The 57,671-nt window shown below is 36.0% G+C and carries 54 protein-coding genes, 2 tRNA genes and 1 pseudogene (2 of these 57 cut by a window edge); 20 read left to right on the top strand and 37 right to left on the bottom strand.

All coding sequences use genetic code 11. From position 1 onward, the window contains the following. Both IP358_RS05960 and hemE read right to left on the bottom strand, forming a co-directional pair. Positions 1–1,910, bottom strand: the 5' portion of a protein-coding gene (locus tag IP358_RS05960; RefSeq protein WP_006802674.1) for a carbon starvation CstA family protein. The gene continues 208 nt to the left of window position 1, outside the view; only the first 1,910 of its 2,118 coding nucleotides appear in the window; its start codon is at positions 1,908–1,910; the stop codon falls past the left edge of the window. Positions 1,911–2,093: 183 nt separating this feature from the next. Then, a complete protein-coding gene (hemE, locus tag IP358_RS05965; protein WP_040498546.1) occupies positions 2,094–3,113 on the bottom strand; it encodes a uroporphyrinogen decarboxylase in 1,020 nt (339 codons plus the stop codon). Positions 3,114–3,237: 124 nt separating this feature from the next. Between hemE and secA the strand changes: the two genes are divergently transcribed. From secA to IP358_RS05980, 3 genes are read left to right on the top strand one after another with little or no spacing between them, the layout of a single operon-like run. Continuing rightward, positions 3,238–5,802, top strand: a complete 2,565-nt coding sequence (gene secA, locus IP358_RS05970) for a preprotein translocase subunit SecA (RefSeq protein ID WP_006802676.1) — start codon at positions 3,238–3,240, stop codon at positions 5,800–5,802. Positions 5,803–5,808: 6 nt separating this feature from the next. Further along, complete coding sequence (locus IP358_RS05975; protein ID WP_040498548.1) at positions 5,809–7,047, top strand: ABC transporter permease; 1,239 nt, start codon at positions 5,809–5,811, stop codon at positions 7,045–7,047. Beyond that, positions 7,040–7,912 carry a radical SAM/SPASM domain-containing protein gene (locus IP358_RS05980; protein WP_006802678.1) on the top strand — a complete coding sequence of 291 codons (873 nt, stop codon included), beginning with the start codon at positions 7,040–7,042 and terminating at the stop codon, positions 7,910–7,912. The genes IP358_RS05975 and IP358_RS05980 overlap by 8 nt, the downstream gene beginning before the upstream one ends. A gap of 226 nt (positions 7,913–8,138) precedes the next feature. Here the strand turns inward: IP358_RS05980 and IP358_RS05985 are convergent. From IP358_RS05985 to IP358_RS05995, 3 genes and pseudogenes are all read right to left on the bottom strand, one after another. Then, a pseudogene (locus IP358_RS05985) lies at positions 8,139–9,495 on the bottom strand (anaerobic C4-dicarboxylate transporter). Positions 9,496–9,525: 30 nt separating this feature from the next. After that, positions 9,526–10,938, bottom strand: a complete 1,413-nt coding sequence (locus IP358_RS05990) for an aspartate ammonia-lyase (protein WP_006802680.1) — start codon at positions 10,936–10,938, stop codon at positions 9,526–9,528. A gap of 127 nt (positions 10,939–11,065) precedes the next feature. Beyond that, complete coding sequence (locus tag IP358_RS05995) at positions 11,066–12,442, bottom strand: MATE family efflux transporter (protein ID WP_006802681.1); 1,377 nt, start codon at positions 12,440–12,442, stop codon at positions 11,066–11,068. 1,008 nt (positions 12,443–13,450) lie between these two features. Here IP358_RS05995 and petA point away from each other — a divergent pair. From petA to IP358_RS06010, 3 genes are read left to right on the top strand one after another with little or no spacing between them, the layout of a single operon-like run. Then, a complete protein-coding gene (gene petA / locus IP358_RS06000; RefSeq protein ID WP_006802682.1) occupies positions 13,451–13,954 on the top strand; it encodes a ubiquinol-cytochrome c reductase iron-sulfur subunit in 504 nt (167 codons plus the stop codon). A 10-nt stretch (positions 13,955–13,964) separates the two neighbouring features. Then, entirely contained in the window at positions 13,965–15,194 is a 1,230-nt protein-coding gene (locus IP358_RS06005) for a cytochrome b (RefSeq protein ID WP_006802683.1), read from the top strand. 11 nt (positions 15,195–15,205) lie between these two features. After that, complete coding sequence (locus IP358_RS06010; protein WP_006802684.1) at positions 15,206–16,048, top strand: c-type cytochrome; 843 nt, start codon at positions 15,206–15,208, stop codon at positions 16,046–16,048. A 40-nt stretch (positions 16,049–16,088) separates the two neighbouring features. On the opposite strand, the gene IP358_RS06015 is transcribed toward IP358_RS06010, so the two are convergent. Continuing rightward, complete coding sequence (locus tag IP358_RS06015) at positions 16,089–16,874, bottom strand: MnmC family methyltransferase (RefSeq protein ID WP_006802685.1); 786 nt, start codon at positions 16,872–16,874, stop codon at positions 16,089–16,091. Between the two features lie 99 nt (positions 16,875–16,973). Between IP358_RS06015 and accD the strand changes: the two genes are divergently transcribed. Genes accD through IP358_RS06035 form a run of 4 tightly spaced genes read left to right on the top strand, consistent with a single transcriptional unit; the run spans position 16,974 to position 19,681 of the window. Beyond that, positions 16,974–17,822, top strand: a complete 849-nt coding sequence (accD, locus tag IP358_RS06020) for an acetyl-CoA carboxylase, carboxyltransferase subunit beta (protein ID WP_006802686.1) — start codon at positions 16,974–16,976, stop codon at positions 17,820–17,822. Between the two features lie 6 nt (positions 17,823–17,828). Beyond that, a complete protein-coding gene (locus IP358_RS06025; protein ID WP_006802687.1) occupies positions 17,829–18,296 on the top strand; it encodes a 23S rRNA (pseudouridine(1915)-N(3))-methyltransferase RlmH in 468 nt (155 codons plus the stop codon). A gap of 10 nt (positions 18,297–18,306) precedes the next feature. Further along, entirely contained in the window at positions 18,307–18,660 is a 354-nt protein-coding gene (dksA, locus tag IP358_RS06030; RefSeq protein ID WP_006802688.1) for an RNA polymerase-binding protein DksA, read from the top strand. Between the two features lies 1 nt (position 18,661). Continuing rightward, positions 18,662–19,681: a hypothetical protein gene (locus IP358_RS06035; RefSeq protein ID WP_006802689.1), complete on the top strand. Its 1,020-nt coding sequence runs from the start codon at positions 18,662–18,664 to the stop codon at positions 19,679–19,681. Positions 19,682–19,706: 25 nt separating this feature from the next. On the opposite strand, the gene trpB is transcribed toward IP358_RS06035, so the two are convergent. From trpB to IP358_RS06080, 9 genes are all read right to left on the bottom strand, one after another. Further along, positions 19,707–20,912 (bottom strand): tryptophan synthase subunit beta, encoded by a 1,206-nt coding sequence (trpB, locus tag IP358_RS06040; RefSeq protein ID WP_006802690.1) that lies wholly within the window; start codon positions 20,910–20,912, stop codon positions 19,707–19,709. A gap of 10 nt (positions 20,913–20,922) precedes the next feature. Next, positions 20,923–21,759, bottom strand: a complete 837-nt coding sequence (locus IP358_RS06045) for a hypothetical protein (protein ID WP_006802691.1) — start codon at positions 21,757–21,759, stop codon at positions 20,923–20,925. 9 nt (positions 21,760–21,768) lie between these two features. Then, positions 21,769–22,905, bottom strand: coding sequence for an N-acetylmuramoyl-L-alanine amidase family protein (locus tag IP358_RS06050; protein ID WP_006802692.1), 1,137 nt, complete (start codon positions 22,903–22,905; stop codon positions 21,769–21,771). After that, positions 22,902–23,993: a nitronate monooxygenase gene (locus tag IP358_RS06055; RefSeq protein WP_006802693.1), complete on the bottom strand. Its 1,092-nt coding sequence runs from the start codon at positions 23,991–23,993 to the stop codon at positions 22,902–22,904. Before IP358_RS06055 ends, IP358_RS06050 begins: the two co-directional genes overlap by 4 nt. Positions 23,994–24,002: 9 nt before the next feature. Next, positions 24,003–25,217, bottom strand: a complete 1,215-nt coding sequence (gene tyrS, locus IP358_RS06060; protein ID WP_006802694.1) for a tyrosine--tRNA ligase — start codon at positions 25,215–25,217, stop codon at positions 24,003–24,005. A 10-nt stretch (positions 25,218–25,227) separates the two neighbouring features. Beyond that, on the bottom strand, positions 25,228–27,375 hold the full coding sequence (locus IP358_RS06065; RefSeq protein WP_006802695.1) for a RelA/SpoT family protein: 2,148 nt from the start codon (positions 27,373–27,375) through the stop codon (positions 25,228–25,230). A gap of 21 nt (positions 27,376–27,396) precedes the next feature. After that, positions 27,397–27,624: a DNA-directed RNA polymerase subunit omega gene (locus IP358_RS06070; protein WP_006802696.1), complete on the bottom strand. Its 228-nt coding sequence runs from the start codon at positions 27,622–27,624 to the stop codon at positions 27,397–27,399. A gap of 18 nt (positions 27,625–27,642) precedes the next feature. Further along, complete coding sequence (gene pyrH / locus IP358_RS06075; RefSeq protein ID WP_006802697.1) at positions 27,643–28,356, bottom strand: UMP kinase; 714 nt, start codon at positions 28,354–28,356, stop codon at positions 27,643–27,645. Between the two features lie 81 nt (positions 28,357–28,437). After that, positions 28,438–28,863 (bottom strand): hypothetical protein, encoded by a 426-nt coding sequence (locus IP358_RS06080; protein WP_006802698.1) that lies wholly within the window; start codon positions 28,861–28,863, stop codon positions 28,438–28,440. Positions 28,864–28,984: 121 nt separating this feature from the next. On the opposite strand from IP358_RS06080, the gene IP358_RS06085 reads away from it, so the two are divergent. Genes IP358_RS06085 through recO form a run of 7 tightly spaced genes read left to right on the top strand, consistent with a single transcriptional unit; the run spans position 28,985 to position 35,078 of the window. Beyond that, positions 28,985–30,700, top strand: a complete 1,716-nt coding sequence (locus IP358_RS06085; protein WP_006802699.1) for a hypothetical protein — start codon at positions 28,985–28,987, stop codon at positions 30,698–30,700. Between the two features lie 47 nt (positions 30,701–30,747). Beyond that, positions 30,748–30,942 carry a hypothetical protein gene (locus IP358_RS06090; RefSeq protein ID WP_006802700.1) on the top strand — a complete coding sequence of 65 codons (195 nt, stop codon included), beginning with the start codon at positions 30,748–30,750 and terminating at the stop codon, positions 30,940–30,942. After that, entirely contained in the window at positions 30,939–31,322 is a 384-nt protein-coding gene (locus IP358_RS06095; protein WP_006802701.1) for a type II toxin-antitoxin system death-on-curing family toxin, read from the top strand. The genes IP358_RS06090 and IP358_RS06095 overlap by 4 nt, the downstream gene beginning before the upstream one ends. Continuing rightward, a complete protein-coding gene (locus IP358_RS06100; protein ID WP_006802702.1) occupies positions 31,319–32,218 on the top strand; it encodes a hypothetical protein in 900 nt (299 codons plus the stop codon). Before IP358_RS06095 ends, IP358_RS06100 begins: the two co-directional genes overlap by 4 nt. An 8-nt stretch (positions 32,219–32,226) precedes the next feature. Continuing rightward, positions 32,227–33,642 (top strand): bifunctional ADP-dependent NAD(P)H-hydrate dehydratase/NAD(P)H-hydrate epimerase, encoded by a 1,416-nt coding sequence (locus tag IP358_RS06105; protein WP_006802703.1) that lies wholly within the window; start codon positions 32,227–32,229, stop codon positions 33,640–33,642. A 26-nt stretch (positions 33,643–33,668) separates the two neighbouring features. Next, complete coding sequence (locus tag IP358_RS06110; RefSeq protein ID WP_006802704.1) at positions 33,669–34,457, top strand: thiazole synthase; 789 nt, start codon at positions 33,669–33,671, stop codon at positions 34,455–34,457. 9 nt (positions 34,458–34,466) lie between these two features. Continuing rightward, a complete protein-coding gene (gene recO / locus IP358_RS06115) occupies positions 34,467–35,078 on the top strand; it encodes a recombination protein RecO (protein WP_006802705.1) in 612 nt (203 codons plus the stop codon). Positions 35,079–35,081: 3 nt separating this feature from the next. On the opposite strand, the gene der is transcribed toward recO, so the two are convergent. Next, on the bottom strand, positions 35,082–36,470 hold the full coding sequence (gene der, locus IP358_RS06120) for a ribosome biogenesis GTPase Der (protein ID WP_006802706.1): 1,389 nt from the start codon (positions 36,468–36,470) through the stop codon (positions 35,082–35,084). 120 nt (positions 36,471–36,590) lie between these two features. Here der and IP358_RS06125 point away from each other — a divergent pair, with 120 nt between their 5' ends. Continuing rightward, positions 36,591–37,469, top strand: a complete 879-nt coding sequence (locus tag IP358_RS06125; RefSeq protein ID WP_006802707.1) for a DMT family transporter — start codon at positions 36,591–36,593, stop codon at positions 37,467–37,469. Here IP358_RS06125 and IP358_RS06130 read toward each other — a convergent pair. Continuing rightward, positions 37,466–38,719, bottom strand: a complete 1,254-nt coding sequence (locus tag IP358_RS06130; RefSeq protein ID WP_006802708.1) for a DUF2130 domain-containing protein — start codon at positions 38,717–38,719, stop codon at positions 37,466–37,468. The genes IP358_RS06125 and IP358_RS06130 overlap by 4 nt on opposite strands. A 67-nt stretch (positions 38,720–38,786) precedes the next feature. On the opposite strand from IP358_RS06130, the gene IP358_RS06135 reads away from it, so the two are divergent. Continuing rightward, a complete protein-coding gene (locus IP358_RS06135) occupies positions 38,787–39,287 on the top strand; it encodes a DUF4149 domain-containing protein (protein ID WP_006802709.1) in 501 nt (166 codons plus the stop codon). Here the strand turns inward: IP358_RS06135 and IP358_RS06140 are convergent. The 14 genes from IP358_RS06140 to IP358_RS06205 form a co-directional block, all read right to left on the bottom strand. After that, positions 39,262–41,466, bottom strand: coding sequence for a PD-(D/E)XK nuclease family protein (locus tag IP358_RS06140; RefSeq protein ID WP_257534869.1), 2,205 nt, complete (start codon positions 41,464–41,466; stop codon positions 39,262–39,264). The two genes, IP358_RS06135 and IP358_RS06140, sit on opposite strands and share 26 nt — an antisense overlap. 63 nt (positions 41,467–41,529) lie before the next feature. Then, a complete protein-coding gene (gene tkt / locus IP358_RS06145; RefSeq protein ID WP_006802711.1) occupies positions 41,530–43,458 on the bottom strand; it encodes a transketolase in 1,929 nt (642 codons plus the stop codon). Positions 43,459–43,533: 75 nt separating this feature from the next. Continuing rightward, on the bottom strand, positions 43,534–44,121 hold the full coding sequence (locus IP358_RS06150; protein WP_006802712.1) for a bacteriohemerythrin: 588 nt from the start codon (positions 44,119–44,121) through the stop codon (positions 43,534–43,536). 32 nt (positions 44,122–44,153) lie between these two features. Further along, a complete protein-coding gene (gene cysE / locus IP358_RS06155) occupies positions 44,154–44,852 on the bottom strand; it encodes a serine O-acetyltransferase (protein ID WP_006802713.1) in 699 nt (232 codons plus the stop codon). After that, a complete protein-coding gene (gene speA, locus IP358_RS06160) occupies positions 44,849–46,705 on the bottom strand; it encodes an arginine decarboxylase (protein ID WP_006802714.1) in 1,857 nt (618 codons plus the stop codon). Before speA ends, cysE begins: the two co-directional genes overlap by 4 nt. Positions 46,706–46,714: 9 nt before the next feature. Continuing rightward, complete coding sequence (locus IP358_RS06165; protein ID WP_006802715.1) at positions 46,715–46,930, bottom strand: flagellar basal body rod C-terminal domain-containing protein; 216 nt, start codon at positions 46,928–46,930, stop codon at positions 46,715–46,717. A gap of 194 nt (positions 46,931–47,124) precedes the next feature. Further along, on the bottom strand, positions 47,125–47,772 hold the full coding sequence (locus tag IP358_RS06170) for a ferritin family protein (RefSeq protein ID WP_006802716.1): 648 nt from the start codon (positions 47,770–47,772) through the stop codon (positions 47,125–47,127). Positions 47,773–47,897: 125 nt separating this feature from the next. After that, positions 47,898–48,503, bottom strand: a complete 606-nt coding sequence (locus IP358_RS06175) for an FAD-dependent oxidoreductase (protein ID WP_006802717.1) — start codon at positions 48,501–48,503, stop codon at positions 47,898–47,900. A gap of 97 nt (positions 48,504–48,600) precedes the next feature. Next, positions 48,601–49,287, bottom strand: coding sequence for an orotidine-5'-phosphate decarboxylase (pyrF, locus tag IP358_RS06180; protein ID WP_006802718.1), 687 nt, complete (start codon positions 49,285–49,287; stop codon positions 48,601–48,603). Between the two features lie 3 nt (positions 49,288–49,290). After that, entirely contained in the window at positions 49,291–49,890 is a 600-nt protein-coding gene (nusB, locus tag IP358_RS06185) for a transcription antitermination factor NusB (RefSeq protein WP_006802719.1), read from the bottom strand. Continuing rightward, positions 49,890–50,360, bottom strand: coding sequence for a 6,7-dimethyl-8-ribityllumazine synthase (gene ribH / locus IP358_RS06190; RefSeq protein ID WP_006802720.1), 471 nt, complete (start codon positions 50,358–50,360; stop codon positions 49,890–49,892). Before ribH ends, nusB begins: the two co-directional genes overlap by 1 nt. Before the next feature lie 2 nt (positions 50,361–50,362). Next, positions 50,363–51,172 carry a 3-deoxy-8-phosphooctulonate synthase gene (gene kdsA / locus IP358_RS06195; RefSeq protein WP_006802721.1) on the bottom strand — a complete coding sequence of 270 codons (810 nt, stop codon included), beginning with the start codon at positions 51,170–51,172 and terminating at the stop codon, positions 50,363–50,365. Between the two features lie 2 nt (positions 51,173–51,174). After that, complete coding sequence (locus tag IP358_RS06200) at positions 51,175–51,795, bottom strand: carbonic anhydrase (RefSeq protein WP_040498681.1); 621 nt, start codon at positions 51,793–51,795, stop codon at positions 51,175–51,177. 78 nt (positions 51,796–51,873) lie between these two features. After that, on the bottom strand, positions 51,874–52,650 hold the full coding sequence (locus tag IP358_RS06205; protein WP_040498553.1) for an OmpA/MotB family protein: 777 nt from the start codon (positions 52,648–52,650) through the stop codon (positions 51,874–51,876). 88 nt (positions 52,651–52,738) lie between these two features. Here IP358_RS06205 and IP358_RS06210 point away from each other — a divergent pair, with 88 nt between their 5' ends. Further along, a complete protein-coding gene (locus IP358_RS06210; protein ID WP_006802724.1) occupies positions 52,739–53,338 on the top strand; it encodes a DedA family protein in 600 nt (199 codons plus the stop codon). A 147-nt stretch (positions 53,339–53,485) separates the two neighbouring features. Here IP358_RS06210 and IP358_RS06215 read toward each other — a convergent pair. The 6 genes from IP358_RS06215 to IP358_RS06240 all read right to left on the bottom strand — a co-directional run. After that, a tRNA-His gene (locus tag IP358_RS06215) sits at positions 53,486–53,562 on the bottom strand. A gap of 30 nt (positions 53,563–53,592) precedes the next feature. Next, positions 53,593–53,670: transfer RNA gene (locus tag IP358_RS06220), tRNA-Pro, on the bottom strand. 112 nt (positions 53,671–53,782) lie between these two features. Further along, positions 53,783–55,033: a radical SAM/SPASM domain-containing protein gene (locus IP358_RS06225; RefSeq protein ID WP_006802725.1), complete on the bottom strand. Its 1,251-nt coding sequence runs from the start codon at positions 55,031–55,033 to the stop codon at positions 53,783–53,785. Further along, a complete protein-coding gene (locus IP358_RS06230) occupies positions 55,009–55,179 on the bottom strand; it encodes a hypothetical protein (protein ID WP_006802726.1) in 171 nt (56 codons plus the stop codon). Before IP358_RS06230 ends, IP358_RS06225 begins: the two co-directional genes overlap by 25 nt. Before the next feature lie 67 nt (positions 55,180–55,246). After that, the gene (locus tag IP358_RS06235) at positions 55,247–57,472 is read right to left on the bottom strand and encodes an endonuclease MutS2 (RefSeq protein ID WP_006802727.1); all 2,226 of its coding nucleotides are present in this window, start codon (positions 57,470–57,472) and stop codon (positions 55,247–55,249) included. A 1-nt stretch (position 57,473) separates the two neighbouring features. Further along, positions 57,474–57,671: the 3' portion of a hypothetical protein gene (locus IP358_RS06240; RefSeq protein ID WP_006802728.1), read on the bottom strand. 180 nt of this gene lie beyond the right edge of the window; only the last 198 of its 378 coding nucleotides appear in the window; the start codon falls outside the window, past its right edge — the gene reads right to left on this strand; it ends in the stop codon at positions 57,474–57,476.

Here is a 57,671-nt window from a genome sequence, read left to right on the forward strand (position 1 = left end):
ACTGGATCTACCGCTTCTACTGCTTTAGCGCTATTAATTTGCCAAAGCGCAATATGGCTTACCGCATCGTGAATTTTCTCGCCATTTGCAGGAAGCAACTTTAAAATTCCTGCATAAAGCGTTGAGATTAAAACCCAAGCAGCAGGCAAAATCACAACCCACGCTTGCTTGCTTTTGCCCATTTTAAAAAGCACTGCAACTACAAGCAATAATGCCATTCCCGCAAGCATTTGATTGGATACACCAAAGAGCGTCCAAAGTGATTTCACACCACCTTGTGGATCTGTTACCCCTTGATAAAGAATGTATCCCCAGCCTATAACACAAATCAAAGTCGCAATCACTCCCCAAAACATTGAATGGATATTGCCAATAGGTTTATACACATTTCCTAGCACATCTTGCACCATAAAACGCCCTGCTCTAGTTCCAGCATCAACTGCAGTTAAAATAAACAATGCTTCAAACAAAATCGCGAAATGATACCAAAACGCCATAGAACCTTGATTAAAGAGCGGAATCTCAGAAATAATCATTGCTAAACCAATGGCAAAGGTAGGCGCACCACCTGTTCGGCTTAAAATGCTATTTTCACCAATATTATTTGCCATTCCTAAAATCTCTTCTGGAGTAATTACAAAGCCAAAATTATTAATCGTTTGTGCCGCTATCGCTGCTGCTTGTGTAACATCAGTGATTCCTGCTGTGCCAAGCCCAGCAGGTGCAACATTGATAGAAAAATACAATCCCGGAGTTAAAATACAAGCTGCAATTAATGCCATAACTGCAACTGCAGATTCCATCACCATTGAACCATATCCTACCATTCTAGCGTGCGATTCTTTTTCTAACATTTTTGGTGTAGTTCCACTAGAAATTAACGCGTGAAATCCACTAATCGCCCCACAAGCAATGGTAATAAATAAAAATGGAAAAAGTTGCCCACTAAATACAGGACCGCTTCCATCTACAAATTTTGTTGTAGCTGGGAATTGAATATCAGGTGCTACAAATAAGATTCCAGCTGCCATTAATACAATCACACCAATCTTTAAAAATGTGCTTAAATAATCACGAGGCGCAAGCAAGAACCAAACCGGCAATATTGCTGCAATAAAGCCATATCCAATCATAATGTAAGTAAGTGTTACAGGGCTTAGAGTAAAAATTTCTGCAAGTGCTGGATTTTCTGCCACTACTTGCCCATAATAAAGAGAAAGTATTAACAAAACAAAACCAATGATACTTGCTTCACCAATCTTGCCCGGACGCAAAAAGCGCATATGAATTCCCATATAAATTGCAATAGGAATCGTCATAGCAATTGTAAATAATCCCCAAGGCGATTCTGCCAAAGCATTAACAACAACCAAAGCCAAAATTGCAATAATAAGCATCATAATGCCTAAGATTCCAACCATTGCAATGCTTCCTACGCCTTTGCCAAGCTCTAGCTTAATAATTTCCCCTAAAGATTTTCCATTTCTACGCATAGATACAAATAAAACAGTGAAATCATGCACCGCTCCAGCTAAAACCACTCCAACAACAATCCAAATCATACTTGGCAAATAACCCATTTGCGCTGCAAGAATAGGACCAACAAGCGGACCAGCACCAGCAATAGCTGCAAAATGATGTCCAAATAGCACAACTTTATTTGTTGGCACAAAATCACGCCCATCATTTTGCGTTAAAGCAGGAGTTGCGCGATTATCATCTAATCCTAGCACTTTTTGTGCTATATACTTTGAATAGAAACGATAACCAATTGCATAAATACAAACTGCTGCAACAACAATCCAAACAGCAGAAATTTGCTCCCCTTTATGTAGGGCAAGCACACCAAAGCCCCACGCACCAATAAAGGCAACAATTGCCCATATCACCATACTTAAAATTTTATTCATAAAACTCCCTTGAAATTAACTTAAAAAATAAGTGTGGCTATTATATATTTTTATTTTGCAATAACAGGGCAAAAAGTAAAATTTAGACAATTTTGTGTTTCTTTTTGAAAATTTTATTTAAATAATGTTTATTTTTTACTCAAATTTCTGCAGAATACAACCCCTAAAACACTCCAAGAAATCTTAGAAACGCTTGTAATTGTGGATAAACTCCACAAGAGCAATAGCATTCTCACGCGGTAAATCTGGTAACATTCCGTGCCCCAAGTTAAAAATATGCGCACTTCCTTGCATAAGATCTAAAATCTCTTTTGCGCCCTTTAACATAGAATCTTTTGCATAAATTCTACAAGGTTCTAAATTCCCCTGCAAGACATACTTGCTACCTAGTTTTTCTTTTGCCGAGCTTAAAGGCGTGCTCCAATCTACACCAAAAACATCAAAATTCCCATCAATTCTATCTAAAAATCCAGAGATTCCCTTAGGAAATAAAATCACGGGAATATGTGGATATTTATCCTTAATAAAATCTGCAATTTCTTTGCAATACTTCCAGCCAAATTCCAAATAAGCATCTTGCTCTAATGCGCTAGCCCAAGAATCAAAAACCATCACAGCATTAACGCCTGCTTTAATTTGATATTCCAAATAATACTTTAAATTATATGTAATTTTCTGTAAAATTTCGTGTAAGAATTTAGGATTTTGATAAAGCATTTTTTTTGACTTTACATAAGTTTTACTGCCTTCTCCTTCAATCATATAAGTAGCAAGTGTCCAAGGCGCGCCACAAAATCCAATTAATGCCTTATCCTTAGCCAATTTTTGACGCGTTAAAGAGATAGTTTCATAGACATAACTAAGCTTTTCATAAGCATTATCACTAAGCTTTATTAAGTCTTGTGTGCTACTAATAGGGTTTGCAAACTTCGGACCTTCCCCTGCAAAAAATCCTAAATCCATTCCCATTTCAAGAGGAATTACCAAAATATCACTAAATAAAATCGCTGCATCAACATTTAAAATCTCCACAGGCTGTAAAGTAACTTCTGAAGCAAGTTTTGGATTCTTACAAAGGGAGAGAAAATCCCCTGCTTGTTTGCGCACTTCTTTGTATTCACTCAAATACCTCCCAGCTTGACGCATAAACCAAACAGGCGTATAAGGTGTGTGTTTTTTAAAGCAAGCATCAATAAAAACCATCATTTTCCTTTATTTACAAAAATCTTTTGTATTTTATCTAAGTAACATAGCATTTATGCTAAAATCTGCAATTTAATTCACCCATTTTTAAATTTTTCTAAATTTTTGTTTAAAGGTTAAATTTATGATTTTAGAGCTTGCAAAAAAGATTTTTAGCAATAAAAACGATCGCTTAGTAGGACATTATCGTAAGGAAATCCGCAAGATTAATGCTCTTGAAGAGAAGTATCAAAGCCTAAGCGATACAGAGCTTAAAACTGCTTTTAATACGCTAAAACAGCAAGTTCAAACTGCTAATAATCCACAATCTATGCTCAATAAAGCCCTTTATGATTCCTTTGCAATTACAAGAGAAGCAAGCAAAAGAGTGCTAAATATGCGCCATTTTGATGTGCAATTAATAGGTGGTATAGTGCTACACGAAGGCAAAATTGCCGAGATGAAAACCGGAGAGGGAAAAACACTTGTTGCTACACTGCCTGTGTGCCTAAATGCGATGGTAGGCAAAAGCGTGCATATTGTAACTGTTAATGATTACCTAGCACAAAGAGATGCGGAGCTTATGCGCCCACTTTATGAGTTTTTAGGCTATTCTGTTGGAATCATTCTTAGTGGAAATTACGATGAAACAAACCGCCTAGCACAATATTCTTGCGATATTGTTTATGGCACAAACAATGAATTTGGCTTTGATTATTTGCGCGATAATATGAAATACGATTACAACCAAAAAGTGCAAAAACACCATCACTTTGCAATTGTTGATGAAGTGGATTCTATTTTAATTGATGAAGCACGCACGCCTTTAATTATCTCAGGTCCAGCAAATCGCACACTAGATAATTACAAGCTTGCAAATGAAGTTGCTTTAAAACTTAAAGAAGAAACGCATTACATAATTGATGAAAAAAACCGCACGATAATGCTAACTGAAGTCGGAATTAGCGAGGCTGAAAAGCTCTTTAAAATCGACAATCTTTATAGTGTTGAAAATGCAATTTTAGCCCACCATCTTGACCAAGCCCTAAAAGCAAACAAACTTTTTAAAATTGACAAAGACTATGTATTGCGTGATGGAGAAGTTATAATTGTAGATGAATTTACAGGGCGCTTGAGTGAAGGCAGACGCTTTAGCGAAGGTTTGCACCAAGCTTTAGAGGCAAAAGAGGGAGTGCAAATCAAAGAAGAATCCCAAACCCTAGCAGATATTACCTATCAAAACTATTTTAGATTCTATGAAAAACTTGCAGGAATGACAGGAACAGCACAAACCGAAGCAAGCGAGTTTTTACAAATCTACAATCTTGATGTTATTTCTATCCCTACAAATATTCCAATTCAGCGTAAAGATTTAAATGATTTAATCTATAAAACAGAAGTAGAAAAGTTTAAAGCACTCACACAAAAAATAGTAGAATTACATAAAAATGGACAACCCATTCTTGTTGGAACAGCTTCTATTGAAAAGAGTGAGAAACTCCACGAATTGCTTAAAAAAGAGCGGATTCCACATTCTGTTCTTAACGCAAAACAACACGCAAAAGAAGCAGAAATTATTAAAGATGCAGGCAAAAAAGGGGCAGTAACTATTGCTACAAATATGGCAGGACGCGGTGTGGATATTAAAATTGATGATGAAGTGCGCGCATTAGGCGGGCTTTATATCATTGGCACAGAACGCCACGAATCAAGACGCATTGATAATCAATTAAGGGGAAGAAGCGGTAGGCAAGGAGATCCCGGCACAAGTCAATTTTATCTAAGCTTAGAAGATTCCTTGTTGCGCATTTTTGGAAGCGATAAAATTAAAAATATTATGGATAAGCTAGGGCTTGATGAAGGAGAGCATATAGAATCCAAACTTGTAACGCGGTCTGTGGAAAATGCACAAAAAAAGGTAGAGTCTATGCACTTTGAAGCAAGAAAACATTTGCTAGAATATGATGATGTGGCAAATGAGCAAAGAAAAGCAATTTATCGCGCACGCAATGAGCTTTTAGATCCAGAATACAATATCTCCCACAAAATCATTGAAAACCGCCAAGACTCCATTAAACTACTTTTGCAAAGATGTGAAGTTTTTAGCGATGATGATAATCTTGAACTACTTTGCGCCCAAGCACAAGAAGATTTTAATATCCAACTCAACCAAGAAAATTTAAAAGAATACTTTAAAAACAATAATAACTTTGAAGCCTATATTGAAGAAGCTTTAATCCGTGATTATGAAGCAAAAATGCAGCACATTGATCCAAAAACACGCAGCGAGATTGAAAAACTAGTCTATCTTCAAACACTAGATAACCTATGGCGAGAACATTTATATGTAATGGACAATCTAAAAACTGGAATCGGATTGCGCGGATACAACCAAAAAGATCCTTTAGTGGAATACAAAAAAGAAAGCTACAATCTCTTTGTTGAACTTATTGAACAAATTAAATACACAGCAATTAAAATGCTCCAAAAAGTGCAATTAAGAGCAACAGACAATACAGAACAAACTAAAGCCGCGCGCCAAAAGCTTGCCAATTCTACAAAAAATACTCAAGCCACACAGCCAAAAGCACCAGTTTTTAAAGGCAGACCTGTCAGAAATGAACCTTGCCCTTGCGGAAGTGGCAAAAAATACAAAGATTGTTGCGGAAAAAGCGGACCAAAAAGTGGTGAACTAGCAAGAAAAGCATAATCTAAAATGTTAAAGCAAAGTTTAGTTGCCTATCTTGTGCACCGCTATTTACGCTTTAATAAGGCGCAACCTTTCATTTCAATTACCGCAATTTTAGCATTTTTAGGCGTTAGCATTGGCGTTATGGTGCTAATTGTTGCAATGGCTTTAATGAATGGTTTTGATAAAGAATTTGAACGCAAATTATTTATTATGAATTACCCCATAACGATGGTAAGTGCTGGCTTTGATAGCCCAAATGAAGAGCTTTTAGCAGATTTAGAAAATAACTTTAAGCATCTAAAATTTAGCCCTTTTATCCAAACACAAGCCCTATCAAAATCTAATGATAGCATTGAAGGAGCAGCCGTTTTTGGCGTGGATTTTGCGCGAGAGAGTGCAATTAATCCTGTATTTAGTGAAGCCTTGCTTGCCACAGAGCGTAATTTTGAAAAAAGGCTTGGTGAAACCTACGCACCCAAAACTTTTCAAATCATCATAGGCAAAACACTTCAAGAGCAGTTTCACTTACATTTTAACTCTAATTTACTTTTGATTTTTACGCAATTTAGCCCAACAGCAATAAGTCTAACCCCCACAATGAAACGCTTTAATGTCGTGGGAGTGTTTAATTCTGGGCTCGTTGCTTATGATAAAAGCTATATTTACACAACCCTAGACGCCTTACGCACAATCAAAACAATGCCACAAGGCGTGTATGATGGAATCCATATCTACTCTAAAAATCCCCAAAAAGATATTATCGCTTTAAAAGAAAAATATCCTTATATGCATTTTGTCGGCTGGTGGGAACAAAATGGCAATTTCTTTGCAGCTTTAGAACTAGAAAAGCGCGCATTATTTATCGTGCTTATGCTAATTATTCTAGTAGCATCTCTTAATATCATTAGCTCACTTTTGATGACTGTGATGAATCGCAGAAAAGAAATTGCCCTACTTTTAACAATGGGGACAAGCGCAAAAGAAATTAAAAAAACCTTTCTCTATTTAGGCAACTTTATTGGAATTAGTGGAATCCTAGTTGGTGGAATCTTGGCAGGTATCATTCTTTTTATTCTCGCAAACTTTCCTATTATCTCTTTGCCTGCTGATGTTTATGGTAGCGATAAACTCCCTTTAGATTTGTCTTTAATTGACTTAGCCTCTATTCTTATAGGTTCTTTTATTATCGTGTTTTTATCCTCATACTACCCGGCAAAAAAGGCAACGCAAATTGATCCCTTGCAAGTTTTACGCAATGAGTAAGGCTTGCAAAAAATTTGAAAAAATCTTCATAGAAATCACAAATTTTTGCGGTTTAGATTGTAGTTTTTGCACACCAAAAAAGGAAGCAAAAGTTACAATGCCACTGAAGCTTTTTAGCAAAATTGCACAAGAAATCTCCCCCTATACAAAACTTTGTGCCTTACACATTTTAGGAGATCCTTTAAACATCAATCCCTTAAAAGACTATTTAGATTCCGCGCAAGATTTAAACCTTGATATTACCACAAGTGGTTTTTTTCTAAATACACACAATATTACTCTTTTATTAACACATAAAAATATCCACCAAATCAATATCTCTCTAACAAGCGCACTTTATCAAAGGCAACCCGTAGCATTAGAATCCTATCTCCAAAAAATCCTAGAACTCTGTCAAAAACACCAAGCAATGCAAAGTGAAAAGTTTATTAATCTAAGATTATGGAATCTAAAACCAAATCTCACAGCACCACAGCGCAATACGCGCATTTATGAAGCCTTGCAAAAACATTTTAATCTATCCTCCATATCTCCACTTAAAACACGCCTTGCTTATAAAATCCACTTAGTTGGCGCACCTTTTTTTGACTGGGTAGATACAAACAATCTAGAAAAACAAACAAAAGGATTTTGTTATGGAGCTAACAAACAACTTGGAATCCTTTGCGATGGCAGAGTTGTGCCGTGCTGTTTTGATACCCAAGGTGCTATCACGCTAGGAAATCTACAAAAACAAAGCTTTATAAATATATTAAACTCTAAACGCAGAATAGATTTGGTAAATCATTTTAACAACAACAAACGCATTGAAAGCTTCTGTCAAGCTTGTAAATATCCAGAATACCTTAGAAACAAAGCGCCTTAAATACGGAATCCAAAATACCAAATCCGATTCCAACTTCTAGTATTCTACATTCTTACAAAATAACTTAGTCTTTTAGAATTTTAAATTTTCCAAATAAGAAAAGACAACCTAAAATTGCAAGCTTACTTCCTTGCTATCTGTAAAATTTAAAATTCTAAAAGGCTTATTTAAAAATGAAGAGAGAAATAATTATAAAGCTACCCCAAAAAAAAAGGGGGGGAAGCTTTTAGAATAACGCAGTTGCTACAAATCCTAAAGCAACGCTAAATACGATTGCTAAAACGCCCGGCAATAAGAATGCGTGATTAAACACATATTTACCAAGTCTTGTAGAACCTGTATCGTCCATTTGAACTGCACCTAAAAGTGTAGGATAAGTTGGAAGCACAAAAAGTGCTGAAACTGCTGCAAATGAAGCTACAAGCATATAAGAATCTCCCGGATTTGCCGCTGTGATTCCAAGTGCCGCAATAACAACTGGAGTGATAGCTTTTGCAGTCGCTGCTTGAGAATAAAGAAGCATTGCTGCAAAGAAGAAAATAACAGCTAACAATGAAGGAACAGCTTTTACCCAATCTCCAGCCAAAGTTTTAATTTCTTCTGTATAACCACCTACAAATGTGTTTCCAAGCCAAGCTACACCAAGAACACACACACAAGCTACCATGCCTGATTTAAACACGCTAGTATCAGCGATTTTACCAGTTTCTACTTTGCAGAAAATTACAATAAATGTTGCAACTGCAAGCATAAAGCTCATAATCGCCGCATCTCTAGGAACAATAACATTTTCAATCAAAACTGGCTTACCACCAATTTTTGAAATAGCTGTTGCATAAAGAACAACCAATAAAACACCAACCAAGAAGATTCCAACAGAAAGTTTTGCACCTTCTTTAAGCTCCATATTTTGCGCACCAACTGCAGGCTTAACTAAACCTTGAGCCAATCTCTCTTGATACACTGGATCTTTACTTAGGATCTTTACTTAAATCAAGATTTAAGAACATTGTCATCACAAACGCTGTTAGCATACAACCAATAAATGTAGTTGGAATCCAAATTCCAAGCAATAGCGGGTAACTCCAACCAAGTGGCTCTAACACACCTGTCATATAAACAACAGCAGCACTAACAGGGCTTGCAGTAATTGCAATTTGACTAGAAACAACCGCAATAGAAAGTGGAGCTGATGGCTTAATATTTTGCTCTTTTGCAACTTCTACAATAACTGGAATCATTGAAAACGCTGTATGCCCTGTCCCAGCAAGTAGAGTTAAAACATAAGTAACTGTTGGAGCAAGATAGTTAATATACTTTGGATTAGAGCGTAAAATTCTCTCTGCAATCTGCACCAAATAATCCAATCCTCCAGCAAGCTGCATTGCCGAAATTGCAGCAATAACTGACATAATAATCAAAATAACATCCCAAGGAATGCTACCAGGCTTCATTCCTAATGCTAAACCTAAAATTACAACACCAATTCCCCCAGCATAACCAATTCCGATTCCACCTAGGCGAATACCAACAAAAATCGCTCCAAGTAAAACGATAACTTGAAGAATTAACAGAATATCCATTTATTATCCTTACTTTTTATTTTTTAAGACTTAAGCGTCTCTTTTCTTTTTCATTTGTGGATTTAGCATATTTTTAGGATCCAAGATTTTATCAATCTCTTCTTTTGGTAAATACCCTCTCTCCAAACAAATATCCCCTACAGCCTTACCAGTTTGCAATGCTTCTTTTGCAATACTTGCAGATTTTTCATAGCCAAGCACTGGGTTAAATGCAGTTACAATTCCAATAGAATTTAGCACAGATTGCTTGCAAGCTTCGGCATTTGCAGTTAGGTGTTTTACTGCTTTTTGTGCCAATGTTTTCATTGCATTTTCTAAAATCACTAAAGAATTAAAGAGTGCATAAGCAATTCCGGGTTCTACTGCATTAAGCTCAAACTCCCCTCTTTCACTGCAAAGCATTATTGTTGTATCATTTCCAATCACTTCATAGCAAGCTTCTTGCACAACTTCGCAAATTACAGGATTTACCTTTCCGGGCATAATAGAACTTCCCGGTTGCATTTTTGGCAAATTAATTTCGCCCAAACCACATCTAGGACCAGAATTCATTAAACGCATATCATTTGCAATTTTGTTTAATCTCACTGCTGCTGTTTTTAATGCACCACTTACAAAAACAAAATCCGCTGTATCTTGCGTTGCTGCGATTAAATCCGCTGCTGGTTTATACTCTACACCAGTAATTTCTTTTAATTTTTTCTCTACAAGATTCTTATAATCTGGGTGGCAGTTAATCCCTGTTCCAATTGCTGTTGCGCCCATATTTAAAGTCTCCATCACGCTTCTTGCATAAGTCAATCTCTCAATATCAGTCTTAATGTAAGTAGCAAACGCATTAAATGTATTTCCTAAAGTTGTAGGAACAGCATCTTCAAGCTCTGTTCTACCCATTTTAATCATATCTTTAAAATCTTTTGCTTTGATTTCAAGCTCATTTTTCAACTCTTCCATAGCTTTTAGCAAATCGCCTAATTTCGCGTGTGTCGCTACTTTAATAGAGCTTGGATAAGTATCATTTGTAGATTGCCCTAAATTTGTATGATCATTTGGGTGAAGGTATTGATACTCACCTTTTTTATGCCCCATACTCTCTAATGCGATATTTGTTAGCACTTCATTAACATTCATATTTGTAGAAGTCCCCGCACCACCTTGGATCATATCCACAACAAATTGATCAATAAACTCGCCAGCAATTAGCCTATCGCACGCTTTTATAATTGCGTCTGCCTTTTGTGCATCTAAAACACCTACTTCCTTATTTGCAAGTGCTGCTGCTTTTTTAATTTGCGCAAATGCCTTAATAAAGAAAGGGTAATCCTTCAACTTCCTTCCACTCATATGGAAATTTTCCACAGCTCTAAAAGTTTGCACTCCATAATAGACATCATCAGAGATTTCTAACTCACCGATAAAATCGTGCTCTTTTCTAGTTCCCATGATAGACCTTCCTAAAGAATCTGAATTTAAAGATTAACTTATGTAATCTTTATGAAAGCGATATTACTCTTATAAAACTTATTACTTTTTGATTTATTATATTTAATATTTAATTTTTAGTTTTAAATTAGATATTATTTAAGATTCCTTTTTTACGCTCATAAAACACAATTCCACCTGTTACAAAAGTCGCGCATAAAATCCCCAAAGGATACGCAAGCATTACCCCAATAAAACCATAAAAACTTGGCAAACTCACCACAAAGAGCAATGCAAAAACAAGCGTATAAGAAAATGTAATCATAAAAGAGCTAAGCGTTCTTTGAATAGATTGGAAAAATATCGCACTTACAATATTTACACCCAAAAGTGCGTAGCCTAAAAAATATAACCGCATAGAATCTTGCGTATCTTTTAGTAAATTTATATCGCGCATTACAATATCATCTGGTAAAAACCAACTCACTAAATATGGAGAGCATATATAAAATAATCCATACAATACGATTCCACCTGCTAAACTAAAGAGCAAGCCAAATTTAAAAATCCCTATCACTCGTCCCATTAGCTTTGCTCCATAATTAAAGCTAGCAATAGGCTGCACGCCTTGTGCCATTGATAAAAGAATTGTAAAAGGTATGATTCCAACATACATAATCACACTATAAATTGCCAATCCCCTATCCCCAGCAATATCTGAAATTGTATGGTTGAAAATCAACATCATTACACTAACACTCACTTCAGAGCTACTTTGTGGGATTCCATTTTTTGTCGCGTTTAAAAGCGCGTATATATTAAAAGAACGCACCAAAAACAAATCGCCCCTTTTGCGTAAAAAATGTTGTAGCAAAATACACATTCCAATGCCGTGTCCTAAAAGCGTAGCTAAAGCGCTGCTTGCAATCCCAAGCTCTAAAATAAATAAAAAAATATAATTTAATACAATATTAGAAACCGCCCCCACCACCATTGCCACCATTGCTAAAACAGGCTGTTTATCATTAATAGCAAAAATATCAAGCATAGGGTGCAATACAATAATAAACACCCCTAAATAAATCACTTCTGTATATTCTCTAACAAAAGGTAAAAGCTGCTCACTGCTCCCTAACATTAAAGCAATAGAATCGCTAAAGATATATAAAACGATTCCACCTATCACACTTGTAACAAGAGCGAAGTAAAACACAGAGCTAAACACAACTCTTGCGTGCAAGGCTTTATTTCGCCCTAAAAAATACGAAGCCATTGTCGCCCCACCAACACTAAAGAGCAACTCAAAAGCAATAAGAACTGGAAAAATAGGCCAAGCAATTCCAATTGCCGCAAGCGCGTTTTCACCTAATTTTTTACCCACAAAAATGCCATCAATAGTAGAATAGCTTGAGAGTGCTAGCATAGCAATAAGTGCGGGAATAAAATAAGAAAAAAATAATTTTGGGATTCCAAGTGTTTTTAACTCTTCTTTAGATTTTTGTGATTTTTGCGCAGATTGCGCCATTACTGCCCCTATAATATCTTTAAGATTCTAAAATTTAAGGCGAAATTGTAGCATAATTAAAATTCTTAAATTAATCATTAATGCAACAATGTTACTTTATTTATCGGGATCTCGGTTGTAATGTTAGCATTATTTATAACAGGGTGTAGCCAAAGAGAAGATTTACAAAGTTATACAAATAACAACAAATATTCTAAATCTCTAAGTCCAAAAGAGTTTTAAAACAATATGGTGGGCTGTATGTGTTAAATAAAGAATATAGAGATTTTATTAAAGAGAATTGAAAAAACTTGACAAAAAGAGAGAATAAGTGCAAAATGCAATAAAGGGAATGAGTGATGAATAGTATAGAAAATACACAAATAAAAGAGGATTTTTATAAAACAATGCAGTAGGCAGACTCCAAGACCATAGAATACCAACCATCCAAAGAGATATAACTTCCCTGAATATTTAAAAAAATAAATAGAGCGATATACAAAAGAGTAAATGCACACTCTTAAAAACAAGAAAATAAGTAAAAAAGTATTTTCTCGACCAAAAAAGAGAAATGTAAAATATTTAATAAGGTTCTGTATAGTTAAATGATAGTTCCATTTTCTTGATTACGAGATATATGTTTTTATGCAAAGCTAAATAATCCTTATACCTTAATTTTATATTCTCTTAGAGACAAAATTATATTTAGCTACTTTACTTCTTCATGTATTTATTTCTGTTTCATAGAGCTAAATAAAAGCGTGATTCTATAAATACCAAATATAACTAAGATTTTGATAATAAATTTAAATGCCATTAATATGCAACATATTTTAGTCTTCTAATCTTAGCAATTCAAAAAGCTACTATAAAAACTCAAATACAGTATAAAGCTTTTGCATTTTTGAAACATTTTTTACTTTTTTGTAAAAAATTTGCTTACTTTTTTAAAAATAAAGTTTCCTTTTGATAAAATTAAAAGTTTTTTAACGCTTTATTTAAAGTTTTATACTTTCTTAGGAGGAAATGATGGCAGAAAATGTCAATCGTAGAGACTTCCTTGGTATGACTCTAGGGGCTGTTGCAGCTGTTGGTGTTGGCGCATCACTTGTTGCAATGAAGTCTTCTTGGGATCCATTGCCAAGTGTTGTTTCAGCTGGATTTACAACCGTTGATTTAAGCAGTATGCAAGAGGGAGAATATCGTCAAGTAGAATACAGAGGGACACCTGTGTATGTTATTAAAAAAACCACAGCAATGCAAAAATGCGAACAAAGAGATGTGATTGTTGGGGAATCAAGCTTTAGTGTAGGGATTCAAATCTGCACGCACTTAGGCTGTATCCCATCTTATGATTCTAATTCCACAGAATTTCACTGCGCTTGCCACGGAGGACGCTTTGACGCCTGTGGAAGACAAGTTTTTGGACCACCTCCAAGCCCTATGGTGATTCCACCTTTTAAAATTGATGGAACAAAATTAGTGTTAGGCGAAGAAGGACCAGAGTATTTAAAACTCATTGGAAAAGCATAAGGAGTAGCGTATGGCGCAAATTCAAAAAGCAAATGGCATTATTGATTGGCTAGATCAAAGACTAGCAGTTAAGCCTTTAATGAAAGTCTTAATGACAGAATATTGGATTCCAAAAAACATCAATTTCTTATGGGCAATGGGTGTTGTTTTGGTTGTTTTATTTACACTTTTAGTAGTTTCTGGGCTATTTTTATTAATGTATTATAAGCCTGATACCAAACTTGCCTTTGATAGTGTAAATTACACGATTATGCAAGAAGTTGCATATGGTTGGTTTTGGCGGCATTTACACGCTGTAAGTGCTTCTGTGTGTTTCTTAATCATTTATATCCATATGTTTGTTGCAATTTATTATGGTTCTTACAAAAATGGGCGTGAGATGATTTGGGTTACAGGAATGGTTCTTTTTGGATTATTCTCCGCAGAAGCATTTAGTGGCTATATGCTACCTTGGGGACAGATGAGCTACTGGGCAGCAGCAGTTATTACAAACCTATTTGGTGGAATCCCTGTAATTGGACCAGATTTAGTAGTTTGGATTCGTGGTAACTTTATCGTTGCTGATGCAACTCTTACAAGATTCTTTATGCTACATGTCGTTTTACTTCCTGTTGTGATTATGCTTGTGATTGCTGTGCATTTTTATTCTTTAAGAATTCCACATGTTAATAATATGTATGGTGAAGAGATTGATTTTGAAAAAGAAGCAGAAAAGTTCAAAGCAGGCAATAAAAAAGAATCTAAAGTAATTCCATTTTGGCCTATGTTCTTATCTAAAGATTTCTTTGTAGCAAGCTTCTTTTTAGCAATTTTATTCTATCTCACTTGCTACCATTATAGCTTTGCACTAGATCCTATCAACTTTGATCCAGCAGATCACTTAAAAACACCGCCACACATTTATCCAGAGTGGTATTTCTTGTGGAGTTATGAGATTTTAAGAGGATTTTTCTTTAGCGCGGATTTAGGGCTTATTGCATTTGGAATTGCTAATGTTGTCTTTATCTTGCTTCCTTGGTTAGATCGTAGCAAAGTCGTAGCACCAGCACATAAACGCCCGGGCTTTATGATTTTCTTTTGGCTATTAGTTGCAGATATGATTATTCTAACAATTTGGGGCAAACTCCCTCCAACAGGTATTAATGCCTACATTGGCTTTGCAGCAACAATTGTATTTTTAGCATTATTATTTGTATTCTTACCAATCATCACTAAAAGTGAAGATAAGAAGCAAGCATAAGGAGTAGGCGTATGAAAGAATTCTTAGCATTAATTATTGTTGCAGTTATTACAGGAATCATTTATTGGGGTGTAGAGCCTTTCGCACACGGACAAATGTATCCAGAAGTTGCCCCAGCAGACTATACTTTTTCAGATTTAAAACCTCTTGAAGTAAGCGAAGGCAATATCGCAAATGGTAAAGAGTTAGTAAGCACAAACTGCACCGCTTGCCACTCTATTAAAAGTGAAGGATTAGAATCTCCATTTAGCCCAGAAGATGCAGTGGCTGCTTATGGAGTGCTACCACCAGATTTATCTTCTGCAGGATTAATCTATGAGAAAAACTTCCTATCAAATGTGATTAAAGATGCAGCAGTTGCCACAAAACAAACACATAAATATGATGGCACACATCCAATGCCAGCGTATAATTGGATGAGTGATCAAGAAATTGCCGATATGGTTGCATATCTCCAAAGTATCGCCCCAAAAGAGCTTACAAACAAAGAAGTCTTTATCGATGCTTGTGGGCGTTGCCATAATGTGCGTTATGACAAATGGCAAGCAGATGGTGGCGTTACAACTTATTTAGGCGCGAAAGTCCCAGATTTATCAATGATGATTCGTAGTAGAAATATGGAATATCTCCATAATTTCATCAATGACCCACAAAAGATTCTACCCGGCACTGCAATGCCGCGCGTTGGTTTAACACAAAATGCAGAAAATCAAGTGATTGCCTATATGGAATCTGTTGGGGATAGCAAAAAGGCAGAGAGAGAATCTCTAGGTTATAAGCTTGTTATCTTTATGGTATTTATGGGTATTATCGCATACCTATGGAAGCGCAAAATCTGGAAAGATGTGCATTAATCTAAACCTTTAAAGCAAGGGATTCCTTGCTTTAACTCTCTTAATCATATAAGCCCTTTAGCTTAGGATTGACTCTAATCTTATGCTCTATATCAATCTTAAAAACTTTTTCTACAAATTCTAAATTTAGCTTTAGTGTGTCTTGTGTTTTTGTTAAAATCACGGAATCTCGGACATTTTTTTGCACCACCTTATAAGCATAAAACCCCGCCAAAAATGCAGAATATAACATACAAGAATTGTGGCTATAAGTTGTTATTACCACGCTTTGACTACTTAGCGCATAAAGCATTTTAAAATACTCATAAGTCCATAAATGATGATTTTTTAAAGGGCTAAAAGGATCTTGAAAAATCACATTAAACTTTTCTCTTTTACCTTGTTGTATCTCTTTTAAAAAACCTTTTAAAATCTCCCTTGCGTCCCCTAAATGCAACTTAATATTAAAATTCCCTTCCTTAAATGCACGCTTCTTTTCTAAAACACATAACACTTCTTTTGCTCTTATTAATTCTTTGGGATAAGGATGTTCTTTTAAGTTTTCTAAAAACTCTAATTCCGGGGAATCAACACGCACCATTCCACTAAATCCACACTCTTTAAGCACGGAATACAAACTTAGTGTATTAAATCCAAGCCCAAAGCAAATATCAAGCACATTTAGCGTTTTAGATTCTAACTTTTTAAAATCTAACTTTAGAGCAACTGCTGGTAAAATATGCTTATGGAGCGTCTCTTGCAACGCACCATCATTTGCATTATGATAAGCTTCATTAAAACGCGCGTTATAAAGCGTTACACTTGTATCATTTGTGAGAATTTGCATTTTTTATCTTCTTTAGTGAAAATTAACGGATAATTTTATAGAATTTCACCTATTATTATCCAAAAAGTGTTGCAAAATAGCCACGAATAGAGGGAACAAATGGGGTTTGCAGATTTTTTTAAAAACTTCACTAAAGAGGAAAGAGCCTTACCAAAGGAAGCTCCGAGCCACTGGGTTAAATGCCCGGGTTGTAACGCGCTAATGTATTATAAAGAAGTTATCGCCCAGCATTACACCTGCCCAAAATGCAATTTTCATATGCGCATAGGCTTACAAGATAGAATTGCTTTAATGTGTGATGAGGAAAGTTTTGTAGAGTTTGACAAGGATTTAAGCCCTAATGATCCACTGGATTTTGTGGATAAAAAGAGTTATAAAAAACGCGTGGAAGAATACGCCAACAAATGCGGTCGCCCAAGCTCCATTATAAGCGGAGAATGCACAATTAATGGCATAGGAGCGCAAATTGCACTTTTTGATTTTAATTTTATGGGTGGCTCGCTTGCTTCTGTGGAAGGTGAAAAGATTGTGCGCGCTATCGCAAGAGCCATTGAAAAAAAACAAGGGCTTATTATTGTAAGCGCTAGTGGCGGTGCTAGAATGCAAGAATCCACTTATTCTTTAATGCAAATGGCAAAGACTTCTGCAGCACTTAATACGCTAAATCAAGCAGGATTGCCCTTTATCTCTGTATTGAGCGATCCCACAATGGGTGGCGTTAGCGCTTCTTTTGCCTTCTTAGGCGATATTATTATGGCAGAACCGGGTGCAATGATAGGCTTTGCTGGAGCTAGGGTTATCAAACAAACCATTGGGGCAGATTTGCCACAAGACTTTCAAACAGCGGAATTTCTACTAGAACACGGATTAATTGATATGATTGTCCAACGCAAAGATATGAAAAAAACCATCGCTCAAATTTTGGAGTATTTTACAGCGCAAGCTTAAAATTCTATGATAAAAATTAATATTTATTATATTGCTAAAAATAACAAAGATTTAAGCGACACTCTTTGTGGTGAGTTTGCCACCCTTTGTCTAAGTTTTGGCGCAAAGGTGGAGTTTATCAATCTGTTTTCAAAACACATAAAAGAAAGTCAAAAACAAGAAGTGCTAGAAGCACAAAAGTCTTACACGCAAGCTTTCTTAAAGGTTATAAAGCCAAATACCTATAAAATCGCCCTAACTCCAAATGCTAAGACTTTAGATTCCTTTGCATTTGCAAAGATTTTGCAAGACAAAGGGGAAATTGCATTTTTTATCGGTGGTGCCTATGGGCTTGAAGATTGCTTTATCCAAAGTTGCAACACACAAATTTCACTCTCACCACTGACTTTTAGCCATAAAGTTGCCAAAATTGTTTTAAGCGAACAAATTTATCGTGCGTTTTGCTTGCTTAATAATCATCCATATCACAAATAAAAGGGAAGTTATGAAACTAGAGGAATTGGGAAATTTTAAAAAAATATTATTACAAAAACGCCAAGCAATTTTGGATAATAACCTAGAACATCTCCAATCAATGGAACATATACGCGATTTGTCTTTTGATGAAGCCGATCAAGCTGCAATGCATATGAAAAACACGCTAGATAGCTCTATTTTTACACGCCATAATACTGAACTTGAATATATTGACTCTGCTCTTACCAAAATCGAGCAAGGCTCTTATGGAATTTGTGAAATGTGCGATGAACCCATCGCAAAAGAACGCTTAAAAGCAAAACCACATGCAAAATATTGTATAGTATGCCGAGAAATTATAGAAAAAAGCTCAAAGGATTAATATGAAGTTTAAATATTACATTGTCGCACTCTTTGTCTTTATTGTGCTTTTAGGGCTTTATGTGTATAGCCTAAGTGGTGAGAGTTATACCTTTATGATTCCATTTAGCACAAAAAGCATCACTCTGCCTGTGGCAGTTTGGTATATCTTGCCAGTTATTGCATTTTTTATCATCGTTGTTTTTTTGGAAATAGGTGGAGCATACAGAATGTGGCGCAAACGCACAAAATACAAAAACGATTACAAAATTCTGCTTGAACAACTAGAAAACCAACTTTTAGGCAAGGATTCCACACTTAAGCAACCCACAATGAACCGCTATAAATCACTCTCCATTGTGCTAAACAACTTAACTCTTGATGTAAAAGAAGGTGTTGCGCTAAAAAGCGGGGAAGCTAGAATAGATGAGCTCATTGAGCTTTTAGGAAATTTAAAGCGCGGAGAGTATGTAAATTTAAAAAAGTTTAATCCTAGCGATAAATCGCCATTTGTGCGTCAAAACACGCTAAACCAAATCCAGCACGATGAAAAATTTGCCACGGAAGTGCTAAAACGCGCAAATTTTGATGAAACTTATAAGCGTGAAGCTTTTAAAAAACTGCTTGAAAGTGATAATTTAAAAGACATCAAACGCTTCGTAAGTGAAGTCAAATTTAATAAAGACTTAGCGAATGTTGTGTTGGGAATGTGCTATGCTAAAAAAATGGATTTTGATAACACAGAAGTTGCCAAACTTTGCGATGAAGTGGGATATAGCAAACAAGATTATTTATTGCTTGCCCAAAAAATGAAAGAATGTTACGAACCTGCAAGTTGGGTAAGTTTATTTGAAGAGCTAGCAAACAAGAATGAAAATGCTGAGGTTGCGTATTTCTATGTTCTCTTGGAACTTGAAATGATAGAAGAGGCAAAAGAACGCTTAAAAGCACATCCAGAAAATGAACTCTTAAAAGTGCGTGCATATTTAGACTTAAAAAGTCTAGGCAAGAAATATCCGCTTGAATTATTCTTGCTAGATTAAAATAGACTCCATAATGGAATCTATTTTATTCCCCATATCCATATTTTTCTACAATAAAGTCAATATCCTTATCTCCCCTGCCACTAAGATTTACTAAAATCTTTTTACCCTTTAACTCTGGAGCAATTTTTAGCGCATAAGCAACAGCGTGGCTGGACTCAATTGCTGGGATAATTCCTTCATTCTTGCTTAACTCAAAAAATGCATCAATGGCTTCTTTGTCTGAAATTGTCGCAACTTTTGTTCTTTTAATTGCATTCAAATAAGCATGTTCTGGTCCCACACTTGGATAATCAAGCCCGCTTGCCACGCTATATACAGGTGCTGGCTCACCATTAGAATCTTTAAGTATTATAGAATTAAATCCGTGCATTACGCCTTCACTTCCGTAACTAAGGCTTGCTGCGTGCTGCCCTAGCTTACTGCCTAAACCTAATGGCTCTATTCCAACAAGCTCCACACAATCATCAATAAATCCGCTAAAAATCCCCATAGCATTGCTTCCGCCACCCACGCAAGCTGTTACAATATCTGGTAACTCTCCTGTCATCTCCAAAAACTGCTCCCTAGATTCCACACCAATAATCGCTTGAAAATCACGCACCATTTTAGGAAAAGGGTGTGGTCCCACTACAGAACCAATGGCATAAATAGAATTATCTAAATCTTGTAAATATGCTTCAAATGCAGAATCTACAGCTTCTTTAAGCGTTTTTGCTCCAAAACTTACAGGAATAACCTTTGCTCCTAAAATCTTCATTCTAATCACATTTGGATGCTCTTTTGCAATATCAACTTCACCCATATGGATTTCACACTCTAGCCCAAAATACGCCGCTGCTGTTGCAATTGCTACCCCATGCTGCCCTGCCCCAGTTTCTGCAATTAGCTTCTTTTTGCCCATAAATTTAGCAAGCAACGCTTCTCCCATACAATGATTAAGCTTGTGTGCGCCGGTATGATTTAAATCTTCTCTTTTAAGATAAATCCCTGCTCCTCCATATTTTTTCGTTAAATTATGTGCAAAATAAATCGGTGTTGGACGCCCTTGAAAATGCTTTCTAATCTTACGCAATTCTGTGATAAAATCACTATTTTGCGCAATCAAATCATAGGCTACATTAATCTCATCCATTGCCTTTTTCACTGCATCTGGGACAAAACTCCCACCAAATTTTCCAAAAAAACCTTCAGCGTTTGGATATTCCTTTAAATACGGCTTTTGTTGCATTTTTTCTCCTTCATATTTTTTTCTTGGTGGTTAATTTCATCATCCAGCTGTTACTCCAACCAAATAATACTAAGATATAAAATGCTTTACGCACTTCAAAATACGATTCTCCATTAACAAACTTAAAATCCCCAAAAAACATTACAAAACATACAATAAATAATAAAAAAACATTAAAATATTCATAAGAATCCATTGTTCCATAACGCTTAAAACAATAATATCCCACAAAACAAAGCCCAAGACAAAGAAGCCCTAAGTCTATGTAACCATAAATTCCACTTTTAAAAAAAGGAGTAATCACAAACCCAAAAAGTGCACAAACAATTACATTAAAACTTGGCTGTGTGAGTTGTAGAATCTTTCCTATGGCACTTTTATCAAAACTCAAATTTGCAAGATAGATAATAGCAGGAAACAAAATAAAAAAACAATAAAATGTATAATCTGTGACAATCTGATAAAGATTTTTATAAAAAACATTCTCATTATTTAAAGCAATAGAATCTTTTAGTGAAAAAATATCCAAAAATACGCGCTTTAGTAAAAACATTTCACTATAAAGCAAAAACAAAAATACACACAGCACAATTCCAATAGCCAAACTATATACCTTTGGCAAATGGCTAATATAAATGCGCACAATGTTAAAAATCGCCACAATCACACTACAAGTTAGCAGAATAATTCCAATATTAAAATACACTCCAAAAGGCTGCGTTGTTAAACGAAACATTTGCCCAAACTCATTAAAATAGCTTGTTAAAACTAACATTAAAATTGTAAAAAGCCCAAGCACAAAATACAAAGAAGCAAACACAAGATATGGAACAGTAATTTTACGCATTTTTAACCTTTATGGATTTTTTTGAAAATACCCATCAACACCATCAGCAATTCCTATTGCAAGAGCTTTTTGATATGCACTTTGATTAATACGCTTACCTTCTTTTGGATGTGTGATATAGCCTACTTCTAACAAAACAGATGGCATTAATGCACCCACAAGCACCCAAAATGGACCTTCCCTAACCCCACCATCTATCACTTGCTGATATTTTCCACGCAAAGATTGAAGCATTCCATATTGAATATCAATAGCAAGTTTATTAGAAGCAACAATGCGTTGTGTGTTTAATGTATTTAAAAAAGATTGCTTAGAAAAATAATTCATTCCTTCTGTATCGTCTTTATTCTCCAAAGCAGCCACCTTTTTAGCGCGCTCACTTCTTGCAGTTGAAAGAAAATAACTCTCCACGCCTTCAAATTTTGCTTTATTTTCAGCAATAGCATTTGCGTGGATAGAAATAAACAAATCCGCATTTTTATTATTGGCAAAACTTGTCCTTTGACGCAATCCAATAAACACATCTTTTTGACGCGACATAAAAACCTTATAACCACGCTTTTTTAGCTCATCGTTTAAATATTTTGCAACCTTTAGAACAATAGTTTTTTCACACACTTTTTCAACACCTATCGCACCACAATCCTTACCTCCATGTCCGGGATCTACAACGATAATTTTATTCTTGTTTGTGGTAGCTCTTTTTTGAGATTGATTTATTTTAGATTCCACATTCTGTGTAGATCTTCTATCAAAAAGAGAGGCAATAGAAACATTATCTGATTGTTTTTTTAAATTTGGAATCCTAAAACTCGCACGCTTTTTATTAATATCTAAATCAATTTTTGCACTCTTTGGAAGGGAGATTACAAGACGAACTTTATCCTTAGAATTTTGCGCAATCTTAATGCTTGCATCATCTTGAAAATCAAACACCTTTGCAGAACCTAGCAATTGCGCATTAATATCATACACATAACGCACTATACCTTTATTCTCTAACACAAAACGCTTAAAAAAACTTTCTTTAACATTTTCATTAAAATCTAGCGCAATTCCATTTTGCAGCTGTTTAGCAGTTGTTATTTTTAAGTCTGCAAAAAGTAGCGTTGAAAACAAAAAAAACGCAATAATTAGGCGTATCATTGACTTAATTCATTAATAATTTCTTGAACGCTTTGGATTTTTTCTATTTTATATCCATTTGCCCCAGTAAAATACAAGCCATTTTCTGGATCTCCCAAATATCCATCCCCCAACCCATCAGCAATACAATAGCCCACTTTCTTTGCCTCTTCACCCCTATGGCAAGGTGCGACACAATTGCTAATGCAAGCAACCTTAGGTGCTTTTCCCTCTCTTAAGCCCTTAATTACTCCTGTAATCACTGCGCGCGCAGGATAGCCAACAGGGGATTTGATTAGCTCAATATCTTCTTTTTTTACCTTTGGCATTAGCGTGTTATAATAGCTTGCATCACACTCTTTAGCCCCTAAAAATCGTGTTCCCATTTGCACGCCACTTGCTCCAAGATTCATAATATTATCAATATCTTTTCTATCCCAAATTCCACCCGCGGCAATTAGTGGAATCTCTCCCCATTTTTTACTCTCTTCTAGCACTTCTGGTACAATGGCTTCAAGTTGATGTTCAGGCTTAAAACAATCCTCATAGCTCACCCCTTGATGCCCCCCGCTTAAAGGACCTTCCACAATAACTGCATCTGGGATTCTTTTATATCTCCCTTCCCATCGCTTACACAAAATCTTTAACGCCTTAGCCGATGATACAATAGGAATCAAAGCCACATTTGGAAAATTGCTTGTAAATTCTGGCATATTTGTAGGTAATCCAGCCCCTGTAATAATCATATTTGCCCCAGCTTCACAAGCATCTCTTACCACGCGCCCATATTCGTTAATCGCATATAAAATATTTGCCCCCAAAGGCTTTTCCCTACAAATTTTTCTTGCATTTTTAAAAATCTCAAATAAAGATTCTCTAGAATAAAAATTTAGCGTATCAAAGGGCCGATTTTTAATTGCCTTTTGGATAAATGCACTTTTTTGATAATATCCTGTCCCCACACAAGAAACAATCCCCATTGCACCAGTTTTTGAAACACTTCCGGCAAGTTTATCCCAGCTAATCCCAACTCCCATTCCACCTTGAAAAATAGGAATCTCAATTGTGTATTTACCGATTTTTAGTGGTTTTAGCGTTGTATTTAGCATAAATTTCCTTTATTTTATGATGACTTTTGCAAACTTGCGCTTTCCAATTTGCAAAATATACTCACTCTCTTGCAAATTCAATTTAGAATCTTCTACCTTCTTGCCATTTAGCTTTAATGCGCCTTGCTTAATTGCACGCAATGCTTCAGAATTAGAATCACAAAGCCCACATTCTTGAGCTAATTGTGCTATCCAAATTCCCTTTTCTTTAGTAAAAACTGGAATATCGCTTGGCAATTCATCTTTACTAAAAACTCTTGCAAATTCTTCTTTGGCGGCATTTGCAGCATTTATATCATAATAGCGCGCAATAATTTCTAAAGCTAAATTCTCTTTTACAACTTTTGGGTGCAACTCCCCTTTTTCAACACCTTGTTTTAATTCTGCAATTTCTTGCAAGCTCTTTGTGCTTAAAAGCTCATAATACCGCCACATTAAGGAATCTGAAATACTTAAAATTCTCCCAAACATTTCTTTTGGTTCTTGCGTAATTCCTACATAGTTCCCTAAACTTTTACTCATTTTATTCACACCATCTAAGCCTTCCAATAAAGGCACCATCACCACAGATTGTTCTTTTTCTAACCCATAAGCACGCTGTAAATGTCGCCCCATAAGCAAATTAAACTTTTGATCTGTGCCTCCAAATTCAATATCACAATTTAACGCCACAGAATCATATCCTTGTAAAAGCGGATAGAAAAACTCCACAATACTAATAGGGCTTTGAGCCTTAAAGCGTTTTTCAAAATCATCACGCTCTAACATTCTTGCTACTGAAAACTTTGCTGCAAGCTCAATCATTCCACGCGTTCCTAAGGAATCTAACCAGTTAGAATTAAACACAATCTCCATTTTAGAAGCATCAAGCACCTTATAAACTTGCTCTTCATAAGTTTTTGCATTCTGTAAAACTTGCTCTTTACTTAGTGGTTTTCTTGTTTCACTTTTACCTGATGGATCGCCAATCATTCCTGTAAAATCTCCAATGAGAAAAAACACCTTTGCGCCATATTTTTGAAAAGTGGCTAGCTTTTGTAAAAGCACTGTATGCCCTAAGTGCAAATCCGGAGCCGTTGGATCAAATCCTGCTTTTATCGTGTAAGTTTTACCTTCTTTAAAATAATTTGTAACAAGCTCTTTAATATAATCAAAGCCTATAATCTCTTGCACTCCGCGTTCAATCTCTGCTAATGCTTCTTTGATTTTAGATTCCACACTCATTATTTCTCCCTTAGTTTGCATACGCATCTTTTAATGCATACACATCAATAATTTTATAATTGCTACCAAGCAAACTTCTAATAGCCTTTAAATCCGAAACGCTACTTTCAAAACGCACTTCACAATGTGTTGCATAAGTACTTTTTTGAGAGCCTAACTCAACACCTAATACATTAATATCGTGCTTTGCCAAAAAAGTTAAAAAGCTTGCAAGCACGCCTTTTTGATTTTCCAATGCTACAATAAGCTTGTAAATTTGTAGCTTATCTTCTAACCAATCCACATAAAGCATTTTCACGCCCTTTTGAATCTCTAAATAAGCTCTATCGCAAAGCTTGTGATGCACAAACGCCTTAGAGCCATTTTTAAAAGCAATAATAGAATCACCAAATTTTGGATGACAGCAATAATCAAAAACTGCTTGATTAATTGTATGATTTGTTTGGATTACAAGATTATCAAAATGCAATTCTTTAAGCTTTAAAATCCTAATTTTAATCTGCTCTAAAAACCCAGCATTTTGGCGATAATTGTTTTTAATACGATTTTTAATATCTTTAAGATAGCTAATATCCGTTGTTGCACGATAAACCATATCTTCTAAATTATTTTGCACAATATAGTTTTCAATCTCTTCAGCACTCTTGCCAAAAATTGTCGCAAGGATATTAATAGCACTTTTGCGTTCAATTTCTTTGATTCTGCTCGCACAATTCATCTTTAATTGACTCTTTGCGCGTGAAGTTTTAACAGCATCCATCCAAGAACAACGCAAAATCGTATCTTTTGCAGTAATGATTTTTACAATATCACCACTCTTAAGCGTTGTTAGAAGCGAAGTTTTTTGATTATTAACATAGGCTTCTTTTGCGCGATTCCCAACTTCTGTATGCACCGCATAGGCAAAATCAAGCACCACAGCACCAATGGGCAAGGAATAATTATCCCCATCAGGGGAAAACACAACAATATCCTCTCTGTATAAATCATTTTTCACAAGCTCATAAAATTCTTCAACAGAGTTATTTTGGAATTGCAATTTATTAAGCCAATCTAAACTAGGACCGCTATTTCCCCCTGTTTTATACTTCCAATGCGCTGCGATTCCATATTCCGCACTTTTGTGCATATCTTCTGTGCGGATTTGCACTTCAAAAATTGCAGAATCGTCAAAAAGCGTGCTATGGATTGTTTGGTAACCATTCTCTTTTGGCAATGCAATATAATCCTTAAAGCGCGACATAATAGGCTTGAAACGCAAATGCAAAATCCCAAGCGCGCGATAACACTCTAAAGGTGTTTTAACAATCACACGAATGGCTAATAAATCTAACACCTCATCAATAGAAATCCCCTTGCGTTGCATTTTTAGATAAATAGAATAATGCCGCTTCACACGACTTGCAATCGTAAAATCCCCCTCTGGAATCCCGCCTTGAATTAAACTTTTTTTAACCTTTTGAATAAAAGCATTAAGTTTTAATTGAATAGTTTGTTTATGGCTTTTAAAATAGCTATCAATTTTGCGATAATCTTCTGGAAAAATATAATAAAAACTTCTATCCTCAAGCTCATTTTTAAGCGATGAAATTCCAAGTCTATGAGCAATAGGTGCATAAACTACAAGGGTTTCTTCTGAAATTCTCCGTTGTTTGTTTGGCGCAAGCGCTGAGAGCGTTAGCATATTATGCAGTCTATCACAAAGCTTTACCACAAGCACACGCACATCTTTTACAGAAGTGATTAGCATTTTTCTAAAGCTTAGCGCTGCAACAACTAATTTTTCATTAGAATGTGAAGCAGGGAGCTCTTCAGCGCGGATTGCAACAATCTTTGTTAGCCCATCAACCAAAGATGCCACATCTTCGCCATAATCACGCTTCACATCTTCAAGTGTGTAATCTGTATCTTCCACCACATCGTGTAAAAGCGCGGCACATACCATAACCTCATCGCCACCAAAATGCGAAACAATGCACGCCACAAGCAAAGGATGCACAATATAAGGCTCTCCGCTTTTTCGTTTTTGTGTTTTGTGTGCTTCTGTGGCAAAAGCAATGGCATTTTGAATATTTGGTGTCATCTCCACCATAGAATACAACAGCTCTAATGCCACCTTTGGGCTAGAAATCTCCGCAACTTGTTCTAAAAACTTCAAATTCTGCCTTGAGATCTCTTTTTAAAAATCCTTAGCTTGTAGCTCTTCAATTTTATCTAAGCCAATCTTACCTTCAGCAACTTCAAGCAATGCAATATCAGAAAGCTTGCTAGTTTTTACGCTTTTGCTTACAAGCGGTTTTGCACCACGACTTAACTCATCAATTCTTGCAAATAAAATATTTGATAGCAAATATCTATCTCCATTTACTTGTTCTAATGCCATTGCAGCAATTTCTTCAATTCTCATTTTCTATTCCTTTATAAATTAATTAAATACCTTTGAACATACTGCGCAAGAATCACCTTGAATTACTTTTAATAAATTTCCTTCACGCAACATATTACACACTACAATAGGCAAGCTATTATCCTTTGCTAAAGCAATAGAGGTATCATCCATTACTTTAATATTATCTTGCAATGCCTGTTCATAACTGATTTTCTCTAGCATAACCGCATCGCTAAATTTCGCAGGATCTTTATCATACACGCCATCAACCTTTGTAGCCTTAATAATCATCTCCGCTTCAATTTCAATTGCACGCAATGTCGCTGCTGTATCTGTTGTAAAAAACGGATTCCCCGTTCCTGCTACAAAAATCACAACACGCCCTTTTTCTAAATGTCTAATTGCACGACGATTAATATAACTCTCGCACACTTCTTTAATCTCTAAAGCACTTTGCACACGCACATCAATACCATAATATTCCAATGCTTCTTGCATTGCTACACCATTAATCACCGTTGCTAACATTCCCATATGATCACCACTTGTGCGACGAATCAATCCACCTTTTGACGCACTTACGCCACGCACGAAGTTACCACCACCAATTACGATTCCAACTTCAATCTTATTTTCCACAAGCGTTTTAATCTCGCTTGCTAGATAATCTAAAATTTTACTTTCAATCCCAAAGCCACTCTCACCAGCCAACGCCTCTCCTGAATACTTAACCAAAACGCGCTTTGCCATTTGCTTTGCCTTTACTTTAATAATTACTTAAATCCGCAATTTTAATCAAAACTTACTTAATAATCGTGTAAATTTCTAAAATCACTTGCCAATTTCATCATTTTTTTGGCGCAATTTTTGAATTTGTGTTTCTTGTAGAATATATGCTTTTTGTAAATGCAAGCTAGGACTACCCTTATCGGAATCCTTTTGTAAATCTCCTTTTAAATTGTCCTTACTTAAGCTTTCAAATTGTTCAAAATGCTCTTTTGCTCCTGTGTTTTCAAAGCGCAAATCCCCTAAATTCTTAGAATGCAACTCTTTACTTAAAGAATCCAAATGGCTTTTTAGATTCTTTTTTAGCTCTTTTTGCAAGGGAGTTTCTAACGCTTCTATATCTTCTGTTTTCTTTGTTTTTTCAAGCTCTAAGGTCTTATTGGATTCCATTTTCTCATCTTTAGATTCCTTATCTAGCTCCGCAGAACACGCCCCAAATAAAACAACAAAACACGCAATTAATAACCGCAAAACAAAGCCTTAAAAAACAAATTTTTATTAAAATTCTATCCATTATCTGCTTTATTTTTGTTACTTCTTGTTGCTTTCAAGTTTTTTAGGTTATATTTATCCATTTACAAAAAGGACTCCAATGTATCCCCTAAATCTCCTAGAAGAAGAGCTTAAAAGCAAAGTGGCAGCTGATTTTTTCAGCCCAAACCCACAAAGTGAAAATATCAAACTAGACAAAGAGCAAAAAACCCTACTAAAAACGCTAGATTCCACGCAGATTCTAGGGCGGATTGATTTTTGCATAAGCTACAACGCAAAGACACTTTTCCAGCCTATAAACTTTTTGTGGGCAGAAGCCAAAAAGGGCAATAAGGCAGATATTATAGAATCTTTTATCCAGCTAATCCTAACCATAGGCAAGGAAAAAACCTATGAAAACAATCTCCCACCCATTTTCTTAGGAGCGCTCGATTGTGAGAGAATAGCCTTTATCCCCTACCACGAGCTAGATTCTATATTCACACAAAATGACTTTAATTGGAATGTAACCCCAAGTAACCACGACACAAAAGAGTTTAAAACACTCCACACCAAAACAAAAGAGCTTTTAGAATCTAAAAAATTGCAATTTAACTTCAAAAGCGACTATAAAGAATTGCAATCTTTCATACAAGCAAATTTCACGCTAAATAATGAAAACATCGCCAAAATCCCCATAACCAAAAACAACTTCACTACCATTTATCAAAAGTGGCTTACAAGCGTAGCCCCTAGCATTGGCATTGATTGGAATCTTGCTAAAAACGCAGGGATTTTAGACGCAGATTTCTACCTAGCAGATTTACTAAGTGCTGAAAATCAAAGCCTACTAGATAAACTTTTTGTCGTGCTAAAACAAACACATTATGAGTTTAATAAAACCACCACATTTATGGGGACACAGCAAAAAGATACCGCAAGTTTTAATGATGATCAAAAAGCCCATACAGCCTTTTGGAATCTCTATGAACGCCCACCAAAAGAAGAGTATTGGAGCTACATTATAGATAGGCGAGACTTGCTAGTGCCTAGCGACATCAGGGAGCGAAAGGGGGCGTTTTTCACCCCGCAAATTTGGGTAGGCAAAGCCCAAAGCTACCTAGAAAAAGCCTTAGGTGAAAACTATCAAAGCGAGTATTATATATGGGATTGTGCCGCAGGCACAGGCAATCTACTTACAAACCTTACGGAATCTCACAAACTCTATGCTTCTACCTTAGATAAAGCTGATGTAGAGATTATGCAAGAGCTTTCAAGTGAAAACGCCCTGCACCTACTGCCAAAGCATATTTTTCAATTTGACTTTTTAAACGATGAGTTTTTTGACAAACCTTGTGATAAACACGCTAAAAATGGACTAGATTCTAAATGCCCTCATTGCGTAGAATCTAAACTACCAAAATCCCTGCAAGAAATTCTAAAAAATGAAGCAAAACGCAAAAAGCTGATTATATTTATCAACCCACCCTATGCAGAGGCAGCAAGCACCAAAACAACTACTAGCACCAACAATCAAAACAAGACAAATGTCAGCAATCAAACTTTAATTTCTCAACGATATATGGGAGATTATGATAAATCTGTTAGAGAACTTTTTGCCCAATTTTTTATTAGAATTAACGAAGAGATTCCACACTGCATTCTTGCAAGTTTCTCAACGCTTAAATATGTCAATGCTAGTAATTTTGTAAAATTTAGAGAGAAGTTTAAAGCTAAATTTTTAAGGGGATTTATCTGTCCAGCCTATACCTTTGATAATGTCAAAGGCAACTTCCCCATAGGCTTTTTGATATGGGATTTAAGCAGGGCGGAATAAGGCTTAAAAAATTTTTGCTAAAATTCAAGCAAAAAAAGGAGTAGAAAATGACTTTGATACTAGAAAATGTAGATTCTAAACTTTTGCAAGTGATTGAAAGCCTAAAGGGCTTAAAAAGTGATTTAAAGATTACAAAAGAGCTAGAATCTAAAAGCGATTTTGAAAGTGTAAGAGAGCAGTTACAAAGCAAGTTACAAGACCCAGAGATTCGCTCAGTATTTGAAAGGCTAAAAGATAAATGAGATATTTAAGCTTACAAGAAGTGCAAAAAATCCACGATGATATGCTAGATGAAATAGGCGGACTAAAAGGGGCAAATCCTAAGCAAATCGCCCTTTTAGATTCCGCACTAACACAAATCCAAAATGATGACTACTACCCAAGCTTTATAGACAAACTTACGCATTTAATGTTTGCCTGTGTGAAGTTCCACCCCTTTGCAGACGGGAATAAACGCACCGCATTACTTATAGGCGATGCATTTATAATGCTCAACCACAAAGCCACACCAAAGGACTTTTACCAAAAGCTAGAAGATGTAATTGTAAGCGTAGCAAGTGATACGATAAGCAAAGATGAGTTAGCACAGATTCTAAGTGCTATGCTAAAAGGCGTTCAATGAAAAAGAGCATAACCTTAGATATTTTTGATGAAAATGGGGCGAGTTTAGGGAAAAAGCGATTCTATCCAGCACAATCTACAAAAAACAATCTTAATCAATGGCTAAAAAGATTTATAGATACAAGCAATGAGCAACTATGTGCGATTTGCTGCAAGGGGACAGATTTTCAAAATAATAATTTCTGCAATATCAATTTTTGGGATTCTATTAAAGGGGTGGGAAATGCAAAAGGAATCACAAAATTTAAAATCACACCAAATAATCTTATCCCAACAAGCATTTGCTTCTCCGTCCGTCATTGTATCAAAGCCACTTGGATAAATGATAGAGATCAATTCCTAAGCCCAAATACAAAATGGGAAAAGGACACAGAGTTTCATAGCGACTGCCTTATTTTTATGCTTTTTCACGGACAAAATAGAATCACAAGCAAAGAGGGCATAAACCACTTTATCCCCTTTAGTGAAAAGGAGCTTGGCGCAGCGGAAGCCTTTGACTCACACTTTATGCAAGACTTTTTGCAAGGCAAAATCAAGCAAGATTCTAAAAGCACCGATAGTAAAAGTCTCTTTAACGATGAGCTAGAATCCTCGTTTATCCCCACAAAGCCGCTAGAGTTTAGCGATGAAGCAAAAGAAGTGCTACAAGCAGGAAAAGAGATTTTCAAGCACTACCACGAACAAACACGAGATTCTAAAGACTACAACCCAAATGCCGCACTCTATGACATCAAAGCCCACTTTCAAGGCTTTAATGATAAAGGCAAAATGAACCCACCGCAAAAAGCCCAAGATGAAACCTACAAAGAAAGATTAGGCACACTCAACTATGCCCTAAAAAACTTAGCCAAAAAGATAGAAGCAAAGGTGTATGAATACGGCTTTTTGCTCCCATAAGGATTGCTATGAAAAATCTCTTTTTAGACACACGCACACTTGATAAACGCGCAAACACAGAGTTTAAACTCTCTAGTGAAATTTTAATGGAAAATGCCGCAAGAGGAATGCTAGAGTTTTTACACCCAAAACTTAATGCCAAAAGCAGAATCTTACTCGTTTGTGGAAATGGCGATAATGGCGCAGATTGCCTAGCACTTGCTAGAATGCTTTATGGAGCTTGCCATTTAAGTGTGCTTTTGCCACTTGGCGCAAAAAGCCCTTTATGTAAGCTTCAACTACAACGCCTAGAAGCCATTGCAACAAGCAATTTGCAACTTAACTTTTTAAAACAACTTGAAGGGGAGTTTGACATTATCTTTGATGGACTCTTTGGCGCAGGATTTAAGGGTGCGCTAAACTTAGAGCTTTGCGCCCTTTTAGAAAAACTTAATCAAACAAACGCCCTAAAAATTGCTTGTGATATTCCAAGTGGAATCCAAAATGATGGAGCAATCCCAAATCTAGCTTTCAAGGCAGATTACACGCTTACAATGGGTGCGCTAAAGAGTGCTTTATACCTTGATAATACAAAAGATTTTGTTGGAAAAGTGCATTTGCTCTCTTTAGGAATTACAGAAAACATTTTTACCCAAGAATCCCCCATAAAACTTTTAGAAAAAAGTGATTTTAAGCCCCCTTTTAGAGATAAACAAAACACTAATAAAGGAGATTTCGGACATTTATGCGTGTTTTTAGGAGAAAAGCACGGAGCTGGAATCTTGTGCGCTTTAAGTGCTTTTAAAAGCGGTTGTGGGCTTGTAAGTGTATTATGCAAAGAACAAGACAATCTCCCTTTTGAGCTAATGCACGCAAAAAAAATTCCACATAATACCACAGCTATTGCACTTGGAATGGGATTAGGAATAGATTTTAAGCTAGAAAATCATTTTACACAACTCCAAAACACGCCCTTAATTTTAGATGCAGATATTTTTTATAACCCTTCTTTTAAAGCCCTGCTACAAACGCATTCAAACTGCATTTTAACCCCACATCCAAAGGAATTTACACAAATTCTAAACGCCTTAAATCTCTGTAAAATCTCCACAAAAGATTTACAAAAAGATAGAATCCATTTTGCCCTAAAGTTTTCACACGCCTACCCTAGCGCAATCCTAGTCTTAAAAGGAGCAAACACAATCATTGCCCACAAAGATAATATTTACATTAATCCCTTTGGTAACAATGCCCTAGCCAAAGGCGGAAGTGGTGATGTGCTTTCTGGAATAATTAGCGGACTTGTAGCACAGGGCTATAGCACTCTAGATTCCGCGATTAATGGCGTTTTAATGCATAGTTTTTGTGTGGAATCCTTTTTAAAAACTTCTAATAATTTTTCGCTAACCCCCCTTGATTTAATTGAACAAATCCGCTACATTTAAGGCTTTAAAATTTAAAAAGGATTCTTATGCAAACTCTAAATAACCCCCTAAAAATCGGCGATAAAACATTCCAAAGTCGTCTTATTGTCGGAAGTGGTAAATACAAAGATTTTCAAACTACTTATAATGCTACAATTGCCTCTGAAGCAGAGATGATAACCGTTGCCGTGCGCCGTGTAAATATCACAAATCCCAATGAAGAAAATTTGCTAGATTATTTTAAAAATAGCAAGGTACAATTTCTTCCAAACTCCGCAGGTTGCACAAAAGCAGAAGAAGCAATCACACTTTTTCGCCTAACTAGAGAAGCTACCGGGATTAACTTCATCAAGCTAGAAATCATTGGCGATACTCAAAAAACACTTTATCCTGATGTGATTGAAACACTAAAAGCTTGTGAAGTGCTAGCAAAAGATGGCTTTTGCGTGCTTGCATATACTAGCGATGATCCTATTGTTGCAAAAGCACTTGAAAATGCAGGGGCTAGCGCAGTAATGCCTCTTGCAGCTCCCATAGGTAGCGGACTTGGAATCCAAAACCGCTACAATATCGCCTTTATTAAAGATGCTATAAAAGTGCCTGTGATTGTAGATGCTGGCGTAGGTTGTGCTTCTGACGCGGCTATTGCAATGGAATTAGGGGCTGATGCAGTGCTAACAAACACCGCCATAGCACAGGCTAAAGACCCTATTTTAATGGCACAAGCAATGCGCGATGCAGTAAGAGCTGGCAGAGCAAGCTATCTTGCAGGCAGAATCCCTAAAAAGCCCTATGCCACAGCAAGCTCTCCTACAATTGGAATGGTGGAGTTTTAAGCCTACTTAATGCAAGGCTATATTTTAAGCACAACGCGTGTGCGCGATGAAGATTTGCTTGTTAAGATTCTAACAAAAGAGCAGATTTACACACTCTATCGCTTCTATGGAGCTAGGCATAGTGTGGTGCATTTAGGGCATAAAATTGATTTTTCAATTGAAAAAGATTTAAGAGAGATTGGAAAACTAAGAGAACCTTTACATTTAGCATTTTCTTGGGAAAAAGAAGTGCAAATTCGCTACTTTTGGCAGCAATATCTACACTTGCTAAATGCTCATTTAAGGGATATTACAACACTTGATAGCTTTTATTTTAGCCATTTAGAAGAAGGCGCAAAACGCTTAAGAATTGAGAATCCAAAACGCTGTATTTTAAACCTTTATGCTAAACTTTTAAACTTTGAAGGGCGCAAAAACACGCTCCAAACTTGCTTAATTTGTGAGCAACCCTTAGGAGATAATATCATTTTAGGGCGTGGATTAGTGTGTGGGCATAAGGGCTGTATGGAAGGCGCATTATTTCCTAGATGGCAAATTTTAGCGTGGCTAAATTTACAAGGGGAATTTTTAGATTCTAATTGCGTAGATAACCTATGGAATCTCTTAACACAAGGGCTTTAACTTCTATTCTCTTTCTTGCTCATCAAAATCATTCTTGCCCCTAGCGATAAAAATCACGCGTGTGCCACTAAAATCAAAGCGTTCGCGTAAAAAATTTACCAAATACCGCTTATAGCTAAAATGCAAAGAATTAGGACGATTCATAATTAAAGCAATTTGTGGTGGCTTACTTTCAAATTGTGTCGCATAATAAATTTTCACAATCTTTCCATGATCGCTTGGTAAAGGATGGCGCATTGTAGCTTCTTTAATTGTCGCATTAAGTTTTGCAGTTGGAATCCTAAAGCTAAAGTTTGCATACACCCTTAAGATTTCTTCTTCAAGCTTTTGGATATGGCGTCCATTTTTAGCAGAAATTGTCAAAATTGGCGCATATTCTAAAAACTTAAAGCGCAATTTAAAATCTTCCATAATCCCTTTAAAATCCTTATGTGCAATATCCCATTTATTAAAAACCACAATCACACCAAGCTTAAACTCATCAATTAACCCAGCAATCTTTTCATCAAGCTCCACAAAAGGAACAGACGCATCAAGAACCAAAATCGCAATATCTGTGCGTTCCAAAATTGTGCGTGTGCGATTGAGTGCAAATTTCTCTAACCCTTCAATTTTCCCACGCCGTCTAATCCCAGCAGTATCCACAAAATTAACCCTTCTACCATTAATCTCACCGATTTCATCAACAGGATCAATGGTGGTCCCAGCTACATTAGAAACCACAGAACGCTCTTCTTTTAAAAGTGCATTTAACAAAGAGCTTTTCCCTACATTTACACGCCCTATGATTCCTATATTTATCAATTCATTTATTGTTTTTTCTGTTTCATTTTCTAAAAAATCTTCCAAAGATTCATCATTAAATTCTGCTTTTATTAAACTCTCCATCGTCTCATTTTTTAGTGCTTTTACAATGGCTTTTTCTAATTCTAAAATCCCACGATTGTGAGCCACAGAGATGTAAAACACATTTTTTGCCCCAAACTCCATAAATTCCCACGCATTTTGCTTTTCTTTATCATTATCTATTTTGTTAATTACCAAAAAAATATTTGGATTCTTTTTTTCTAAGGAGTAAAAAATCTCTTTATCTGCTTGCTCTGGGGGAGTCTTACCATCTACAAGATACAAAATTAAATCCGCACTCTCCCCTGTCCTTTGAGAATGCTTTGAAACACTCTGAAACAATGCGTCCTTATCATCTAAACCGCCTGTATCAAAAAGCAAAAAAGGCAAATCTTGCAATAAAATTCTAGCCTTTTTAACATCACGCGTCGTGCCTGCAATTTCTGAAGTAATTGCAATGCGTTGCTTGCAAAATCGGTTAAACAAGGAGCTTTTCCCAGCATTTGGACGACCTACAATTGCAATACTTCCATACACTTTATCCATTATTCTTTACCTTTTATTGTAATGCTCGCATTTTACTTTATTCTTTGTCAATTCCCTATAAAATTAACCACACTTTTAAACATAAAGTTCTAAGATTTCAAAAATATTTTAAGGCTAAAAATGGATTCCAACAAACAAGCAATCCTTGCAATTCTCTTTGCTGCTGTGTTATTTACTGCTATGGGAATGTTTGTAAAAATCTTAACACCAAATTTGCCGGCTATGGAAGTTGTGTTTGCTAGAAATCTTTTTGGGCTTGTGTGGATTTTAGGCGCACTACTTCTAAAGCCCCCCAAGCAAATAGGCGGCAAGCCCTTTGTGTTAGCGCTACGCGGATTTGCTGGAGGCAGTGCAATGCTTGCAAATTTTTATAATATGTCTGTTATGCCACTTGGAACCGCCTATGCTTTTTCCTACACTTCGCCAATTTTTTTAGCACTCTTTAGTGTGCTTTTTATTCACGATAAAGTTTCTTTAAAAACTTGGATTGCAATTTTACTTGGTTTTAGTGGAATCTTGCTAATTTCCAATCCTAAAGGCACAGATTTAACTTTTTTTGGTATTTGTATTGGACTATATAGTGGAATTGGAGCAGCACTTGCTTATCTTTCTATTACAAAACTTGCAAAGCTTTATGATACGCGCATAATTATTCTCTCTTTAATGCTTGCTGGCTCATTTTTGCCACTTTTAACACAAATCACACCCAACACAAACAATTCCATTGCGATTTTTGAACCCTTTGTAATGCCAAATTTTAAAGAGTTTTTACTGATTTTAGCATTAGGATTTGTTTCTACATATGCGCAAGTCTATCTCACAAAAGCTTACACAATAGGGAATCCACCAGTGATTGGGGCGATTTCTTATAGCACCATTCTTTTTGCAACCCTTGCTGGAATTATTTTGGGCGATAAAATCCCAAATACGCTCGTAATCTTAGGAATGCTTTTAATCATCTGTGGTGGAATCTTAGCAGTGCTTCACAAACGCGCTTAATTCTCTAATTTCACAAAATCAAGCTCAAGTGCTGGTATGTTTGAAATCGCATTCCCTGCAATCCCTTTAAGCGCGCCATACATACTAATTGAGCCTTCTAGCACCTTTTGAATCTGTTTCTCGCGCTGTTTCCATAGTTTTTGCATAGCATTTTTTTCCTTATCCAAATCGTTTTGCATTTGCATAAAGCCATCCACAATGGCTTCAATTTGCATTTTAAATTCTGAGCTTGTAAGATAACTATAAAGCATTTGCATTTTATCTTGCCTATTTTCTGTTGTTTTCTTTGCCCAAGCAATCTTAATTAAACTATCCCTTAACACTAAAACCAAAGCCTTAAACTCATAAAAAGTGCAAACCCAAATCCCATCAAGCATACCCATTCTTTCAAATTCTTTTGGCAAGGCTTCAGTTACCAACACTCCAATATCTGCGCCATTTGCACGCATATCGTTTTTTAATTTTTCAATCCATTCTTTTTGAAAATGCTTTGTGCGCTTACTCTCATAATAAATCTTTCCGCAATTTTGACTCCCTTCTGTATGCACAATTTGCACGCAATCACCACCATTTTGCCCTTTTTTAATCTCTGTAATACTATCAAGCGGAAATTGCGCTTGCAAATACTCTTCAATAGCAAGCTCTTGAACTTCACCTTGAAGTTGCTGTGAGCCTATTGCAGCTTTGCGCTGGGCTTCTTGAAGTTGCTTTTGCAAATCTTCAAGTTGCTTTTCTTTTTCTTTCAGCTTTAAAAGATGTTGCGATTCTATTTCTTGTTGTGTTTTTTCTTTAAAGGCTTGCATTTGTAAAGTCAATTGCTCTTGAGCTTGCGCGTTGATTTTAGATTCTATCTCACTATTTTCACGCTTCAAACGCTCAATTTCAATTTTAGCTATATTTAATTCTTTAACTTTATTTGATTTTTCTTGTAATTCATTTTGCATTGCTTCTAATGCGCTTTTGTGTTCTTCTAAAACTTCTTTTCTTAAAATTTCTTGCATTTTAGTGCGCTCTTGCTGTAAGCCCTTTTGGATTCCATTGTCAATAGTCACTTGCAAAGATTGCTGTTGCTCCTTTAAATCGTTAAAAGCGTTTTGATACTCTTTTCTTTTTTCTTGCACTTCTTTATCAAATTTTTCTTTTTCTTTTTGTTGCTCTTGCTGAAGCTGCGCATAAATTTGCTGATACACCACGGATTGCACATTGATTTCTGTCTTACAATTTGGACATTGAATTGCTTTTTCTTGCATTTTTCCCTCCTTAACTTAACGCGAAAATTTTAGCTATAATTCTTTAAATTTAACCAAAAGGATCATAATGCAAAACTTATTTAAAATCCAGCCTTATTGCTTTGTTTTATACCTCTTATTAATTGGCATTTCTCTTGGTGCTGTGCTTGCTAGCGGAGCATTTAGCGCACCTACAATATTTCGTGCCGCAAGCCTTGTGCCAAATCTCAATATTAGTCTATTCCAATCTGGAATCTTGATGACAAGTATTTTTGTAAAACTCAATCTTTTACTTAATTTCTTAGCCTTTTTTATCCTTATTTATGAGATTTTAGCCTTGCGCGTAAGTGGGGCAAAGGTTGCTCCAACACTAGGTTTTATTAGTGTAATTTTGATTTTTCTTTTTACAATGTATTACACACCTTACATTCTAGAAGCGCAGAAGCTAGGTGAAGATGGAATCGCAAATGCGACTTTTGATGCGATGCATACGCAATCAGTGCTTGTTTTCAAAGCTTTAATGATAAGTCTTTGTTTGCTCTTTATTGTGCGACTTTTAAAGGTTAGTAGCGGTTGCAAAGGTAGATAAAATCGCAATATTGGCACATATAGCGTTTTTGAGTTAGGGAAAAATCCACTTCCCTAACCTCTTTTTTTATCTCTTGAAGCTTACTTTTTAGAGCATTTGCCTTTGCTTCTAAATCTACTTCTTGGATAATATCTGCTTCATATAAATCATAAAATCTAGCATCTACATTGCATTTTGGATTCTGCATTTTCACTGCTAGATAATACATAGGAAGCTGAAAATCACTAGATTTATCATAGCTTTTTACAGAATCTCTTTTTAAAGAACGCTTATATTTATAATCCAACACAAGAAGTTCATTCCCCTTTTTATCAATCCTATCAATACGCCCTTTTAACTCAAAACCTTCAAGCATAAAGCTAAAATCACTCTCAAATAAAACAGGATTCCAACCTTCTTTTAATCTCTCTTTCTCTAAATCAAATACGCGTTTAAAATATTTCTTAGCCAACTCACTCTCAAACCGCTCTCTAGCACTAACGCTTACATTTAAACGCCGACAAAATTCCTTATACAAAATCTCTGCATCAAACTCTTGCGCTTGTGCATACACTTCTCTTAAGGCTTCGTGAATCTTACTTCCAATATTAACACGCTCTTGTTCTTGTGCTTTTAGCCCCAAAACATAACGATAATAAAATTTGCGCTTGCAAGTCAAAAAACATTCCAAACTTGTCGCGCTAAAAGAATCTTTATTTAAAGGCGCAATAATTTGCTGTTCTTTATAGTTTAAAGCCTTGCCACTTAAAAAATACTCACTATAAGCTGGGCTTGTTTTCTGTGGCGTTTGTGTCCCAAATATAGAATCCTCCAACAAAAAACGCGATGGCTTATCCACCACATTATTTAAACATAAAATTCTAGCTTCTTTTGCGCCACCTAAAAGCTCGGCATAATAATGCTTTTGTAAATTTTCCCTATTTTTGCGCGTTGGAAGTCCAACACTTTCTCTAATTTTTGTGTTTAAAAAAATATCTTTATCGCTAAGAGATGGCACATTGCTTGCGTTAAATTCAGGAATAATCACATACTCCAAATCTACACCGCGCGTTTCTAAAATCCCCATAACGCGTATTCTCCCACCGCCTACATCATCTAAACTCTGCTCTTTTAAAATCTCTAAAAACACCAAAATTTGCTCATTTACTTCAAGGCTTTCTAAATACGGCAAAGAAAATCTAAATTCATCTAAAATTTCTTGTATAAGACTAACAGCACCTAAACTCTCTTGCTCTAAGCACTTTTTTAAATGTGTTTCAAATTCTGAAAAATTGCCAAAACTTTTTTGAAGTATGGAATCCAAAATCTCTTGAAAAACATTAAGAGCATTTAGTTTCTGCCCCATTGCAAAGTTAAAATTTCTTGCCTTATCAAAAAGCTTCAAATATTCTACAAAACTCTCATCAGGCAATATCACGCTAATTTGCTCTGGCAACACATTTTGTTTTAACCAAATATCAATTTGAGAAAAGATTCCACCCACTTCTGCAATTCTATCTTGAAACTCCAAAATCTGTAAATTTTTCGCACCATCGCAAGCTTTCTTAAAATCTAGAATGCTAAATTTTCCTTGTTCTAATGTAACAATGTATGCACCAATTTCTAAATTTAGAACAAAAAGTTTTTGATAATAATCCTGATTAAATATATCAATTTTTATGGAAAAACAAAATGGAATATTTTTTGAAATCTCTTTAAAAATAATCACTTCAAAATGTGATAAAAATCCATCTATTTGCATTTGGATTTTTGAAAATCCTTTTAAAAGTTCAAAAGTAATCACATAATCTTGCAAAAAATAATGATCAAAAAAATGATGCTTTTCTAAAAGTTTTTGATACGCACTAAAAACAGATTTTAGTACTTGAAGATGATCATCATAAAAGGCGTAAATATCAAGCTTTTCTAACGCACTAATGGGCACACATTCTGCGCATAATTCATCATAAAATTTTAAAAAAAAACTAGAATTTTGCAAAAACTGCGTAAAATTTTTCGCAAATTCCCCAAGTTTTTGTGTATCTGTTGAATGGATTGCTTTATAAAGATAATATTGTCTTAAATACTTTGGAATTTTACGCTTCCCTTCTACACGCAAAACAAACTCTAAAAACTCCCCCACGCTCTTTGCGACAGGCAAAAAACTCTCCGCATAATTTTGCGCAAAAAAACTCTTCATAGAGCGGGTGCTAGAAAATAAATATAAAACTTCCACGATTTAAAACTATTTTTGGCTTTAAGGCTACTTTAGTAAGTTTTTAGCCACTTGCACAACATTTTCCACACTAAAACCAAAATGCTTAAACAGAACATCTCCCTTACCACTTGCACCAAATCCTTCCATTCCAACCATTCCATCTGCAAAGGCATACCACTCCAATCCTCTGCTTGCTTCAATGGCTAGCACTTTGCCTTGCAATAAGGATTCCTTATAAGTCTTATCTTGCCGTAAAAACAAATCATAGCAAGGCACACTTACAACACGCGTTGCAATCCCTTCACTTTCTAAAGCTTCCGCGCTTTTTAAAGCAAGTTCCACTTCACTACCTGTGGCAAGCAAAGTAATTTGTGCTTCTTTTGCTAATATGGAATCCTTTTTAAGATACGCCCCTTTTAACACACTCTCTTTATCCACTTTTTCTAAAAGTGGCAAATTTTGACGACTAAGCACAAATGCGCTTGGTGCTTCTAACTCTAAGGCAACTTGCCAGCACGCAATGTTTTCACAGGCATCACAAGGACGGAAAACATTTAAATTTGGTATTGCGCGAAAATGGCTTAATTGCTCAATAGGTTCGTGTGTTGCGCCATCTTCTCCCACGCCAATGCTATCGTGTGTCCAAACATAAAATACCTTAGATTGCATAAGGCTTGCCACACGCACACTAGGCGACATATAATCACTAAAAACAAAAAAGGTTGCACAAAAAGGTAAAAATAACCCATAATTTGCTAGCGCATTGCTAATTGCACCCATCGCGTGTTCACGGATTCCAAAATGTAAATTATTTCCTTTTGGAAAATCACCCAAATCTTTTAATTCCGTATTATTTGATGGGGCTAAATCTGCACTTCCACCGATAAATCCGGGCAATGCCTTAGAAATAGCATTCAAAATCATTCCATTGCTTGTGCGTGTTGCTATTGTTTCTTGTGTGAAATTGGGATACACGATTTTAGAAAAATCAGGATTTAGCATTTGTCCTAAAAGCTCTTTTTTATCGCTTTGTTCCAATATTTTTTGCCAAGTATGATTTGCCAATGCGCCAAGCTCTGCAGTGTTTTTAAAGCGCAATGCGGAAGTCTTTGGGATAAAAAACTTCTCTTCTGGATTAAAACCTAACTTTTCTTTAGAAATTGCAATCTCTTGCCCCCCTAAAGGCGCGCCGTGTGCCTTGTGTGAGCCACAAAGACTTTGCGCACCTTTTGCAATCTGTGTTTTTGCAATGATTAACACAGGCTTGCTTGCACCTTTTGCCTGCTCTAGAGCCTTATCAATCTCTAAAAAATTATGCCCATCAATGTTTAAAACTTCCCAATTTTGAGCTTCAAAACGCATTTTAACACTTTCACTCCACGCAATATTACAATCCCCTTCAATAGTAATATTATTAGAATCATAAATCACAATAAGATTATCTAAATTGTGATGCCCAGCAAGCGAACAAGCCTCGTAAGAAATTCCCTCTTGCAAATCCCCATCACCACATAAACAATAAACTTTATGATTAATTAAATCCTTGCCTAAAATATTGCTAGCAAGCTTACCTGCCATCGCAAAGCCTACAGCATTTGCAATGCCTTGCCCTAAAGGACCTGTGGTAATCTCAACGCCGGGAGTATGCTTATATTCTGGATGTCCGGGGGTTTTAGAGCCAAATTTTCTAAAACTTTTTAAATCCTCCAAACTTACATCAAAACCCCATAAATGAAGTAAGGAATACACAAGCGCGCTTGCGTGTCCTCCACTAAAAACCAATCTGTCCCGATTAATCCATTGCGGATTAGTTGGATTTAATTTAATATGATATCCAAGCACAACAGCAATATCTGCCAGCCCCATAGGAGCACCCGGATGCCCGCTATTTGCATTTTCTACCATATCTGCACACAAAAATCGCAAGGAATTTGCCATTAACGCATATTCGCCAAATTCTTTTTCATCTAACATTTGATTCCTTTATTTACGACTCCACAAACATATCGCGCATTAAAATTTAATCTAAAAATTCTACTAAAAAATCTCTTATAAAATCTTTTGCACTTTTACACATTTGATATCTTGCTTACAAGTTTTACAACGAAATTTTTCACCTTTTTCAATTCTTCTATGAATATCAAGTGGAACATCGTGAAGCTTTCCTGAGCAAGCACAACCATAATAATACACCTCTGTTGCTAACTCAATTTCACCTTCTGTGATTTCAGGATCCTGCCCTGTGAGCATACTACGACGAAATCTTTCAATTTTCATATCTTCTTTTAGAATATGCTCTAAGAGCCATTTTTTTGCAATGATATGCAATTTTTCTTTCATATCATTAACATTTTTAACATTTTTAATAAGCATTACTAAACTTTTTGTAAGCTCATTATGAATCTTCTTATGATTTACAATATCTGGATAGCCAATCTTTTCCATATATTGTTCCTCATCATTAAAATGTTCTTTAATGTAGTTACAAAACTCTGCCAAAATTGTACGAATTTCATCTGGTGTTACTTGATGATTTAACATAATATATGCTTGCTTAGCTAGATCAAAAAGTTTTTTATGCTGTGTGTCAATATGCGCATTATGCACACTATAAGAATCACTCCACTCAATCATCATCACTCCTTTTTTAAATCACTACCCAAATTATATCAACTCTTAACTTTTAAAAACTCACTATATAAATCATCTAATCTTTTTAGTGCTTCTGCATATTCTCCATCCTTTTGCGTTTGGGATTCTAACAAATCTAACCTCTTTTTTAAATAAATAAAAAGCTGATAAGAAACATCTGGAATTTTATTTAAATCATCACTCATTCCTTTAATGATATTTCTTGCTGGAATTCCAACAGCGGTTGAATTTGGTGGCACAGGACGAATCACCACAGAATTTGCACCAATTTTAGAATGCGCCCCTACAACAATATTTCCAAGCACCTTTGCCCCAGCACCAATAATCACAAAATCTTCAATAGTTGGATGCCTTTTAACACGCTCTAAACTCACACCGCCCAAACTCACACCTTGATAAATCGTTACCTCATTTCCCACTTCTGCAGTTTCTCCAATTACCACTCCAACGCCGTGGTCAATAAACACACGATGCCCAATTTTACAAGCAGGATGAATATCAATGTTTGTAATCCATTGCGTAAAACCCATAATCACTCTTGCTAAAAGATGGAATCCTTTTTCATAAACCCTATGCGCAACTCTATAATGCACAAGCGCAACAAGTCCGGGATAGTTAAAAAACAATTCCATTTTAGAATTAATCGCAGGATCTTTTTCCAAAATCACTGCAAAATCTTCCTTAATAGTGCCAAAAAGCGTTGTGGCATAGCTCAAGGCATTTCCCCTTCGCTCTTAAACACCGTTCTTAAATAACCATTTTCACTAAGCATTACATAGAGTTGTCCCAGCACTTCTTTCTTAGCCTCCTCTGGGATTTTCTCACTCTCATCTAAGCGTTGCTTTAAACAGCGCTCAATCTCTTTTGTATCATAATCTAAATCATCAAGCACATCTAAAATCGTTTGTGCCTCTAAAAGATTTTCAATACTATAATCCCCATCTTCTTCATCAAACACAACGCTAAATTCTGTAGGATGAGTGAAAAGATTATGGCGCATTCCAAGCACTTCTTGATAAGCACCTACCAAAAAGAATCCTAAAAAATACTCTTCTTTATTCACATCAATATCATGCAAAAACAAAGGTGCGTTTTTGTCAAAAGTTACTTCTCCATCGCTATCACAAGTAATATCCCAAAGGCTAGCACTTCTTGTTGGACGCCTATTAAGCCTATCTAACGGAATTACAGGGAAGTTTTGAGCCAGCCCCCAATAATCTGGCAAACTCTGAAAAAAGCTACAATTTAGCAAATACCGCTCTTGGACTTGTTCTTGAATGCGAATAATATCACTATGATTTTTGTGTTTTAAAATCTTAATCACTTTTTTGATAATCAAATGCACCAACACTTCTGTATTGCTTCTATCTTGCAAATCAATATAGCCCAAATCAAAAAGTGTCAAAAGTGATTCCATATGCTCTAAACTATCGTGCAAATACTCAATTGCATAACGCTCATTAATTGTATTATATAAATCTAGTAGCTCCTCTACTAATGGCGGATTTTTGTCTTTTAAATGCAATGCCTTTTCATCATATTCTTGTGAAAACAACTCCAACACCGGAGAAATTAGCACCGCATGGCTTGCAGATACATAACGCCCTGATTCTATAAAAATATCCGGTTCTGGCTCTTTTTTATTCTTTGCAATCTCTTTAAGTGTAAAAACAACATTTCCACTAAATTCTGCTAGTGTGTAGTTACGATTTTGTGTGTTTTCGTGCTGTGCATATTCTACAGCCAATCCACCACCAATATTAACATTATTTAAATTTTTAGCACCCATTTTACGCAATTCTGCATAAATATTTCCTGCCTCTCTTAAAGCTTTTTTCAAAGGTGCAATATCACTAATTTGACTGCCAATATGAAAATGAATCATTGTAAATTTATCTAAAAGCTTGTTTTTTTGTAGCAATGAAATCGCCTCTACAAGCTCTGTTGCAGTCAGTCCAAACTTAGAATTTATCCCCCCACTTTTTGCCCAGATTCCAACCCCTGTGCTATGCAATCTTATTCTAAGCCCGATATTTGGATAAGGCTTGCCAAGCGTTTTTGCCACTTCAATAATTGTTTCAAGCTCATTTAATCCTTCAATAGTTAGCGTAATATCGTGTCCCATTTTTGCGGCAATAAAGCCCAAAGAAATCATCTCTTTATCTTTAAAGCCATTAACCGTAATAGGTGCATTATCATTTGTATAAGCCATTGCAATAATTAACTCTGACTTACTCCCCGCTTCTAGCCCATAGCATCGCTTAATATTTTGTTCCATTAAAGGTAAAATAAAATTTGGATAATGATTAACTTTAATCGGGAAAACCGCTTTAAAACGCCCTTTATAATGATGTTCTTTAATGGAAGCTTCAAAGTTCGTAAAGATCTTTTCTACTTGCTTTTTCATCAAATGTGGAAAACGCACAAGTAAAGGTCCCCTATACCCATCTTCACGCACTTTTTTGACAATATCTATTAAAGCTGGCTTACTTTTATAATTAACCTTTACTTGCCCATCTTCAATAATAAAATCATCTTTTCCCCAATAGTTAATTCCATAATCCACCATAAGCCACCTTTAAGCTTTAATATCAAGCAAAGTTTGCAACATAGAATCCGCTGTTTGAATACTTTTTACATTTGCCTCAACGCCATTTTGCGCCACTATCTGCTGTGGTATTTGCGTGGTTAAATCCACATTAGAAGTCTCAAGTGTAGCTTGTTGCACATTTGTGCTAATTCCACTTTGGGCAACAGAAAATGCATCATATCCATAACTTGCACCAATAGTCATAGCTAATCCTTTTAAGAACAAATTTTTATAATTAAAATGCCAAACTATAACCAAAAATTACTAAAAAAACCTAAAAACAACGTGGTAAATCAGAGGGCTTATATAAATTTTAATTTATGGGGTTTTGGATTCTAGTCTCAGCATTTTTACAAAAAACCAAACCACTAGAATCCAAAAATAAGATATTAGGAAATTTAACCTAAAAACTCACGCTTAAAATATTCTCTTGATGCTTTGCAAAGCGGACAAGCTCCAGGAGCTTTTTTGCCACGATGAATATGCCCACACACTTCGCATACCCATACTTCCTCACTACTGCTTTCAAAAAATCCTTCTGCATCAAGCATAGCTTTCAACTCTAAATATTCTCTTTCATGCTCAACTTCTACTTTACCAATAGCATTAAACAAGCGCACAATATCTTTTTTGCCCTCTTCTTCAGCAATTTTGGCAAAATTTGGATACATTATTGTATACTCATAGTTTTCACCCTCTGCTGCACTTAATAAGTTTTTTGCAGTAATTTCAAGCTCTTTACCATCAACAATTTTATGATAAGCCTTAAATTCTGCCCTTGCGTGCCATTTCTCATTTTCTGCCGCTTCCCTAAAATGTCTAGCCACTGCGTGCCAGCCCTCTTCTTCTGCTACATCAGCAAATAAATCATACTTATTGCGCGCCATTGACTCCCCAGCAAATGCTTTCATTAAATTTACAGCAGTTAAGTCCTGCGTTACACACACCATAGGTTCACCACAGCAGCTAAGTGTCCCACCCCCTACACTTTGCATCTCTACTTCATTGCCACATTTTTGGCATTTATATGTTTCATATTGTCGCATAACTTACTCCTTAAATTTAAGATTTTATAATTATAGCACAAGGTTATTAAATAATAAATATTATTAATAATGAAGAATTTTGTAGAATGATATGAAGAATTTCAAGCCAAAAGGCTTGAAATTTTTTAAGCTTTTCGTGAGCCTTTAAAATCGTGGATTACCGCGATACCTCCTGCAATATCGCTTAAAATTGCACAAGCTGTCTCTGTGGCGCTTCCCATAGCACAAGCTACCATTGTTGTAACTCCAGATACGATTCCAGCAGCATAAATTCCATCTTTTACCACATTACGCCCAGAAACTTCTAAACAAACTTTGCCCGGCTTTGGCATAAGTGTATGAGGCTTTACAAAGGATTCCAACCCCTTAATATTGCAAGCACTAGCACCTGTTGCAACAATCACATAATCTGCTTTTTTTACAAATCCTGCTCCACTCACCTCAAAATCCCCTTTTTCACCGCAGACTTCTGTGGCTTCAGCTTCTATAAACTCTACTTTTGCAAGCTTATTTAATTGCTCTTTTGTAGAAGCGATAATTTCTTCTCCATTAATTCCAGCCCTAAACATCGGCACATTATACACATCAGCCTTGTATAAATCTGCCTCTTTACCACCTTTTTCAATAATGCTTAACTCAAAATCAAGCTCCCCTTTAATCGCACTTGCAAGCACTAATGCCGCACTAAGACCACCGATAGATCCACCAATAATTACAACTCTTTTTTTCATTGTTTTCCTTTATTTTAAGATAAATTTAATACTAATTTGCCTTATCTTAGACATTGACAAAATTACAAAAAATTTTATAAAAAACTTCTTATTTGCTTTATAAATTTTCCAAAATTGTTTCCACAACTTTTCTTGGATTCTCCGCCTTGTAAATAGGGCGACCCACCACGATAAAATCACTTCTAGCGTCCTTTGCATCTTGTAAGGTTGCCACACGCTTTTGATCCCCGCTACTCTCGCCAAAGGGGCGGATTGCAGGTGTGAGCGTTAAAAACTCATCACCTAATTGCGTTTTTACCACTAAAGATTCCGCACAAGAACAAACCACACCATTAACTCCACATTCCTTAGCCATTTTTGCAAACTCTAGCACCTGTGTTTCAAGCCCTGTGTGATAGACTTCAAAAAAGCTATTCTCATCAAAGCTTGTAAGCGCTGTTACAGCCATCACAAGCGGCGGATTTGAAAAAGCTTTTAAACGCGCCATTACTTCTAGCATCGCTTCCCTACCGCTACTTGCGTGAATGGTTAGCATATCCACATTAAGCGTGGCGATAGATTCCACACTATCGCCCATTGTGTTTGGAATATCATAAAGCTTCAAATCTAAAAAAATCTTAAATTGTGGATTAAGCGCCTTAATCTCTGTCAAAAACTCCGCACCATCACGAATAAAGCTTCTTAAGCCAACCTTTACCCAAACTTGCTCGTTGAATTTTAAGGACTCTAAAAGAGCTAGATTTTCTTTTTTACTTGGTAAATCAAGCGCAATACAAAGTTTCATTCCTTAACCTTTTTTTGCAGAATTCTTTTTATCTTTTAGAGGCTTCAAGCTTCTTGTTTTGCTACTTTTGTAATTTTTAGATTCTAACTTTTTAAAATCTCTTTTTGGTTTTTCAAATCCCTTAGAATTTGGCGTATTTTCTGTTTCTAGGTTATTAATTTCTTGCTTATGCGCTTCTTGTTCCTTTATAGAATCCACACTTAGCGTTGCGTTTTTTGCGATTCCATCTAAGATTCCATTAATAAATTTTGTAGAAGTTTCATTGCTAAAATTTTTTGTAATCTCTAAAGCTTCATTAATCACAATCGCCTTATCCATTCCGCTAAAAATTATCTCATATGCCCCCAAGCGCAAAATCGCACGTTCCATATCGCCAATACGCTCAAAATCCCAATTTTTAATCTGATGCTTAATGCGCAAATCAACTTCTTCTAAATGTTCCAAAACACCATTAAAAAGAGTCTTTGCAAACTCATTTTGTGCATTTTTAATTTTATGCTCACTTAAGATTTCTTCTACAAACTTTGAAATCCCATCATTCCCACTTCCATAAGCATACAAAAGCTGTGCAACAGCCACTCTCGCGTGCGTGCGTGTCGCCATTACACACCAAGCTTTCTATAGAGATTAATAAGCTCAATCAATCCAACCATTGATTCAAATCCCTTATTTCCCGCCTTTGTTCCAGCGCGTTCAATCGCTTGTTCAATGCTATCTGTTGTTAGCACGCCAAAAGTAACTGCCGCTCCATAACGCACAGTTACATTTGCAATTCCCTTTGTTGCTTCCGCACTCACATAATCAAAGTGTGGCGTAGAGCCACGAATAATAGCTCCCAAGCAACAAACTCCATCAAAATCACCTTGCGAAAGCACTTTTTCTAAAGCAAAAGGAATCTCAAAAGCTCCTGGCACTAAAATATGTGAGAGATTCTCATCTCTCCCTCCGTGGCGCAAAAAACAATCCCTAGCACCTTCTACTAACCTATCTGTAATTAAATGATTAAAACGACTTGAAATAATCGCAATTTTCTCATCACCCATAAGAGCTAAACTTCCTTCAATAACTTGCATATTTATCCTTTATTAACAATTGTATTAATCTCTAAAATCTGCTCCACTAACTCCAAAAGCACGCTAGGTGTTAGCATATTTGGACCATCACTTAAGGCATTTTTAGGATTTGTATGCACTTCGGCAAACAGCCCATCTATCCCAGTAGCTGCTGCTGCGCGCGCTAAAAGTGGCGCAAAAGAGCTATCTCCTCCACTTTTTCCTTTCAAGCCGCCAGGCATTTGCACTGCGTGTGTTGCATCAAAAATTACCGGAGCAAAGGCGCGCATAATTGCTAAAGAGCGCATATCTACAACCAAATTTCCATAGCCAAAGCTATTTCCTCGTTCTGTTAAACAGATTCCATATTCTTTTGCACTTTTAAAATCCACATTTTCCGCATTTGGATTCCTTATTTTTAGAGCCTTTAAAACAGAATATTGCATATCTTGCGGGCTCATAAACTGCCCTTTTTTGATATTTATCATAGCCTTTGTTTTTGCCGCTTCTACTATCAAATCTGTTTGTCTGCACAAAAATGCTGGAATTTGCATAATATCCACCACTTCTGAAGCAGGTTTTGCTTGGTAGCTTTCGTGGATATCTGTAAGAAGCTTATAACCAAATTTCTTTTTAATTAACGCCAAAGACTCTAAGCCTTTTTCTAAACCAGGTCCGCGATAGGATTCCAAACTTGTGCGGTTAGCCTTATCAAAACTCGCTTTAAAGTAAAAGTCAATTTTAGGATTCTTTGCCAAAGACTGCAAAGACTCTGCAATCTCTTCTAAAATTTCTTGGCTTTCAATTACACAAGGTCCTGCAATAATAATCATCTCTAAGCCTTCAATAAATTAAATTCGTGCCTTTTAAAGTCGTAATTATACACTTCTCCACTCTCAATAATATAATGCCACCCATAAATATTAAGCGTTCTTGCAAGGTATTTTTCTTTAACCTTTGGATAAGTAAAGAGATTTACAATTTGTTTTTCAATATTAATCTGCTCGGTTAGATATGCACGCATTGCTTTATTTTTGGGATTTAATGCCAACACTTGCTCTTTCACAGGCTCAATCAACTTTAGCCAGTTTTTAACATTTGGCATACTCTCAAAGTGTCCTTCTTCATGCAAAGCTGCGCAACCCCCACAATGGGAATGCCCGCAAATAATGATATTTTCTACTTTTAATTCTTCAAGCGCATATTCAATCGCTGAAGTTGTCGCTAAATACTCTTCTGCCTCTCTATAAGGTGGCACAATATTTGCGATATTACGCACTACAAAGAGTTCACCTGGAAGAGTATTTGTAATAAGATTTGGCACAACCCTAGAATCCGCGCAACCCACAAAAAGCGTATGAGGATTTTGCCCTTCTTTTAAATTTTCAAAAAGTTCCTTATAAACTAAAAAATTTTCTTCTTTAAACTTAATCGCGCCTTCAAATAGCAAATCCATTGTATTTGGTGCATTTGTTGAACCTTGCATATCTTTTTGTTCCATTTTGGATTCCAACTTTTCTTGCATTCTCTACCCTTAAGGCTTGATTTTGGCAACATCGCCAATTACACTTGATAAATCCTCACCAATGCTATACACATACAAATCCACACGACGATTTTTTGCGCGTAACGCTGGAATATCATTATTGGCAATAGGCGAAAACTCTCCCTCTCCCCCTCCTAAAATGCGATTTTTCTCTAAGCCTTGCTTCAAAAGTAGTTCTGCAACATTTACTCCACGCGCCACAGAAAGTTCTAAATTATCCGCAAACACAGCATTCGCACGCATAGGCACATTATCTGTATGTCCGATAGCTTTAACAAGCACTGCTTTTGGCATTCTTAAAAGCTCCAAGCTTAAGCGTTTTAAAAATGCGATTCCACTAGGATTTGTAAGCTCCGCACTTCCTGTGGCAAAAAGCAACTCTTCAGGAATTCTAATAATCACTCCTCTTTCTGCTTCTTCTAATTCCACGCTAGGACCATTTGAGATACGATTAACTTCATTATAATCTGTAATCAAACTTCCAAAAATATTTAACACATTTTCCATTTCAACTTGCGTTTCAATCGGAGTTGCTTTAATTGGTGCTGGAGGGTTAATCTGACTTTGCGAACCTTTTTCAAGCACTGCAAAAGAACCTTCTAGCGAACCTACTGCTTGTGCAATTTTTTGCGTATCAAAAGTTGCCATTGAAAGTAGCAAAATAAAAAATGTCAAAATCAGCGTAACCATATCTCCATAAGTTCCAAGCCATAGTGGCACACCTTGAGGACAATCACACGCTGGGCATTTCTTATCTTTTGCCACTACTTCACCTACCTTTATCCAAAATTTTGGGATTATAGCTTATCTTTAGTTATAATGCCATTTAATTTTTATATTTTGTGAGGAAATTTTGCACGCAATTATTGATTTTATTGTAGAATCCGTAAGCGCCTTTGGCTACTTTGGAATCTTTTTTATGATGTTTTTAGAAAGCAGTTTTATTCCTTTTCCTAGTGAAGTTGTGATGATACCAGCAGGTTTTTTAGCTCACCAAGGAGAGATGAATTTTTTTATCGCCATTCTTTGTGGAATCTTAGGCTCACTTAGTGGCGCACTTTTAAACTACTATTTAGCCTTATATTTTGGGCGTGAATTGCTAATAAAATGGGGCAAATACTTCTTTTTTGATGAAAAAACAATGGTAAAAATGGAAAATTTCTTTGCCAAACACGGACACATCTCCACTTTTAGCGGGCGTTTAATACCAGTGGTTAGGCAATATATCTCACTTCCAGCAGGGCTTGGCAAAATGCACTTACCACTCTTTTGCTTTTACACAAGCTTAGGGGCTGGCATTTGGGTAATTATCCTAACAACACTTGGATATTTTCTAGGACAAAATGAAGCAATTTTAAAAGAATATCTACATCTTATAACATTTACTTTGGTTGTGCTTGTATGTATTGGAATCGCAATTTACATTTACTTCCAACGCAAAGCAAAAGCCTAACAATAAGTTTATATTTTGAATTTCGTTTTAAGCAATACTTTACTTTAGATTAAAATATGGATATTTATTATAAAGATTTTGGGAAACTTCAAAAAAACAAAATCTAATTTCATATCAAACAGGAAAAAGAATGAAATAAGTGGAATATGGGGTGGGCGATGGGAATCGAACCCACGACCCTCAGGACCACAATCTGATGCTCTAACCGACTGAGCTACGCCCACCATACAACCATTAAGAACAAATGAGAAAGATGGTCGGGGCGAAAGGATTCGAACCTTCGACCCCTTGGTCCCAAACCAAGTGCGCTAACCAGACTGCGCTACGCCCCGACTAAAAAATAAAAAAGAAGTGGAATTATACTTTTTTAGCTCCACTTTGTCAAGAATATTACATAATCACCTAACTTTATGTATTATTTCACTCATTGTAATATAAAAAATTTTAATGCTCACACTCATTCCACCAAGCACTGCAAGATTGACAAAATAATGCTTCATTCTCTACGAACTCCATATTTTTATGTGCTAGGCAAAAGCGTTTATGGAATGTTCCATTCCATATTTCCCCTAAATCTTGCTTATACACATTCCCTAAACAAAATTTTTCAATATCTTCCTTTCCCAAATAGCTATTTCTTTGCGCCGAGCAACAGCCAACATCACCACTTGGAAATACATATAAACTTGCAAAAGGCGCACTACAAGTATGCCTTTGCTGCATTGTCCTAACTTCAGACAGTTTAACATTATCCAAAAATTCCCCACCATTTGATTCTAAACAACAAGTAAAACCTACCCTTATGCGCTTACATACCCCCTGCAAACAATTCCAAAACTCTAACATTTCCACTATTCTATGCCCTTCGTAGATAATATCTAGTTGTATTGCTATGAAAAGCTTTAGACTCTCAATTTGTTTAGCAATCTCTATTAAATTATGTTTAAAATTTTCAAAAAATCCTTTTGCACACTTATCATAAGTCTCTTTTGTAAAACAAATACCAATTCGCAAAGAATCTACCCCAGCTTTTACTAACTCTAAAAACTTCTTTGGAGTTAGTAAAACTCCATTTGTAGCAATCCCCACAGATGAAACCCCATATTCTTTAGCGCATTTTACGAAATCTGTTAAACGCATATCTAAAAGTGGCTCTCCTGGACCTGAAAAAATGCATTTAGCTTTAGCTCTACCAGCATATTGCAAAATATTTTCAACTTGTACGGTAGCAATTCTTTTATCCGTTTTAAAATAATCATTACAAAGAGTTTTACTTGAGCTATAACTAAACCAGGAACAAAAAGAACAATTTATATTGCAAGAATTTAATAGACCAATCCAAATTTCACGCGGAAATTCAAAAGAAAAATCCTTCACTACATTCCATTGTGTTGCAAGATTATACAATCTCCTATCTTCAAAAAATTGCGTTTTGTAGGTATTATTCCATTTAGAATGCAATATATTACGCAAATGTTTTTCTAGAATGCGATTTTTATAAGCATATTCTGTTGCATAGCGTGAAAAACTATCTAAATTTACAAGCTTAAAGAAAATAGAATCTCTAAATTTTTCATAAGGATTACAGAAAGCAAGATAGCTATTCTCCTTTGCCAAAATAACTTTTTTTAAAGTCTCAATTTCTAAATCAGCTAAATCTGTATTAAAGGCTACAAGAATCCCCCCCCCCCACACACATTTTGCAAGAACTTAAAAAACTCTGCACTATAAAAATCATCAGCAAATACAATTTCCACATCCTCTTGCAAAATATTTCTTAAAGCAAGATAATCCTCTAATTGAATCGCATTTTTAAACTTAACAAAATTAATTTTTGACATCCTGATCTCCTTGAGATTCTCATATGAAAACTGCGACAATTAAACATAATAAAATATTAATTGGCACTTAAAGTTTCACAATTTTTGCACCAAAGCCACCTAATTTTGGAGGAGCGTCTGTAAAGTCTAGCACCTTTGGATGAGATTTTAGAAAATCTCTTACCACACTTGATAATCGCCCTGTGCCAATTCCGTGATAAATTAACACTTCATCAAAGCCAGCAATAAGGCTGTTGGATAAGAAAATATCAAGGGCTTCTAGGGCATCTTCTGCACGCATTCCGTGTAAATCTAGCGTGGGGGAGACGGTTTGTGGGGCTTGAATGTTGATTTTGCTTGCAGGCACACTTGGCACATTGCCACTTAACTTTAGCTCACTAAGGGCTACTTTAACTTTCATTCCGTTTTCTAACTCTATTAATGCGCCTTGTTTGTTTGTGCTTAAGATGATTCCTTTCATATTGCGATATTTTATGCGTGTGCCTTTGGTATAGGAAATGTTAGAATTAGAATTATTGGAGCTAATGTTGGAATCGTATTTTATGGATTTTGCTTTGTTGATTAGGGCGTTTGCGTGGTTTAATGCTCTGTGAATATCGCTCTTAGTTTTTTCTTTAGCTGCGATTTTAGCGGCGTTTATGGCGTCTTGGTAGGTGGCTTCTAGCATGCTTTGGATCTTGTTAAACTTCTCTTGCAAGGCTATTTCTTTGTCTTTTAAATGCTGGAGTTTTTGCTCTAAAGCGTGGCTTTTCTCCTGTGCTTTTGAGATTTCAAGGGTTAGCTGCATTTCTAGGCGTGATGCGTTTTCAATGAGCGCATTTAGCTTTTCTTTATCTTTGCCATAAAGGATTTTTGCGCTGTTGATTAGGGCTTTTGGAATTCCATATCTTAGCGCGGTTTCAAATGCGTAACTCTTGCCAATTGTGCCATCTAAGAAGCTAAAGGTTGGCATTTGGCGCGTTTCATCAAAGAGAGCGGCTAGAAGCTGGACTTTAGGATTGCCTGCCATTAGGGCAGCTAGGCGTTTATGGTGAGTGGTGATGATGATTTTGTTGTTTTTTTGCATTAGGGATTCTAAAAGGACTTTAAAAAGGCTTGCGGCTTCATCGCTGTCTGTTCCTAACTCTATCTCATCAACACCGATGATTCCATCGCTTTGCTTTAAAATGTGGCTAAATTGCAACATTCTGCCACCAAAGGTTGAGATGTCGTTTTTGCTATTTTGCGGGTCTTCAAGGATAAAATCTAGACTCTTAAAGTTTGGCACTCTTGATTTGCTTGCATTTATGGGAAGTGGGATAAGGTGCTTTGAGAGAAAAACAACGCTTAAAATAGACTTTAGAAGCATTGTTTTACCACCGGCATTTACGCCTGTTATCATTAGTACTTGCCTTTTGAAATGCAAGGTTATAGATTTAGGATTTTTAAGTGCTGGGTGGGAGAAGGAATCCAAAAGGATTTCTGTGCTATTTGGCTTAGGGGCTAGAAATTCTAGGTTTTTTGCCTTAGCGAAGTTTAGGCGCGCTTGATAAGAATCAAAGCGGTCAAATTCCTTATCAATAAACTTTAAGAATAAAAAATGTTTGGTAAAAATGCTTGAAATTTCGCGCGCAATTTCAAAGAGCTTGGATTCTTTTTGGTTTTTTAGTTCGGTGTATTTGTCCTTTAAATTTGCGATGTTTTGGGGGAAAACATAAAAAAAGCCAGAAGCGGAGCGGTCTAAAATCTGCCCTTTTAGGATATGATGGAATCCGGCTTTTAAAAGCAGGCATTCTTCATCGTTTATTAGGTGGATTTGCCTATCCACTAGGTAGGGAGTGAGTTTGTTTTGATTTAGCGTATGGGAAAGTTGGGCGGAGATTTCGCGCTTTAGGTTTTCCAGGCTCGCATTTATGGAATCTAAATCTAAGTAAATGCCTGTTTTTAGGCTACCATTTTCTAAGAAGGATTTAACGATGGGTAAAATCTGCTCTGGGATTTGTATGGAGGAGAACCACTCACCTAGGATTCCTTCGCATTTTAGGTTTTTTAGGTAGAGAAAATAGCGGATAATTTTCACAAATTCAAAGATTTCATCAAGCTTTAAATGTCCAAACTTCTTTAAAAGCGCAAGTTGAGAGTGCAGGGGCTTCACTTCTTTTGGCGGAGTGAAAACTAGCGGTTCTAGAGCATTAATGTAGCGCAAATGCACTTTAATATCACCTTGTAAAAATAGCTCTTTAGGACGAGCTAGAAAACTTGTAAAGCTCTCATAAAAATCTTGTAAATCTAGGGATTTTAGGTATTCTTGCATTTTAATCTTTTGATTCTTCTTTAAGTTTGCAAGCTTTTAGCGGAATGATAACGCGCTTAAACTCTGTATCGCCTTTGCCCATTAGCGTGAGTGTGCCACTAATAAAATTAAAAGTTTTGTTGCTAACTTCTAGGGTTGTCGCTTGGGTTTGGCATTCTAAAATCTTGCCTTGTAGGAAGCTTTGGGCAAGCTCTGTGAG

Source organism: Helicobacter winghamensis ATCC BAA-430 (assembly GCF_028751035.1).
In the GTDB taxonomy this organism is placed as follows: Bacteria; Campylobacterota; Campylobacteria; order Campylobacterales; family Helicobacteraceae; genus Helicobacter_D; species Helicobacter_D winghamensis.

Coding starts and splice junctions, on each gene's coding strand:
- IP358_RS06200 (WP_040498681.1), bottom strand. CDS start 51,795: ATGGATTTGCTATTTGAAGGCGCGATTAAGTTTAAAGAAGAAAATTTT.
- IP358_RS05995 (WP_006802681.1), bottom strand. CDS start 12,442: ATGGCGCAATCTGCGCAAAAATCACAAAAATCTAAAGAAGAGTTAAAA.
- IP358_RS06085 (WP_006802699.1), top strand. CDS start 28,985: ATGTATCCCCTAAATCTCCTAGAAGAAGAGCTTAAAAGCAAAGTGGCA.
- IP358_RS06140 (WP_257534869.1), bottom strand. CDS start 41,466: ATGAAGAGTTTTTTTGCGCAAAATTATGCGGAGAGTTTTTTGCCTGTC.
- IP358_RS06035 (WP_006802689.1), top strand. CDS start 18,662: ATGAAGTTTAAATATTACATTGTCGCACTCTTTGTCTTTATTGTGCTT.
- secA (WP_006802676.1), top strand. CDS start 3,238: ATGATTTTAGAGCTTGCAAAAAAGATTTTTAGCAATAAAAACGATCGC.
- IP358_RS06050 (WP_006802692.1), bottom strand. CDS start 22,905: ATGATACGCCTAATTATTGCGTTTTTTTTGTTTTCAACGCTACTTTTT.
- kdsA (WP_006802721.1), bottom strand. CDS start 51,172: ATGATTATTATTGCAGGACCTTGTGTAATTGAAAGCCAAGAAATTTTA.
- IP358_RS06130 (WP_006802708.1), bottom strand. CDS start 38,719: ATGCAAGAAAAAGCAATTCAATGTCCAAATTGTAAGACAGAAATCAAT.
- tyrS (WP_006802694.1), bottom strand. CDS start 25,217: ATGAGTGTGGAATCTAAAATCAAAGAAGCATTAGCAGAGATTGAACGC.
- IP358_RS06230 (WP_006802726.1), bottom strand. CDS start 55,179: ATGTCAAAAATTAATTTTGTTAAGTTTAAAAATGCGATTCAATTAGAG.
- recO (WP_006802705.1), top strand. CDS start 34,467: ATGCAAGGCTATATTTTAAGCACAACGCGTGTGCGCGATGAAGATTTG.
- IP358_RS06070 (WP_006802696.1), bottom strand. CDS start 27,624: ATGAGAATTGAAGAAATTGCTGCAATGGCATTAGAACAAGTAAATGGA.
- ribH (WP_006802720.1), bottom strand. CDS start 50,360: ATGCAAGTTATTGAAGGAAGTTTAGCTCTTATGGGTGATGAGAAAATT.
- IP358_RS06170 (WP_006802716.1), bottom strand. CDS start 47,772: ATGCGACAATATGAAACATATAAATGCCAAAAATGTGGCAATGAAGTA.
- IP358_RS06175 (WP_006802717.1), bottom strand. CDS start 48,503: ATGAAAAAAAGAGTTGTAATTATTGGTGGATCTATCGGTGGTCTTAGT.
- IP358_RS05975 (WP_040498548.1), top strand. CDS start 5,809: ATGTTAAAGCAAAGTTTAGTTGCCTATCTTGTGCACCGCTATTTACGC.
- speA (WP_006802714.1), bottom strand. CDS start 46,705: ATGGTGGATTATGGAATTAACTATTGGGGAAAAGATGATTTTATTATT.
- IP358_RS06135 (WP_006802709.1), top strand. CDS start 38,787: ATGCAAAACTTATTTAAAATCCAGCCTTATTGCTTTGTTTTATACCTC.
- IP358_RS05990 (WP_006802680.1), bottom strand. CDS start 10,938: ATGGGAACTAGAAAAGAGCACGATTTTATCGGTGAGTTAGAAATCTCT.
- tkt (WP_006802711.1), bottom strand. CDS start 43,458: ATGTTAGATGAAAAAGAATTTGGCGAATATGCGTTAATGGCAAATTCC.
- IP358_RS06095 (WP_006802701.1), top strand. CDS start 30,939: ATGAGATATTTAAGCTTACAAGAAGTGCAAAAAATCCACGATGATATG.
- IP358_RS06005 (WP_006802683.1), top strand. CDS start 13,965: ATGGCGCAAATTCAAAAAGCAAATGGCATTATTGATTGGCTAGATCAA.
- trpB (WP_006802690.1), bottom strand. CDS start 20,912: ATGCAACAAAAGCCGTATTTAAAGGAATATCCAAACGCTGAAGGTTTT.
- IP358_RS06125 (WP_006802707.1), top strand. CDS start 36,591: ATGGATTCCAACAAACAAGCAATCCTTGCAATTCTCTTTGCTGCTGTG.
- IP358_RS06055 (WP_006802693.1), bottom strand. CDS start 23,993: ATGCTAAATACAACGCTAAAACCACTAAAAATCGGTAAATACACAATT.
- IP358_RS05980 (WP_006802678.1), top strand. CDS start 7,040: ATGAGTAAGGCTTGCAAAAAATTTGAAAAAATCTTCATAGAAATCACA.
- accD (WP_006802686.1), top strand. CDS start 16,974: ATGGGGTTTGCAGATTTTTTTAAAAACTTCACTAAAGAGGAAAGAGCC.
- IP358_RS06015 (WP_006802685.1), bottom strand. CDS start 16,874: ATGCAAATTCTCACAAATGATACAAGTGTAACGCTTTATAACGCGCGT.
- IP358_RS06105 (WP_006802703.1), top strand. CDS start 32,227: ATGAAAAATCTCTTTTTAGACACACGCACACTTGATAAACGCGCAAAC.
- IP358_RS06100 (WP_006802702.1), top strand. CDS start 31,319: ATGAAAAAGAGCATAACCTTAGATATTTTTGATGAAAATGGGGCGAGT.
- nusB (WP_006802719.1), bottom strand. CDS start 49,890: ATGGCGACACGCACGCACGCGAGAGTGGCTGTTGCACAGCTTTTGTAT.
- IP358_RS06150 (WP_006802712.1), bottom strand. CDS start 44,121: ATGATGATTGAGTGGAGTGATTCTTATAGTGTGCATAATGCGCATATT.
- petA (WP_006802682.1), top strand. CDS start 13,451: ATGGCAGAAAATGTCAATCGTAGAGACTTCCTTGGTATGACTCTAGGG.
- pyrH (WP_006802697.1), bottom strand. CDS start 28,356: ATGGCAAAGCGCGTTTTGGTTAAGTATTCAGGAGAGGCGTTGGCTGGT.
- pyrF (WP_006802718.1), bottom strand. CDS start 49,287: ATGAAACTTTGTATTGCGCTTGATTTACCAAGTAAAAAAGAAAATCTA.
- dksA (WP_006802688.1), top strand. CDS start 18,307: ATGAAACTAGAGGAATTGGGAAATTTTAAAAAAATATTATTACAAAAA.
- der (WP_006802706.1), bottom strand. CDS start 36,470: ATGGATAAAGTGTATGGAAGTATTGCAATTGTAGGTCGTCCAAATGCT.
- IP358_RS06090 (WP_006802700.1), top strand. CDS start 30,748: ATGACTTTGATACTAGAAAATGTAGATTCTAAACTTTTGCAAGTGATT.
- IP358_RS06010 (WP_006802684.1), top strand. CDS start 15,206: ATGAAAGAATTCTTAGCATTAATTATTGTTGCAGTTATTACAGGAATC.
- hemE (WP_040498546.1), bottom strand. CDS start 3,113: ATGGTTTTTATTGATGCTTGCTTTAAAAAACACACACCTTATACGCCT.
- IP358_RS06025 (WP_006802687.1), top strand. CDS start 17,829: ATGATAAAAATTAATATTTATTATATTGCTAAAAATAACAAAGATTTA.
- IP358_RS06165 (WP_006802715.1), bottom strand. CDS start 46,930: ATGACTATTGGTGCAAGTTATGGATATGATGCATTTTCTGTTGCCCAA.
- IP358_RS06110 (WP_006802704.1), top strand. CDS start 33,669: ATGCAAACTCTAAATAACCCCCTAAAAATCGGCGATAAAACATTCCAA.
- IP358_RS06235 (WP_006802727.1), bottom strand. CDS start 57,472: ATGCAAGAATACCTAAAATCCCTAGATTTACAAGATTTTTATGAGAGC.
- IP358_RS06045 (WP_006802691.1), bottom strand. CDS start 21,759: ATGCGTAAAATTACTGTTCCATATCTTGTGTTTGCTTCTTTGTATTTT.